The organism is Paenibacillus sp. FSL H8-0122 (assembly GCF_038005345.1).
Lineage (GTDB): Bacteria > Bacillota > Bacilli > Paenibacillales > Paenibacillaceae > Paenibacillus_AQ.
The window spans coordinates 1,153,432-1,209,988 of the sequence record NZ_JBBOTB010000001.1 but is presented as its reverse complement, the minus strand read 5'-3'; the positions used below and the strand labels follow the sequence as shown (position 1 = coordinate 1,209,988).

Annotated in this window: 62 protein-coding genes, 3 tRNA genes and 1 pseudogene (2 of these 66 running past the window's edge); 27 read left to right on the top strand and 39 right to left on the bottom strand. The window is 48.5% G+C overall.

The features are described 5' to 3' along the window. Positions 1–551 carry the beginning of a group II intron reverse transcriptase/maturase gene (ltrA, locus tag NSS64_RS05425; protein WP_341139447.1) on the bottom strand. 616 nt of this gene lie to the left of the window's left edge, so the window shows 551 of its 1,167 coding nt (coding positions 1–551); it begins with the start codon at positions 549–551; its stop codon lies beyond the left edge, outside the window. A 980-nt stretch (positions 552–1,531) separates the two neighbouring features. Beyond that, the gene (locus NSS64_RS05420) at positions 1,532–2,215 is read right to left on the bottom strand and encodes a CPBP family intramembrane glutamic endopeptidase (RefSeq protein ID WP_341139446.1); all 684 of its coding nucleotides are present in this window, start codon (positions 2,213–2,215) and stop codon (positions 1,532–1,534) included. A gap of 204 nt (positions 2,216–2,419) precedes the next feature. Between NSS64_RS05420 and NSS64_RS05415 the strand changes: the two genes are divergently transcribed. Beyond that, the gene (locus NSS64_RS05415; RefSeq protein ID WP_341139445.1) at positions 2,420–3,154 is read left to right on the top strand and encodes a response regulator transcription factor; all 735 of its coding nucleotides are present in this window, start codon (positions 2,420–2,422) and stop codon (positions 3,152–3,154) included. Further along, the gene (locus NSS64_RS05410) at positions 3,151–4,890 is read left to right on the top strand and encodes a sensor histidine kinase (protein ID WP_341139444.1); all 1,740 of its coding nucleotides are present in this window, start codon (positions 3,151–3,153) and stop codon (positions 4,888–4,890) included. The genes NSS64_RS05415 and NSS64_RS05410 overlap by 4 nt, the downstream gene beginning before the upstream one ends. A gap of 45 nt (positions 4,891–4,935) precedes the next feature. On the opposite strand, the gene NSS64_RS05405 is transcribed toward NSS64_RS05410, so the two are convergent. Beyond that, positions 4,936–5,316, bottom strand: a complete 381-nt coding sequence (locus NSS64_RS05405; protein ID WP_341139443.1) for a hypothetical protein — start codon at positions 5,314–5,316, stop codon at positions 4,936–4,938. A gap of 141 nt (positions 5,317–5,457) precedes the next feature. Between NSS64_RS05405 and NSS64_RS05400 the strand changes: the two genes are divergently transcribed. Beyond that, a complete protein-coding gene (locus NSS64_RS05400; protein ID WP_341139442.1) occupies positions 5,458–5,778 on the top strand; it encodes a DUF6809 family protein in 321 nt (106 codons plus the stop codon). Positions 5,779–5,956: 178 nt separating this feature from the next. Here NSS64_RS05400 and NSS64_RS05395 read toward each other — a convergent pair whose 3' ends face one another. Further along, on the bottom strand, positions 5,957–6,340 hold the full coding sequence (locus tag NSS64_RS05395; RefSeq protein ID WP_341139441.1) for a hypothetical protein: 384 nt from the start codon (positions 6,338–6,340) through the stop codon (positions 5,957–5,959). A 613-nt stretch (positions 6,341–6,953) separates the two neighbouring features. On the opposite strand from NSS64_RS05395, the gene NSS64_RS05390 reads away from it, so the two are divergent. From NSS64_RS05390 to NSS64_RS05380, 3 genes are all read left to right on the top strand, one after another. Next, positions 6,954–8,045 carry a cohesin domain-containing protein gene (locus tag NSS64_RS05390; protein WP_341139440.1) on the top strand — a complete coding sequence of 364 codons (1,092 nt, stop codon included), beginning with the start codon at positions 6,954–6,956 and terminating at the stop codon, positions 8,043–8,045. Positions 8,046–8,081: 36 nt separating this feature from the next. Beyond that, on the top strand, positions 8,082–8,888 hold the full coding sequence (locus NSS64_RS05385) for a hypothetical protein (protein ID WP_341139439.1): 807 nt from the start codon (positions 8,082–8,084) through the stop codon (positions 8,886–8,888). 128 nt (positions 8,889–9,016) lie between these two features. Continuing rightward, positions 9,017–9,469: an SOS response-associated peptidase gene (locus NSS64_RS05380; RefSeq protein WP_341139438.1), complete on the top strand. Its 453-nt coding sequence runs from the start codon at positions 9,017–9,019 to the stop codon at positions 9,467–9,469. A gap of 215 nt (positions 9,470–9,684) precedes the next feature. Here NSS64_RS05380 and NSS64_RS05375 read toward each other — a convergent pair whose 3' ends face one another. The 3 genes from NSS64_RS05375 to NSS64_RS05365 all read right to left on the bottom strand — a co-directional run bounded on the left by NSS64_RS05375 (position 9,685) and on the right by NSS64_RS05365 (position 12,332). Then, positions 9,685–10,389: a polysaccharide deacetylase family protein gene (locus tag NSS64_RS05375; protein WP_341139437.1), complete on the bottom strand. Its 705-nt coding sequence runs from the start codon at positions 10,387–10,389 to the stop codon at positions 9,685–9,687. Continuing rightward, a complete protein-coding gene (locus NSS64_RS05370; RefSeq protein WP_341139436.1) occupies positions 10,358–11,068 on the bottom strand; it encodes a GBS Bsp-like repeat-containing protein in 711 nt (236 codons plus the stop codon). The genes NSS64_RS05375 and NSS64_RS05370 overlap by 32 nt, the downstream gene beginning before the upstream one ends. A gap of 199 nt (positions 11,069–11,267) precedes the next feature. Then, positions 11,268–12,332 (bottom strand): discoidin domain-containing protein, encoded by a 1,065-nt coding sequence (locus tag NSS64_RS05365; protein ID WP_341139435.1) that lies wholly within the window; start codon positions 12,330–12,332, stop codon positions 11,268–11,270. 205 nt (positions 12,333–12,537) lie between these two features. Here NSS64_RS05365 and NSS64_RS05360 point away from each other — a divergent pair, with 205 nt between their 5' ends. After that, a complete protein-coding gene (locus NSS64_RS05360) occupies positions 12,538–12,897 on the top strand; it encodes an Imm8 family immunity protein (protein ID WP_341139434.1) in 360 nt (119 codons plus the stop codon). 118 nt (positions 12,898–13,015) lie between these two features. After that, entirely contained in the window at positions 13,016–13,558 is a 543-nt protein-coding gene (locus NSS64_RS05355; protein WP_341139433.1) for a hypothetical protein, read from the top strand. 103 nt (positions 13,559–13,661) lie between these two features. Here NSS64_RS05355 and NSS64_RS05350 read toward each other — a convergent pair whose 3' ends face one another. Genes NSS64_RS05350 through NSS64_RS05330 form a run of 5 tightly spaced genes read right to left on the bottom strand, consistent with a single transcriptional unit; the run spans position 13,662 to position 18,533 of the window. Then, entirely contained in the window at positions 13,662–16,073 is a 2,412-nt protein-coding gene (locus tag NSS64_RS05350) for an FtsX-like permease family protein (RefSeq protein WP_341139432.1), read from the bottom strand. 3 nt (positions 16,074–16,076) lie between these two features. Continuing rightward, on the bottom strand, positions 16,077–16,853 hold the full coding sequence (locus tag NSS64_RS05345; protein WP_341139431.1) for an ABC transporter ATP-binding protein: 777 nt from the start codon (positions 16,851–16,853) through the stop codon (positions 16,077–16,079). A gap of 57 nt (positions 16,854–16,910) precedes the next feature. After that, a complete protein-coding gene (locus NSS64_RS05340; RefSeq protein WP_341139430.1) occupies positions 16,911–17,669 on the bottom strand; it encodes a DUF4097 family beta strand repeat-containing protein in 759 nt (252 codons plus the stop codon). Further along, complete coding sequence (locus tag NSS64_RS05335; protein WP_076076115.1) at positions 17,659–18,219, bottom strand: HAAS signaling domain-containing protein; 561 nt, start codon at positions 18,217–18,219, stop codon at positions 17,659–17,661. The genes NSS64_RS05340 and NSS64_RS05335 overlap by 11 nt, the downstream gene beginning before the upstream one ends. Continuing rightward, on the bottom strand, positions 18,216–18,533 hold the full coding sequence (locus NSS64_RS05330; RefSeq protein ID WP_076076112.1) for a PadR family transcriptional regulator: 318 nt from the start codon (positions 18,531–18,533) through the stop codon (positions 18,216–18,218). Before NSS64_RS05330 ends, NSS64_RS05335 begins: the two co-directional genes overlap by 4 nt. 257 nt (positions 18,534–18,790) lie before the next feature. On the opposite strand from NSS64_RS05330, the gene NSS64_RS05325 reads away from it, so the two are divergent. From NSS64_RS05325 to NSS64_RS05315, 3 genes are all read left to right on the top strand, one after another. Next, positions 18,791–19,084 carry a phosphatidylinositol kinase gene (locus NSS64_RS05325; RefSeq protein WP_341139429.1) on the top strand — a complete coding sequence of 98 codons (294 nt, stop codon included), beginning with the start codon at positions 18,791–18,793 and terminating at the stop codon, positions 19,082–19,084. Positions 19,085–19,180: 96 nt separating this feature from the next. Continuing rightward, positions 19,181–19,426, top strand: a complete 246-nt coding sequence (locus NSS64_RS05320; protein WP_405115755.1) for a YuzF family protein — start codon at positions 19,181–19,183, stop codon at positions 19,424–19,426. Between the two features lie 81 nt (positions 19,427–19,507). Then, positions 19,508–20,146, top strand: coding sequence for an aldo/keto reductase (locus NSS64_RS05315; RefSeq protein WP_341139428.1), 639 nt, complete (start codon positions 19,508–19,510; stop codon positions 20,144–20,146). A gap of 121 nt (positions 20,147–20,267) precedes the next feature. Here the strand turns inward: NSS64_RS05315 and NSS64_RS05310 are convergent, their stop codons facing one another. The 5 genes from NSS64_RS05310 to NSS64_RS05290 are packed head-to-tail and all read right to left on the bottom strand — an operon-like array spanning position 20,268 to position 26,876. Beyond that, positions 20,268–21,992: an ABC transporter ATP-binding protein gene (locus tag NSS64_RS05310; protein WP_341139427.1), complete on the bottom strand. Its 1,725-nt coding sequence runs from the start codon at positions 21,990–21,992 to the stop codon at positions 20,268–20,270. Then, positions 21,989–22,846 (bottom strand): ABC transporter ATP-binding protein, encoded by an 858-nt coding sequence (locus NSS64_RS05305; protein ID WP_341139426.1) that lies wholly within the window; start codon positions 22,844–22,846, stop codon positions 21,989–21,991. The genes NSS64_RS05310 and NSS64_RS05305 overlap by 4 nt, the downstream gene beginning before the upstream one ends. A gap of 9 nt (positions 22,847–22,855) precedes the next feature. After that, positions 22,856–23,869: a FecCD family ABC transporter permease gene (locus NSS64_RS05300; protein ID WP_341139425.1), complete on the bottom strand. Its 1,014-nt coding sequence runs from the start codon at positions 23,867–23,869 to the stop codon at positions 22,856–22,858. Then, positions 23,866–24,891: a FecCD family ABC transporter permease gene (locus NSS64_RS05295; RefSeq protein ID WP_445667772.1), complete on the bottom strand. Its 1,026-nt coding sequence runs from the start codon at positions 24,889–24,891 to the stop codon at positions 23,866–23,868. The genes NSS64_RS05300 and NSS64_RS05295 overlap by 4 nt, the downstream gene beginning before the upstream one ends. A 17-nt stretch (positions 24,892–24,908) precedes the next feature. After that, on the bottom strand, positions 24,909–26,876 hold the full coding sequence (locus NSS64_RS05290; RefSeq protein ID WP_341139424.1) for an AraC family transcriptional regulator: 1,968 nt from the start codon (positions 26,874–26,876) through the stop codon (positions 24,909–24,911). A gap of 504 nt (positions 26,877–27,380) precedes the next feature. Here NSS64_RS05290 and NSS64_RS05285 point away from each other — a divergent pair. From NSS64_RS05285 to NSS64_RS05275, 3 genes and pseudogenes are all read left to right on the top strand, one after another. Further along, positions 27,381–27,674 carry a phosphatidylinositol kinase gene (locus NSS64_RS05285; protein ID WP_341139423.1) on the top strand — a complete coding sequence of 98 codons (294 nt, stop codon included), beginning with the start codon at positions 27,381–27,383 and terminating at the stop codon, positions 27,672–27,674. A gap of 66 nt (positions 27,675–27,740) precedes the next feature. Continuing rightward, positions 27,741–27,890, top strand: a complete 150-nt coding sequence (locus tag NSS64_RS05280) for a DUF2642 domain-containing protein (RefSeq protein ID WP_341139422.1) — start codon at positions 27,741–27,743, stop codon at positions 27,888–27,890. 244 nt (positions 27,891–28,134) lie between these two features. Next, a pseudogene (locus NSS64_RS05275) lies at positions 28,135–28,983 on the top strand (aldo/keto reductase); the annotation flags it as partial. 363 nt (positions 28,984–29,346) lie between these two features. On the opposite strand, the gene NSS64_RS05270 reads toward NSS64_RS05275, so the two are convergent. From NSS64_RS05270 to NSS64_RS05250, 5 genes are all read right to left on the bottom strand, one after another. Beyond that, positions 29,347–30,237: an ROK family protein gene (locus NSS64_RS05270; protein ID WP_341139421.1), complete on the bottom strand. Its 891-nt coding sequence runs from the start codon at positions 30,235–30,237 to the stop codon at positions 29,347–29,349. Further along, a complete protein-coding gene (locus tag NSS64_RS05265) occupies positions 30,218–31,768 on the bottom strand; it encodes a glycoside hydrolase family 32 protein (protein WP_341139420.1) in 1,551 nt (516 codons plus the stop codon). The genes NSS64_RS05270 and NSS64_RS05265 overlap by 20 nt, the downstream gene beginning before the upstream one ends. A gap of 93 nt (positions 31,769–31,861) precedes the next feature. After that, positions 31,862–33,451, bottom strand: a complete 1,590-nt coding sequence (locus NSS64_RS05260) for an ABC transporter substrate-binding protein (RefSeq protein WP_341139419.1) — start codon at positions 33,449–33,451, stop codon at positions 31,862–31,864. 48 nt (positions 33,452–33,499) lie between these two features. Then, entirely contained in the window at positions 33,500–34,384 is an 885-nt protein-coding gene (locus tag NSS64_RS05255) for a carbohydrate ABC transporter permease (protein WP_341139418.1), read from the bottom strand. Positions 34,385–34,398: 14 nt separating this feature from the next. Continuing rightward, positions 34,399–35,388 (bottom strand): ABC transporter permease, encoded by a 990-nt coding sequence (locus tag NSS64_RS05250; protein WP_445667771.1) that lies wholly within the window; start codon positions 35,386–35,388, stop codon positions 34,399–34,401. A gap of 436 nt (positions 35,389–35,824) precedes the next feature. Between NSS64_RS05250 and NSS64_RS05245 the strand changes: the two genes are divergently transcribed. After that, positions 35,825–36,862, top strand: a complete 1,038-nt coding sequence (locus NSS64_RS05245) for a LacI family DNA-binding transcriptional regulator (RefSeq protein WP_341139417.1) — start codon at positions 35,825–35,827, stop codon at positions 36,860–36,862. A 116-nt stretch (positions 36,863–36,978) separates the two neighbouring features. Here NSS64_RS05245 and NSS64_RS05240 read toward each other — a convergent pair whose 3' ends face one another. Next, on the bottom strand, positions 36,979–37,956 hold the full coding sequence (locus tag NSS64_RS05240) for an SGNH/GDSL hydrolase family protein (protein WP_445667830.1): 978 nt from the start codon (positions 37,954–37,956) through the stop codon (positions 36,979–36,981). Here NSS64_RS05240 and NSS64_RS05235 point away from each other — a divergent pair. Together NSS64_RS05235 and NSS64_RS05230 are read left to right on the top strand one after the other, a co-directional pair. Further along, the gene (locus NSS64_RS05235) at positions 37,922–38,143 is read left to right on the top strand and encodes a tyrosine-type recombinase/integrase (RefSeq protein WP_341139416.1); all 222 of its coding nucleotides are present in this window, start codon (positions 37,922–37,924) and stop codon (positions 38,141–38,143) included. The two genes, NSS64_RS05240 and NSS64_RS05235, sit on opposite strands and share 35 nt — an antisense overlap. Then, complete coding sequence (locus NSS64_RS05230; protein ID WP_341139415.1) at positions 38,140–38,334, top strand: hypothetical protein; 195 nt, start codon at positions 38,140–38,142, stop codon at positions 38,332–38,334. Before NSS64_RS05235 ends, NSS64_RS05230 begins: the two co-directional genes overlap by 4 nt. A gap of 162 nt (positions 38,335–38,496) precedes the next feature. Here the strand turns inward: NSS64_RS05230 and NSS64_RS05225 are convergent. The 3 genes from NSS64_RS05225 to NSS64_RS05215 form a co-directional block, all read right to left on the bottom strand. Next, positions 38,497–38,582, bottom strand: a tRNA-Leu gene (locus NSS64_RS05225). Between the two features lie 180 nt (positions 38,583–38,762). Next, a complete protein-coding gene (locus tag NSS64_RS05220; protein WP_340993938.1) occupies positions 38,763–39,239 on the bottom strand; it encodes a WGxxGxxG family protein in 477 nt (158 codons plus the stop codon). Between the two features lie 75 nt (positions 39,240–39,314). Next, the gene (locus NSS64_RS05215) at positions 39,315–40,001 is read right to left on the bottom strand and encodes a M15 family metallopeptidase (protein WP_340993939.1); all 687 of its coding nucleotides are present in this window, start codon (positions 39,999–40,001) and stop codon (positions 39,315–39,317) included. 178 nt (positions 40,002–40,179) lie between these two features. Between NSS64_RS05215 and NSS64_RS05210 the strand changes: the two genes are divergently transcribed. Continuing rightward, complete coding sequence (locus NSS64_RS05210) at positions 40,180–40,341, top strand: hypothetical protein (protein ID WP_341139414.1); 162 nt, start codon at positions 40,180–40,182, stop codon at positions 40,339–40,341. A 40-nt stretch (positions 40,342–40,381) separates the two neighbouring features. Here NSS64_RS05210 and NSS64_RS05205 read toward each other — a convergent pair whose 3' ends face one another. Beyond that, positions 40,382–40,717, bottom strand: coding sequence for a YolD-like family protein (locus NSS64_RS05205; RefSeq protein WP_341139413.1), 336 nt, complete (start codon positions 40,715–40,717; stop codon positions 40,382–40,384). A gap of 274 nt (positions 40,718–40,991) precedes the next feature. Here NSS64_RS05205 and NSS64_RS05200 point away from each other — a divergent pair, with 274 nt between their 5' ends. Then, complete coding sequence (locus tag NSS64_RS05200; protein WP_341139412.1) at positions 40,992–41,417, top strand: GNAT family N-acetyltransferase; 426 nt, start codon at positions 40,992–40,994, stop codon at positions 41,415–41,417. A gap of 87 nt (positions 41,418–41,504) precedes the next feature. Here NSS64_RS05200 and NSS64_RS05195 read toward each other — a convergent pair whose 3' ends face one another. After that, on the bottom strand, positions 41,505–42,107 hold the full coding sequence (locus NSS64_RS05195; RefSeq protein WP_340938949.1) for a hypothetical protein: 603 nt from the start codon (positions 42,105–42,107) through the stop codon (positions 41,505–41,507). A gap of 201 nt (positions 42,108–42,308) precedes the next feature. On the opposite strand from NSS64_RS05195, the gene NSS64_RS05190 reads away from it, so the two are divergent. Then, positions 42,309–42,800 (top strand): PH domain-containing protein, encoded by a 492-nt coding sequence (locus tag NSS64_RS05190; protein WP_341139411.1) that lies wholly within the window; start codon positions 42,309–42,311, stop codon positions 42,798–42,800. 17 nt (positions 42,801–42,817) lie between these two features. Here NSS64_RS05190 and NSS64_RS05185 read toward each other — a convergent pair whose 3' ends face one another. Then, positions 42,818–44,293, bottom strand: coding sequence for a glycosyl hydrolase (locus NSS64_RS05185; protein WP_341139410.1), 1,476 nt, complete (start codon positions 44,291–44,293; stop codon positions 42,818–42,820). Between the two features lie 162 nt (positions 44,294–44,455). On the opposite strand from NSS64_RS05185, the gene NSS64_RS05180 reads away from it, so the two are divergent. Continuing rightward, a complete protein-coding gene (locus NSS64_RS05180; protein WP_340993944.1) occupies positions 44,456–44,896 on the top strand; it encodes a NucA/NucB deoxyribonuclease domain-containing protein in 441 nt (146 codons plus the stop codon). A gap of 128 nt (positions 44,897–45,024) precedes the next feature. Further along, positions 45,025–45,171, top strand: coding sequence for a hypothetical protein (locus tag NSS64_RS05175; protein ID WP_341139409.1), 147 nt, complete (start codon positions 45,025–45,027; stop codon positions 45,169–45,171). Positions 45,172–45,218: 47 nt separating this feature from the next. Here the strand turns inward: NSS64_RS05175 and NSS64_RS05170 are convergent, their stop codons facing one another. Then, on the bottom strand, positions 45,219–45,374 hold the full coding sequence (locus NSS64_RS05170; protein WP_155991357.1) for a hypothetical protein: 156 nt from the start codon (positions 45,372–45,374) through the stop codon (positions 45,219–45,221). Positions 45,375–45,543: 169 nt separating this feature from the next. Between NSS64_RS05170 and NSS64_RS05165 the strand changes: the two genes are divergently transcribed. The 3 genes from NSS64_RS05165 (at position 45,544) to NSS64_RS05155 (ending at position 46,663) form a co-directional block, all read left to right on the top strand. Continuing rightward, on the top strand, positions 45,544–45,720 hold the full coding sequence (locus NSS64_RS05165) for a YjfB family protein (protein WP_076076056.1): 177 nt from the start codon (positions 45,544–45,546) through the stop codon (positions 45,718–45,720). Positions 45,721–45,863: 143 nt separating this feature from the next. Continuing rightward, positions 45,864–46,406, top strand: a complete 543-nt coding sequence (locus NSS64_RS05160) for an ImmA/IrrE family metallo-endopeptidase (protein ID WP_340938943.1) — start codon at positions 45,864–45,866, stop codon at positions 46,404–46,406. A 92-nt stretch (positions 46,407–46,498) separates the two neighbouring features. Continuing rightward, the gene (locus NSS64_RS05155) at positions 46,499–46,663 is read left to right on the top strand and encodes a hypothetical protein (protein ID WP_340938942.1); all 165 of its coding nucleotides are present in this window, start codon (positions 46,499–46,501) and stop codon (positions 46,661–46,663) included. Positions 46,664–46,673: 10 nt separating this feature from the next. Here NSS64_RS05155 and NSS64_RS05150 read toward each other — a convergent pair whose 3' ends face one another. Both NSS64_RS05150 and NSS64_RS05145 read right to left on the bottom strand, forming a co-directional pair. Further along, positions 46,674–47,477 carry an undecaprenyl-diphosphate phosphatase gene (locus NSS64_RS05150; protein WP_340938941.1) on the bottom strand — a complete coding sequence of 268 codons (804 nt, stop codon included), beginning with the start codon at positions 47,475–47,477 and terminating at the stop codon, positions 46,674–46,676. 190 nt (positions 47,478–47,667) lie between these two features. After that, positions 47,668–48,417: a collagen-like protein gene (locus NSS64_RS05145; RefSeq protein ID WP_341139408.1), complete on the bottom strand. Its 750-nt coding sequence runs from the start codon at positions 48,415–48,417 to the stop codon at positions 47,668–47,670. Positions 48,418–49,064: 647 nt separating this feature from the next. Between NSS64_RS05145 and NSS64_RS05140 the strand changes: the two genes are divergently transcribed. Continuing rightward, positions 49,065–49,265, top strand: a complete 201-nt coding sequence (locus NSS64_RS05140; protein ID WP_341139407.1) for a DUF6199 family natural product biosynthesis protein — start codon at positions 49,065–49,067, stop codon at positions 49,263–49,265. 307 nt (positions 49,266–49,572) lie between these two features. Beyond that, positions 49,573–50,277: a hypothetical protein gene (locus NSS64_RS05135; RefSeq protein ID WP_341139406.1), complete on the top strand. Its 705-nt coding sequence runs from the start codon at positions 49,573–49,575 to the stop codon at positions 50,275–50,277. A 181-nt stretch (positions 50,278–50,458) separates the two neighbouring features. On the opposite strand, the gene NSS64_RS05130 is transcribed toward NSS64_RS05135, so the two are convergent. The 7 genes from NSS64_RS05130 to carA form a co-directional block, all read right to left on the bottom strand. Next, positions 50,459–50,532, bottom strand: a tRNA-Ile gene (locus NSS64_RS05130). Positions 50,533–50,581: 49 nt separating this feature from the next. Further along, positions 50,582–50,655, bottom strand: a tRNA-Met gene (locus NSS64_RS05125). An 85-nt stretch (positions 50,656–50,740) separates the two neighbouring features. After that, positions 50,741–50,905 carry a hypothetical protein gene (locus tag NSS64_RS05120; protein ID WP_019909365.1) on the bottom strand — a complete coding sequence of 55 codons (165 nt, stop codon included), beginning with the start codon at positions 50,903–50,905 and terminating at the stop codon, positions 50,741–50,743. 585 nt (positions 50,906–51,490) lie between these two features. Beyond that, complete coding sequence (gene pyrE / locus NSS64_RS05115) at positions 51,491–52,132, bottom strand: orotate phosphoribosyltransferase (RefSeq protein WP_340993950.1); 642 nt, start codon at positions 52,130–52,132, stop codon at positions 51,491–51,493. After that, positions 52,129–52,845: an orotidine-5'-phosphate decarboxylase gene (pyrF, locus tag NSS64_RS05110; protein ID WP_341142761.1), complete on the bottom strand. Its 717-nt coding sequence runs from the start codon at positions 52,843–52,845 to the stop codon at positions 52,129–52,131. The genes pyrE and pyrF overlap by 4 nt, the downstream gene beginning before the upstream one ends. Before the next feature lie 196 nt (positions 52,846–53,041). Further along, the gene (gene carB, locus NSS64_RS05105) at positions 53,042–56,263 is read right to left on the bottom strand and encodes a carbamoyl-phosphate synthase large subunit (RefSeq protein WP_341139405.1); all 3,222 of its coding nucleotides are present in this window, start codon (positions 56,261–56,263) and stop codon (positions 53,042–53,044) included. A 1-nt stretch (position 56,264) separates the two neighbouring features. Further along, positions 56,265–56,557, bottom strand: partial view of a glutamine-hydrolyzing carbamoyl-phosphate synthase small subunit gene (carA, locus tag NSS64_RS05100; RefSeq protein ID WP_340752336.1) — the final stretch only. Its footprint extends 889 nt past the window's final position; only the last 293 of its 1,182 coding nucleotides appear in the window; its start codon lies beyond the right edge, outside the window; its stop codon occupies positions 56,265–56,267.

The window sequence follows — 56,557 nt, the reverse complement described above, 5'->3', positions numbered from 1 at the left end:
ATGATTCCCGCCGTCAGCCATCCGCGAATGAGCGTCAGCACTTTTCCGTCGGTAATTCTCTCTCGCACCTTCTCCATGAGTCCTTCGTGTGGAATTTCATCGAAGAAAGATACAATATCCAGGTCTACCACATGTTCATATCCGTTTCGTTTGGCTCTCCGAATGGTCCGTATGGCTTGATGCGCCGAGTATCCTGCCCGAAAACCAAAGCTATAATAGTAAAAATCCTCTTCGAAGATAGGCTCAATGATTTGACGGACGGCTTGCTGACAGATTCGATCCCTGACCGTGGGAATGCCTAGCGGTCTTAATTTCCCATTTTCCTTCTCGATGTAATGGCGCCTCACGGGATCTGGAATGTAACGACCCTGCCGCAATAACCTTTGGAGTTCCCTCAGGTTCATGCTTACATTCTTCTCGTACATTAGGATGCTTACGCCGTCCACGCCGCCACTTCCTTGATTCTTCTTCACCGATAACCAGGCTTCGTGCAGGTTGTTTATTTGGTATACTTTATCGATTAAGGAGTAGTAACATCTTTTCGGTTTCATTGGTGTTTCACCACCTTTACCGTTACTCACCAAGCTGGTCTTGTTTTCGCTACAGAGGTTCGATTCCTTGCTTGTTCCATCCCGGCAACTGCGTGTTAGAAAAAAAAAATCTTCAATCGCTCCTGCTGCCTTTGGATGTACTCAGGTCGCCAGTTTGCCTCATCCCCAAGCGCTCTTTCGCTCTCGGCGGGACATACCCTCTCGGTCAAACCCTCGCTGGTTTAAGGCGCTTACGATCTCCACTCACGAACACTCACAGGCTTTGACGAAGCACATTCCCTTCGCCTCTGTCTCTCCTCTTTTGGAGTGAGAGCAGGGTATGCGACACCACTTTTTTTTTTTTTTTTTTTTTTTTGGCTACTTGCCTTTCAAAAAAAAAAACAGGCGCATACTCATCCAGGTTTTCTCCTCCAGTCTGTTACCAGCTTTCATTGGCCTGGACTTCCTCACTACTACGGAACGATCCGCCATCTCGCAGCCCTTCGATTTGGCTTTCCCTTTCGGTTATACCGCCCCTACCTTATCCGCGTTTGCGTCAAGGAGACTACGAGACTTCCCTCAGTCATCTGCATCTTCTGTTCCATCCATCCTGACCCTAATCACGTCGATGAGTCCTACAGGTCATTTCCCTTTGTTTGTTTTCCTGTAGGCTATACGCTTTCTCGTATAGGCTTCCCCGTTTTATGGGCGGGTCGCCCAGCATCGCCGCCACCTCTGGTTCACTGCATTCCGGGCTGGATTTTGCCTGCAGGCCCTTCAGATTCTTCCTCACGGAAGACACCCTGCCCATCCGTCTACCTTCGGTTGACGGATGTCTGCTTCGGCTACGGTACTTTAAAGGGTAAAGTTACCGGGTGGATTTGAACCACCTAGATGATGCGACTGTGAGGCGCACCAAAAAACTGCCGGGAATCTCCCGACAGCCTAAGTACTCTTATATGCACTCTCTCATTCACTTGCTTAGCCGCCCCCTCCCCCATCTACAGCGTAGAATAATAGAGAAGATTAAGGCCGTTATACACGATATGCACCACGACTCCCGGCCAGATGGAGCCTGTCTTGCGGAACAGGTACGCCACCAGAACACCGACCATGAACGCGTCTAACAGGATCACGGTGAATCCATGAACCACGCCGAAAATTGCAGCGCTGCCTACTATTCCGGCCCATGGGCCATAACGGTTCAGTGCATTGGCAATGACGCCGCGGAAGACAAATTCCTCGCTTAGCGGCGTTAGAATGGCCCCGGTGATAAGCAGAATAAACATGGAGAGCGGACCGCCTTGCGCTGCCGTCTGGAAGTCCGCCTGGGTGTTGATCTCGGTAACAAAGTGATAATAGATCCCTTCGATCACAAAACATCCCCCGAACGCGGCAATCCCGATGACAACCGCCATCAGCAGCCATTTCCGCTCCGTCATCCGAAACCCGAAAGCACGTAAATTGCGAATTCGCAAAGCGTAGGCTGCAAACAAAGCCAGGAAGCCAATCAGACCATTGGCTGCACCTCCGATATTAATCCGTAAGATAGCTTGCTCATCAGGAATTTGAAGCATCCAGACCCCAAGGATAACAACGCCGATCATATAGAGGGACAGTGCAGTTAGGATCTCCGGCCAGCCGGGCCGGGTGTGTGGCATTTCAGTTAGGGAAAGGCTGCTCATTGCCAGTCCCCCGATAGTGACCATTTTTTACTCATTCTATTATCCTCCTACTCTTCTCATCGAAGCTCGAATGTGTTGCTCAGACCTATCCTACCAACCCCACCGGAACAGAACTTAAACGAACCGCTGAATTTTCGCTTAATTTTGTGCCCACTGTTTAGGTTCTGTTAAGAAAAATATGCTATTTTGAACAAGGGTGACAAAATGCCAATTCTATCCGATATTAAAATCGCTATCATCGACGACGAACCTTCAATCATCACCATGCTGCAAATGGTGCTTCGCCGTGAAGGTTTTCAACAACTGTATGGGGCTTCCACTTGTGCTGAAGCTATCAGCCTGGTGCAACGCGAGGTCCCCGACATTGTCCTGCTTGACATTATGCTTCCCGACGGCAGCGGGCTGGAGCTCTGCTCCAAGATTCGCGAATACGGGAATCCTTATATCCTGTTCCTGACAGCCAAGGCATCCGATCTCGATATTCTAAAAGGCTTCGCCATGGGCGGGGATGATTATATCACCAAGCCCTTCAACCCCCTGGAGGTAGCCGCAAGAATTCAAGCGCGCATACGCCGGTTGGAGCCGGAAGCTCTGGCGTCTGCTGCTGCGAAGGTTCCCGATGCAGGAATTTACCGGTTCGGCCGCTTCACCGTCAACGAGGCGGAGGGCGAACTGACCGTGGAGGGACAGCCAGTACCTTGCCCAGCCCAAGTCTTTCAGCTCCTGCTGCATTTCTGTAGACATCCCGGCATCGTCTTCTCCAAAACCCAACTCTACGACAAGGTCTGGGGCATCAACGGCCAGGGCGATGATTCGACCGTGATGGTGCATATCCGCCGCATCCGGGAGCGGATCGAACTCGATCCCGGCGACCCGAAGCTGCTGCTTACGGTTCGCGGACTCGGCTATAAGCTGGTGAAGGAGCCTGAGGAACGATGAAAATCCAGCAACGTATGGCTTTCCACTTCACGTATCAGTTGATTTTCTATGCTCTGGCGATTGTGACCATTGCCTTGGCTGCCTGCATCATGTTATTCCAGAACATGACCAGTAATGAGATCCGCCGGAACTTTCCGGTTGGCGTCCTGGAGCAGATTGCCGAAGAAGCTCAGTACAAAGACGGGAAGCTTCATATCTTTTCCCAGTGGAACAAGCTTATTGGGGAGAAAGGGATGTGGTTGCAGGTGGTTAGTGCGGAGGGAGACGTAGTCTACAGCATTAACACAGCGCCCTACCCTGCACTGCCTGCCTCCTACTCCACCGCTCAATTGCTCGATATTCAAGAGACACGGAGACTGGGGGCTTATGCTGTGCAAACGCAACTGAACTTCTCATTCCAGGACCCGCTGCTATATGTACTCGGCTATCCAACCCCTGACCTTGACCAGCTCACGGCGTGGTTCAACACTTACGGACAGCAGGGAATGGTCAGAAGTGCGGCGGTTCCCCGCTTGGAACAGCAGCTTGGAGCGACTGGCAGTTATCTGCAAGTGATTGATTCAGAGAGTAACATCGTACAAGACATTGGCGATCAAAAATATGTAGACAAGGCATACCGGCCGCTCGACATTCTGGCCATCCAGCAGTCCCCAGACAACTATGATGCGGGTATTGTGGCCCACCGGGACGAGCCGAGCGGAATGACCTGGATCGTCCATACGCCCCATGCAGCGGGACTCCCTCTGAAGCATCCTGTATTAGAAAATGTAACGCCGAGACTCATCTGGATTGCAGTGCTGATCCTGATCTTCGCGCTATCGATCTCCATCTGGCATGGCTACCGCTACGGGCGGCCCCTGATTCTGTTCGCAGGCTGGTTCGAACGGATGGGCCAAGGACAATACGACGAGGTGCTGACCGCCAAGGACAAGCGCAAGGTATTCCGCCGCAATGGCACGATGCGAACCCGCAACAGGCTCTATCAGGAAGTTATTCAAGCCTTTTATCAGATGACTCATCAATTGGCTCAAATCGAGAGGGACCGCAAGAGGCTGGAGAAAGAGCAGGCGGAGTGGATGTCAGGAATCTCCCATGATCTGCGTACCCCTCTGGCCACGATTCAAGGCTACGGGTATATGCTGGAGAAGCTGCCTGAGCAATGGAGCCAAGAGGAAATGCGGGTCATGGGTGCGACCATCCGGGAAAAAGGGGATTATATGCTGGAGCTGATCTCCGACTTCTCGCTGATCCACGAGCTTAAGCAGAGCGATTCCATCATGGTCCGCCGGGAGACAGATCTTGCAGAGTTGGTGCGCTGCTCCGTGTTGAAGTATGTCAACGATGCCACCATGTCTGAGTATCTGTTCCAATACACTGGAGAAGAAGATTCCCTGCTCATACAGGCAGATGTCACCTGGTTACAGCGGCTGATGGACAATCTGCTGTCCAATGCCGTCAAGCATAATCCGCCCGGCACCACCATTACCGTCACTCTTACCCGAGTCCATGACAGAGCTTGCATACGGGTACTCGATAATGGAAAAGGAATGGACGAGGAAACACTGCATCATCTATTCAACCGCTACTACCGCGGAACCAATACCGAGGAATCCACAGACGGCTCCGGGCTCGGCATGAGCATCGCCAAGACCATCGTGGAAGCACACGGTGGGACAATCCAGGTCCAATCGACAACCGGGCAAGGCACGGAATTTGAGATTGTTTTGCCGTGCTGAGTAAAAAAGGGTTCCAGTTCTGATGAGCTGGAGCCCTTGTTTCTGTTAAGGCTGAATACTAACCTTTGTCGCGTACCACTTCCCGGATTTCAATTTCAGCGTTAACTGAACAGGTTCTTTGAATGCAAAATTATTATCTTCATATTTCTGAGTCACATATACTTTCGCACCTGCGAAGTAGTGCAGCGGCAATACAAAACCAATATGATGAGAGCCTGAATGATACTCAAAACCGTCAGAAGTCATTCCACGTTCAACAGGATTTATTTTGCTGTATACCGAAGGACTCATGTAGTTCATATCAGCATCCTTCTTCATCGCTTCTTCCAATATGATTTTGGTATCATGCGATATCCATGCCCCAAACGCGATGTAGGTAATGATAAATAGAAGAATGAATGAAAGAAGGAAGTTTCTCTTTTTCATGGGCACCTCCATTAAAAAATATTGATGATGAAAGAATTAGAAAACAATTCCATCGCTCTGTAGAGTATACTACGTGGATTTAACAGTTTATATCTTTTATTGTTGAACACAAAGTACTTTAACAATGAAGGAGATGAGCATGTGGACAGTATCCTAGAGAGCCTGTATCACGGAAACTTGCATCCCGATGAAAATATCATACCCGATGACCCACAGTACTCTATTTTAAGAAAAAGAACATCTGACATCATAGAGATTTGGAAGGAACGGCTTTCAGCGGAAGAATTCGACGAGTTAGAAGCACTGCTAGACTTGTATGGTCAAATCCATGGGATGGAGTTGGCAGCTAGTTTCAAGTATGGATTTCGCTTGGGAGCGGGGATTATGGTGGAGGTTTTGACCGGGGAGGAGGGGCATGCTGGTCGGTTGAGTGCGTTTCCAGACAAAGCTAAGAGTAGTTAACAGGATATTGGCCCCAGAATCCGATGCATTTATAGTCACATTTCCATTATAAAGCCATCCCTGTTTCCTCACACTTTTATATTCATTTAAATCCTGCTTCTCCTTACCAGATCTATGATCCAGCAAAAAATCCAGCCACAGAACATGACTGGGTTTTTATTTTATTGTAATTATTTAATTAATGGGGGCCTTTGGTTGCCACGGGCCACCAATCGGAATCACTTACAACTGTCATTGTAATGTTCCCTTTATAGGATGCTCCTGGACCTCCAATAGAACCAGGCGTCAGTCTGTGACCTACATGAACACCTCTAGGAATTCTATACATACCGTTATCTTCAATGTAAGCGTGTATATCTGCCCCACCTTTGGTGTTATGGTCGGAATCAATATGTGTGTTGAAATCCACTACTACTGTACCATCTGGAGCTTTCAGATCTTCCCCATAGTTTTTTCCACCAGCGCCTGGATCACGATGGAAATCCCAACTTGCAGTTGCTTCGTGAAGCTTACTTTGATCAAAATGAGATTTATCCGGGAAGCCTGGAACTTTATCACTCACTTCAATCAACCTCCTTATTACTTAAATGCAAATGAAGTATTTATTTTAAATTTTGAATTTATTTACAATTTACCGAGGAGTTATTTCAATATAAAACAAATTACATGAAAGACAGCCCGCTTTTCTTGCAAGAAAGCTAATCTAACGTGACAAGCTGCCATAATTCTCATCTGAATTACAAAATTATTCGACTACTACTTTTGTTAACCATGGTGTCCTTGACCGAATCCCGTGTACCTCAATATCCGTTGTGTTACCTTGCCTGACTTTATCCAGATATATAATTTCTATTGTTTGGTGATACTCGTCCTCATGACCAATATTCTCCAAATCCAAAAAGAACATTTGTTTGCATTTAAATCAAAACAAATGTTCTCTAATTAATCCTGATTATATGCGTTATCTCCCATAATTATGTACTTTTAATGTCTTCAATCTCTATATCCCAAATATAAGAATTAATGGTTAGACGAATTACATTTTTCGTCTTAGGATAGTCAAGCAACATGAATACATATTTTTCAATGAAAGGAGAAATGAAACTATCAAGTTGTCGGATACATAAGATGGTTATAGAAATAACTTAGGAAAAACATTATGTGAGGAGATTAATATGAAAAAAATCATTATGTTCTTAACAATATTCATGTGCTTTGTAGCAACTACTGCATTTGCTTCTCCATCAATTACTGGTTTACAGTTTGATGGAACAATATACAGTGGCACCACTACTGTTCGCAATTACGACACTAATGAACTCATTGCATCTGAGCCTATTAATGCAAGTTTAATCAAGCTACAAGGTGCAGGAGGATCATACACTGGTAGCGACGGTTCTCCTAATGTAGTTAATGTAAGTATTATTACTGATTCTGGGACTTATCATATAGGTACCGTGGGCTACAATAATGTAATATCAGTGGGTTCGTATCAAAATATTAATAAAATAATATTAACTGGTACTAATAGAGCAAGTTCTGTTAATGTCTTCATAACTATAACGTCGGCGGAAACATCGACGCCAACGCCTATGCCAACGGCCTCACCGACACCAACACCAACGGTTTCACCAGAGCCTACACCAAACCCTACTCCAACACCAGCATTGAAACCAACTCTTGATGTAAATATTGCTCCAGAAAAAATCGGTCTAGGCAAGGAGTTCACGGCAGATATATCACTAAAAAACGTGAAGGATATTTATGCTGAAGACTTTGAAGTGAAGTATGACAAGGAGCACTTACAATATCTCGGGTTTGAAGAGGTAACCGGCTTTAAGGTATACAATAAACCCGTTGATCAAAACGGTACTGTACGCATTATTGTAGCCAGTCAGGGTGAAGAATACGGCATCAACAAAGACACGGTTATCGTGAAGCTCAAATTCAAGGCCAAAGCCAAGGGGACAGCCGTTGTCGATGCAACCAAAGCAAGGATTGCAGATACTGAAGATGAGTATGACTTGGAGAAAGATAACTGCCTGGAAGATAGTGTCATCATCGAGGCAACGGACGTCAACAAGTCAGGTACGTACACTCTTGTTGACCTTGCGATCGATGCCAGATACTTCAAGTATTTCGCCCCTGATGTTGATCCGATAAAGTATAATACTCAGCAAGCCGGTGATGAATATGTTAATGATGATGACCTGCTATTTATTGTTGATCAGCTTTTAAACAATCCGGATTACTTACCTAATACCTAAAGAACGCTAACAAAATGTATATGAGGGGTGTAATAATTGAGAAAGTTAAAACTATTGTTAGCTTTAGTGTTAATGTTTGCTGCTTTGCCTGTACAAGGTGCTTTTGCAAGTGTTGGTCCAGGTACGGTATATATTGATTTTGGTATTAATGGACAAGATATAGCTAATTTTAAATTCACCGGTACAGGTACTGGAACAGATCTTAAATTTTTTGATATTAATGGGAAGCTATTTTTCGGTACTCCAGTGGGTTCGCCTGTGCCTTTAAGTGGTAGTTTTATAAATGCGCATTCGATATATGTTATGCGATACATGCAAGTAACACTTAATGCGGAAGCTACTCTGACAAATGTGTCGTGGACTAGCTCAACAGGAAGTACTGGAAACACTACGAACATTTCGACTACCAACCCCTTTCTAGACCCATCGCCGACACCAACGGCAACACCAACAGCTACGCCTGAACCAACAGTTTCTCCTACACCTAGTCCTTCACCGACAGCTACCCCGGAGCCTACAGCAACAGTAACACCAACGCCTTCAGCAACGCCGGTGCCGACTGCAACGCCAAAGCCAACTGCGACACCAAAACAACCATCAAGTGACCGAGCGATGCTTACAGTTACGTTTATCAACGGCACCGAAAAGGAATACGACCTTCCAATCGCTGAAGTTGAAGCATTCGTAAACTGGTATGATACCCGTGATGCAGGCAGAGGCCCAGGCTCGTTTGCAATTGATAAGCACACGAATAACAAAGGCCCTTTCAAAAAACGTAAAGATTATGTAGTCTTCGACAAAATCCTAACCTTTGAAGTAAGCGAGTATACAACACCTGAATAATCCTTACCAGCACTTACCTCCTCAATCCAAAGTAGCCAAGAGCTATAGTTGGATTGAGGAGTTTTTTTGTTTGTACTCACCATTTTATGATTATCATAAAGATATCTATGTTTGGAGGTTGATAATATGTGTGGACGCTTTACTGTAACTGTCACCCTGGAGAACTGATCGCATATTACCTAATAGACGACAAGGTCGGCAGCAAGATGATTAATGTTCGAGCTGAGACCGTTGCGCAGAAGCCTGCTTTCAAACGTTTGTTGAAGTCCAAGCGATGCATCATACCAGAGGATGGATTCTACGAGTGGACAAAGGACCGTTCCACCAAACAGCCCTACCGAATTTTAATGAGTGATGGCAACATATTCTCCTTCGCCGGATTGTATGACACATGGGAAGATCCGAAAGGCAAGAAAATCAGCACATGTACCATCATCACCACAACCCAAAACAGTTTAATTGCTGATATACATGACCGTATGCCAGTGATCCTCCGGTCGGAGGATGAAGCCGATTGGCTGGAGAGAGATAATGACGATATCGAATCCTTATTAAAGCTGCTGAGGCCATATGATGCCTAAAAAATACGGGTTTATAAAGTCCCTTCGGCTGAAGGTAATGTGCGAAATAACTCTGAAGAATTACTTGAGGATATCGGATAAAAACAAGCCCGCCGGGCATGTGCCTGACGGGTTATTTTAATTAGTCTCTGAATTCAAATCAATCTCGTCTGAACCAGCTTCCGGCGATCTTAAGCAGGGTATTATATAAGCAATAAAGTAATGTCTCTTAGGTTCTATTCAATTTTTTCAGCAAACTCAGTAACTTGCAAACTCCCGTAAATACCAATTCGTTTAATTTGGTAATTCCCTTCAGAATCATTAGTACTAATATATTTGCCATTATCAGTTGTAACCGCATATAAGTAGCCAGTATTTTTTATGGTATCAATAACATTTGAATTGTACCCACCTACTGGATATGCCATTACGTTGACAGGCTTATTCGTTATCGAAAATATTTTTTGTGCTGATGTCGTATACTCCAGACCTTCATCTACATCTGTTCTTCGAAGATCGATATGGTTGTAAGTATGACTTTGAAAAGAAATAATCCCGCTATCACTCATATTTTTCATTTGACTAACAGATAAATAATTAACATTTGGATTATCAATATACGAGCCAATCATAAAAATTGTAGCTTTTGGATTGAAAAAACTCGTTTGCATTCCTTGTAATATTTGATATGCCTGCATATTATTTGCGTAACCATCATCAAGCGTTATAATGATTGGCTTCTCATAATTTTTATAGTTAGCAATTTGATCAAAAGTTAACATGGTATATCCATTATCTTTAAGGTACTGCATCTGTTGTTCGAAATACGTGGCCGATACAGCTCCAGTACTGGGATCACCAATTTCATGGTACATCAAGACAGGAACCTGTTTTGCAAACATATTAATCTTAACTTGACCAAGTAAAAATTGAAGTTCCATCCACTAACTCACCATAAACAATTACATGATAAATTCCATCTCGATTGCTGAAGTCTGAAATATTGACCGTTGAATTCCAACGATTATTTACATTATCATATGTCATATCGTACCACTTAGAGTTATCTATTCCATCATCATCTTTCCAAACAGCAAAATAAGCGCTTGTTAAATTAGGGTTAATCTTATACGCATATACAGGAAATGAATCCCCATTAATAGTTTCGTTGCTAGAAGTTGCAGGGTTTACATTAACTTTCGTATTTGAAATGAGATTGTTTGATCCATCTTCATTAGTCTTAAATATATTAATTTGATATTGACCCATTTTATAATCAAAATTTTGTATATCAATATTATCTACATACTGACCACTGGAATCTTTTGTAATCCTAAACCATTTCGCTATATTTATTCCATCTTCAGTTCTCCAGACAGCATAAAATACCCCTTGATTTGGGAAATTTCTTGCATATAGGTCGAAATTATATTTATATGTATTTGTTTCACTAGTCCTGACATCTAAATAATTAACCTTAAGCTCGCCGAGAAAGTACTCTGCTTTCACGCTCGTTTGTCCTGGATAATTCGCGATTCCATTTTGATAAACAGTTATTGTGTATTCACCTGTGGCGCTAGAAAAATCGTTAAAATATACTTTTGAAGACCAGCGATACACATTACTACTATCTTTTTGTATTGAGTACCACTTTGCCGAATTTGACCCTTCTGAGGTTTTATAAACAGCAAAATAAGGACCAGTATCAATAGAATTATCCGCTTTATGTAATGGGATATTATGTATATGTAAGCAAGGAAAATTTTCCTTAATGTAAAAAATACCCTGCCATTACTGACAGGGTTAAATATGAGAAAAGTTATTCTACTGAATACTCATCCACACTGAACGTAAGTATCTTATCAAAGATCACATATTCTTTACGGGCGCTAAATGGCCCCTTATTATTGTTATGTTTGTTGATTGCATACTTAGCTGGCCCTGTTCCAGAATCTCTTGCATCAAACCAATTCAAGAAAGCACTGAGTTCTTCCGCCGAAAGATCATATTCTTTATCAAGACCAGTTGTTAGTGTAATAGTAAGTATAGCACGTTCTCCTGAAGGTTCTGGATCGGGCTCAGTAACCTTTTGCGGGGTGGCTGATGCTTCATTTGAATTCAAGCTTTCATTATTTCCATCCTTCGCTGTTACTACGTAATAATAGGTCATACCATTGACAACAGTATTATCCGTGTATGAGTCACCTGTAACATTGGGAGCGATTGAAATGTATGGTCCTCCTGTATCGGTAGAACGCTTTACATTGTAACCAGTTGCACCTGTAACAGGTGACCAGGTGAGATCAACCATCTTATTTTTTCCTACTGCAACTAGATCTAATGGAGCCTCTTGTTTAGAGCCGATTAACTCCATCTCACCTACCATAATACAATAGCTGTTATTTCCAATATTATTGATCAATTGGACTCTCCAATATCTGAAACTACCAGTAGGTTTCCATACAAATTCTTGAATAGTATCAATTCCTATTGCGGTACCTGAGTATTGTGTTTCCCAGTTCGAATTATCATTTGAGGCTTGCACAACAAAATCCTTCAAATCATATGCGTATTCGTATGATATATCAGCCTTATACTTCAACTTTGAAATGGATTGTTCCTTACCGAAATCAACAGCTATCCATTCGTTTTTTATCGTATTAGTAGAGAATCCAGCATTATTTTCGATCCAAACATTATCAAATGCTTTCTCAGGGCCAAAGTTTCGGGTATCGCCGGGTCTATTCCAAACACTACTTGCCGAAAACGCAGAAGTTGGTAATCCATCTGTTAAATCCACTTCTCCAGAAGCATCAGCAAACGCATGGTTTTGAAATACAAACATTGACAGCACTAAAGTAAGAGAAATTACCATCTTAATCATTACACTTTTCCAACATTTCAAAAAATCCATCTCCTTTAATATGTATGCATCAAGCCTACACCATATAAAGGCGAACAAACAGTCTGTTTCTCCACAGAGATTTAAAATACACTTAAGAGTTATTGAGGTAAAATGTGGAATAGATCAAGATGTTAGCCACCAAGAATACACGAAATTGGGACATTGGTGAATTTGAAAGGAGTTTATGATGGCAGTGACACCAGAACTAAAGGATGTTCATGTTTTTGCTGAAGGAGATGTGACCGGAGATTTTTGCGTATCCTTAGTTTTAGATATTGGTCCTTCAGATTTAACTGGCTCTGATCAATTCTATGCTACAGTTGGAACTGCTCAAGGGATCGCGGATTTTCTTAGTACCAGACCATTTATAATTTGTCGAGGGTTTGTGGTATTTCCTAAATTCAACTTAGAAGCTATAAAGGAAGTTATTCAAGTTAGTATTTCAAAATGTGCTGAGGATGACTGGGAACAAACTGCATTGTCGATTAACAGACTTTTTCCTTGGGAATATGATGAGATGAAGGATTACAAACTCTTTTCATAAAAGAAAAGTACCCGTGTGCACTTTGTATTTAGTGTTCATTGTAAGATACATAGTAATATCCTTATTATTCTGATAGACTATTTTTGCTAATTATTATCAGAATAAGGGGCTGTTCATAATGATGTTATTTATTTGGGGATTTATTGTAGTGCTCATTATCGGTATTATTTTTGGAGCAAAAAAAGGAATTAAACAAGGGAATGAGCTAAAAGAACAAACCAAAAGTATCGGAGCGTTACAGGGGGTATTCGCATCACATGTGGAGGGACTTGGCATTGGAAGTGTCGAGTGCAAAATTTTTAGATTTTCTGATCGTGTGCTTATTGATTCAAGCAGACAAAGATTTGAAATATATCTGGCACAATTCAGAGCCGCTGAAGTTAAAAGTATGCAAGAATTGATCGATAAAAGCAAAAGCGTTGTGGGTCGTGCAATGATTGGAACGCTTCTTGTACCTGGGTTAGGAACAATTGTAGGTGGAATGTCCGGAATAGGAAATAAAAAGAAAACTAGTCACTATATGATATTTAACTTTATAGATGCTCATGGTGAGTTGTCAGCTGTAACTTTTCAAGACACTTTTGCATTTGGTATGAAGGACTTCTGCCAAGGCTTAAATCATTCTCTGCCGACCGGCGAGTCCAGTGTCGTAAGACTGTAACCCATAGCCCGCTGACCAGTTAAGGTTGACGGGCTTCGGCCTAGCTTTCGGACTGATCGCCCGGCTCTTTTAAATCTTGCAATACTGCAATAACACACTTCTTTCAATCCACCACCAACAACCGCGGCGACGCACTTTGAATAGACTTGGAAGCTGCCCAGCTGCCCAGACCTGCGGCGATGATACTTAGAGGGATCATCGAGGCGATGCCTCCACCGTTCATGATTAGCGGAACTTTAACAATCCCGTAGTCGGCCAGGATCACGTTAAGCAGCGGCGGGAGACCTAATAAACCTAGAGGAATCCCTACCAGCGCACCGATCCCCGATACGACCAGGATGCCGGTGGTTTCCGACAGTCGGATCTGGCGGGAGGTCATGCCGATGGACTTGTAAATGCCGTAGGTACGGCTCTCTTTCTTCATGTTAATCCGGCAGATGCTGTAGATGATCACGAACGTAATGACGATAAACATCAGCGCCATAACGGACATTGGCAGAACGATGATTTTGATCGCCTGCGAGAATACCTCATCCACTAACGAAGCCTGACTGGCGATCCCAAGTACACTTCCATACCGCTCTTGCAATTCATTTACGAATGAATCAACTGGAGTGCCCGCATTCAGATTAATAAAGGTTGTGCTCATCGCACTTCCATAGCCCGGATTACTAGTTCTGATGACGTCGGCGGTAATCCGCCCTGAATTGGACATGTTCGCGATCGCCTGGTAGATTCCGGTGACGGTCAGCGTATGTTTTGCCCCTTCAATATAAATGTCCAGTGAATCCCCTGCTTGAATGCCCAGCGTTCTTGCCACATTTACCCCAACCGAGATTTCATTGGCAGACACAGGGTTATGGCCGTTCACATTCTCATAGCCTATTTCGTCATAGTTCCCATCCGCGACCGTCAGTAAGATTCCCATCGTATCCTGTTTCACGGCAGCCCCGTTCTTCGGAGGAATTGGCACCACCGCATTGGCATCCCCGTACCGCGAGTAATTGTTAACCCTTGGGTCGGAGAGAACTTCTTCCTGAAGCTGTGCAAAAGTCATTTTAGCCGGGTTATCGATTCTGATGGACAGATCGGCCGAATCATACCCCCATTTGGCAATGGTTCCATGGATAGAAGCAATGCTGTATACGAACAGGAACCCGAAGACGAGTACAGCGGTGGACAACGCCGAGATCAGCACAATCAGCAGCGAACCCCGGATATTCTTGGTGACACTTCTTAGCCCGATAATCATTGAAGTCGGAAGAGCGCCCAGTTGCAGGAGCTTTCTTTTCCATGTTCCAGTTCCTCCTGATTGGTGGGAGTACTCCTTCTCGGACATGCCGTAACGAACGGCTTGGGCAGGCTCCACATGACGCGCCTTATTTGCGAACAGCAGGGCCGAGAGGAGAATAACCACAACGACAGCCGCGCCAGTCCACAGACCTGTACCTGAAAATACATCGTTCATCCCTAATGAACCTGTGTTGAGATAAGCCATAGAACCCGCAACAATGGTGCCGGAGAGGATATTGCTGACCAGCATCCCCGGGATGACCGAGACGAGCGCCAGGAAGGTATATTGCGCAACATAAGCCATAATGACTTTACGGGAGGATAATCCGACAGATTTGATAATCCCGATCGTTCTGTAGTTAGAGAGAATGGCATCGGCAATCGTGAATCCCAAGGTGTATAAGGCCACACAGACCATGACGGCAGCCAGAAAAATCATCACGAAGCTGATCACCTGATTCGCAATCATATAATAGGAAGACAAGCTCTCGAAGTCTTTAACGGACTCCAGATAAGGGGTCCCCAGATACTGTTCGAATCTATCCCAGTAGGCCCTATGTTGGCTGTAATCCTCGAACCTTAGTCCGGTCATATACTTATCTCCGCCAGGCAGCAGGGTCATATGTTTGTTATAATCCTCAGGATTCAGCCAGATTCTCCCGCTCGTCGCAAATGGCGAACAGTAAGAGATATCCACAACGACGCCCGCAACCTTTAGCTGAATGACCCCTTCATCCGTCTTGAATTCAACTGAATCGCCCACATGAATATCATTGGGATAAGCCAGCGAGGTGGGAATCCAGACAGTTCCTGCTTCCGGTGAGCTCTGTTCTGCTCCTTCGACGAACTGCAGCCGGTCCACGGGAAAAGGCCCTTCGGGCGCATCCATCATGAACAAGTCCACATTCGGGATCTCTTCTCCAGCGTGCGACATACTGGACAGATAGCGGTAGCGCATCAGATCGGAGACCGTTACCCCTGACTGCTCCTCCCACCATGTATGTACCTGAACCGGATCATGGATGCCATTCTCCAGCTGCAATATTTGATGCACGCCACGGGACTGGTCATGCATACTCTCATACATCCGGTTGGTGTTGTTCAGAACGGATACGGCGGTCGAGAGGAGCAGGGCTGCCAGCATGATGATGATCGCAATGAAGCTGTTTTGCACTTTTTTATGCTTCAGGTTCGTCCAGCATAGTTTCCATACCGCATACATCCGCTACCTCTCCTCCCCTGACATGAACATGAAAATTTGGTTTTCTCTCGCTTTCAACTGATCCGGTGCATATTTGCCTAGCTCCAGAATTCCGTCGATTATGCCGTCTTTGACCAGGATTAACCGGTCCGCTCTGCACGCAGCCTGGATATCATGCGTCACCATAACGATCGATTGATCATTCTGGTTCATCTCCGTCAACAGATCCAGAATCACTGCGCCCTGCTCCTGGCTTAATGCCCCTGTAGGCTCGTCCGCAAAAATCACCTCCGGCGAATTGATGAGCGCCCTGGCAATCGCCGCTCTCTGCTGTTGTCCTCCAGATACCTGGGACGGCAGGCGTCCGGCTTGTGCCCCGATCCCCATCTGGTGCAGCAGGCTTAATGCCTGCTCGTTCACCCCGCTTTTGCTGCGGCCAGCCACGTACCCCGGGAAAGCTACATTCTCCAGCAAAGTGAAATCAGGAACCAGATTGATCGATTGATACACATAGCCGATTTTGTTGGACCGGAAATCCGTAAGCTCTTTCTCTGTGTATGCATCGATTCGCTGTCCCTTGAACATCACTTCTCCGGAAGTAATCCCGTCCAGACCGCTGAGGAGGTAGAGCAGCGTAGACTTCCCCGAGCCCGAACTGCCCATAATCACCGTAAAGTCACCTTGGTATACTTCAAGATTAATGCTTTTGGCTGCGAGAAATTGTTCATTGCCTGAGGAGTATACTTTGCATAAATCAACAGTCTTGATTAGAACCTCTTTGCTAGGATTTTTGGTTATCACCCAAGGCCGCCTCCTAAAATCATCCTATTCTTCTTCCTGACCTTCGCCTTATTGCTGTTACTGTTCGATCTTAAGATTACCAGTGTCTGAAATCAGCTTGACGAGTGGCCCGCCCTCACCGATATAACCATCCTTATAACCCGGCAGCGTCACCTGTACGGTTCCAGAATCCGCAGAGAATTGAGTGCGGAGTGCCTTAGGCGCTTCAACTGTCTGGATAGTGATATCTCCAGTATCTGAGGTAGCATGGATATCTTGACGGATGCGCTCAAGCGAGGCCGTGATTTCACCAGTATCCGTCTCCGCATGAATGATCCCCTCCTCTATATCCAGCTTGATAGAACCCGTGTCGCTTATCGCCCGATATTCCTTTGCCAGGATGGGGCCTATGTCAATATTTCCGGTGTCTGTCACAACCTTCAACTGCTCTAGTTGGATCTCAGGAATCCCTACCGTGAGCTTAAGGTCCGTATAGATGTCAAAAAAGCGGAACTGGTTATCCTGAACAACCTTAATGCTGGTTTGTCCCCCATCCTGAGTGATGTCCAGCTTGTAATCCTTCATTAATGCCTTTGTCGTCTTTCCACCCAAGGTAGCCTTGATTTCATCTCCCTGAATGGGAACCACATCAATTGTCCCCGTCTCTGTTTGAATAAGAACGCTGGTGGTCTGGTCCATCCGGACAGGTTGTTCAATCGATAGCTCATACACATTGAAGGGTGAATTGCCTAACAGATACAGTACTACATTCCCTATGACTCCGGCAGAAATCAGGAGCAGGGCAAGTCTGGTTAGGTTCCGGGATCTATGCTTCAAAAGAGGTCACATCCTTTTTGATGACTGTCAGATTATATTTCAGGTACCGGATCACAAGATGGTAATACAGCCGGGTGAGCTTGAATGTTCCAATGGCAACTAGCAGTCCCCCGCCAACCATGCCCAGCATCAGAAATATGCTATTGATAGACAGCGTAACTGACTGATACTGAAGAATTAAAAGAATCGGAGAAATAAGCAAGCAAATGGCAAAGACGAATACTCCGGCAATCACAGTTAGTGAGGTGACAAAGGGCAGCAGAACAATAAATAAGTTGAATAATCCTAAGCTTACCGTGCCCATAACCGCTTTCGTTACACTTAAGAGCGTTGGGAATTTGTCCGCTTTTTCAATCTGTGACTGGGTCAGTAATTCACGGGCGATCAACCGGGGATGGCCCAGCTTGGAGATCACCTCTGCTTCCGACCGCCCGCTTAATTGGGCACACTCGAAATGCTCCCTGAATTCCCCCATAAGTTCAGCACACTCCTCAGGAGGAAGCAGCTTCAGATACCGTGCCAACTCACCCAGATAGGCCTCTTTATTCACTCCGATCCACCCCCAATAATCTCCTGCACTCCTATGGCAAAAGCATTCCACTCCTCAATCATCCCGCTCATGACTCTCCTTCCCTCATCGGTAATCTTATAGTACTTCCGGGGCGGCCCCTCACCCGATTCAGATAAATAGGTGGAAAATAACCCTTCCGCAGCCAGTCTTCTTAATAACGGATAGATGGTGCCCTCGGCTATGGCGAATTTGTGCGAGATCTGTTCCACCAGCTCATATCCGTAACGGTCTTTCTGTGAGGTTAAAACAAGAACACAAAGCTCCAGCACACCCTTCTTGAACTGAACATTCATTACTCATCACCACGCTTTATTTAGTACTGTGCAATACACAGTAGTTACTAATACAAAGATTACCATCTGCTACTGTTTAATGCAAGGTAGCTGGAGGTAATAGTTATGATTGCGTTCATATCTATTCTCATCATTTATCTCTCGTTACAATTAGGCTTAATTCATTATGAATTTTTTAAGCTATGGGCATATGCCGTGATGGATATAGGTTATAGTCCATAGACTGTTGACGAGATAGTATTTGAGGAGGTTACCCCATGGAAACGAATTATCAACAAGTTGCCTGGAATTGTATGAATAAATATGTTGGTATGACTACAAGCGATGGTCAGTCTCACGACGGGTTTGTTGCTCATATCGATCAGAACTACGTTACACTTGCCATTCCCACCAATGAAATGATGGGCCAGATGAACGGAGTGCCCGCTAACGCAACAACCTACAGACAATTCGGATACTATCCGGGTTTCTACCCGCGCCGCCGCTTTTATCCAAGACCGATCCCCTTTGGTGCCATTACAGCTTTGTACTTGCTTCCATTTTTCATTTAATAATGATTAGGGAATTCGTTATTGCATGGGCATCCGCCCAGTTCTTTATGTGGGCATTAGCATAGGATGATGTATAACCATTCGGGAGGTAACAAAGTGCTGAATAATCAAATGTATCCCATGCAGCAACAAATGCCGCAAGCCATCATGGTCTATCCTATTGATCCCTACGTAGTCGAAACCTTAATGTCTGTAAAAGGTAAACAGGTAGTGCTCGAAACCACTCGCGGAGGGATTAGCGGCTGCTTAGTGGAAGTTAAGCCAGACCACGTTGTATTGGATACCAGGGGCCGGAAGTTTTTCGTACGAATCTGCGAGATTGTCTGGATCATGCCAGAATAGATTTCTGTGAAGGAGCTACGATAGTAGAGATCCCCTCAGTGTTACCCTAGCTGGGCGCTGGGCAAGGAAGGCAGCCGACTTGTGATCAGACATGCGCTTGAGGCAGGAATCAACTTCTTCGATACCGCTAATTTGTATTCGCACGGAACCAGCGAGGAAAGCGTCAGCAGGAGAACTTGGCAGTTCGCAAAGGCCCTGCATCTCCAGAAAGCGAACGGTTGGACCCGCTTCATCTCCATGCAACACAACTACAACGTAATCGCCCGCGAGGAAGAGAAAGAGATGATCCCGCTCTGTGCCGACGAAGGGATTCAGACCATGGTCTTCAGTCCGCTGTCCCGTGGAGTCCTTGCCCGGCCTTGGGGTGCACAAACGGCCCGCTCCGAGACCGAATCCGGTGCTGCCCAATATTATCAGGCAACTGCCGCATCCGACCAAAAAATTGTGGAGGCCATAGGCCAAGTGGCAGAGGAACGCGGGGTTAGCCGTGCCGAAATCTCGCTTGCCTGGCTGTATCGCAATCCCGTCGTTGCCGCCCCAATCGTAGGAGCCCTCAAAACCAGTCACATTGACGATGCCATCAAAGCCCTCTCGATTAAGCTATCCGACGACGAAGCTGAACGGCTGGAAGCCGCCTACACCCCCCGCATCGACGTAAATGTGAGAAATTCCGACCCGAAATCAATTGCCCGCATGGCGCAACCGTTGGGCATGAGGTAGCGATTCCAGGTGGGCGGAAGTGAATTGACCGGAGCAAGAGGCCCATGGGGGGTTGCATGGGCCTCTTGCTCCGGTCTCTTTAATTAGGGGTCCCGACCCTTGAATACCGATCGGACTAAATTCAAGAAGCTTGCGTGGCATACAATCGTGCATAAATACCGCCGCTATGCAGCAGTTCCTCATGCGTACCCATCTCGGCAATCTCTGTCCCCTCCAGCACGACGATCTGGTCGGCATGACGGACCGTCGATAGCCGATGGGCAATCACCAGTGTTGTGCGATCCTTCGATATTTCGTCCAGCGCCTGCTGGATCTCTTGCTCGGTCTTGGTATCCAGCGCTGATGTCGCTTCATCCAGAATGAGGATTGGCGCATTACGCAGAATCGCCCGTGCGATCGAAATCCGCTGTTTCTGCCCTCCTGACAGCCGTACACCGCGTTCACCAATCACCGTATCGTAGCCTTGCTCCATCTGTGCTATGAAATCATGCGCTTTCGCCGCCTTCGCTGCGGCCATCACATCTTTCCCGGTTGCGTCCGCCCATCCATAAGCGATATTGTCATACACGGAGCCGTCAAACAGGAAGGTGTCCTGCAGCACCATCGAGATATTGTCACGCAGGCTGGAGAGCGTCACATCCCGAATATCAATACCATCCACTCGAATCGAACCGGCCTGAGGGTCGTAGAATCGGTTAACGAGACTGGCCAATGTCGTCTTTCCTACACCGGTTGTACCTACAAGCGCGACCGTCTTTCCGGGATCAATAGTCAGGTTCAGCCGTTCTAGTACAGGCGCACCCTCCTGATATACGAAGGTGACATCTTGAAAAGATATCTGTCCTTGTACACGCGGTAAGCTGACTGCGTCTCGCTTCTCCTGTATATCCTCCTCTTCTTCCAGCACCTCGTATACCCGTTTAAGACCTGCGGCGGCTCGCCCGGTCATCTCCACCAGATTGGAGAAGGACTTTACCGGCTGATAGAACATTCCCAGGTAGGCGATGAATCCGATGATATCAGCAATACTTACCTCACCTGTTGCCATCAGTCTGCCGCCTAGAATCACGACAAACACAGTACCCAGCGCAGTGACAAAGGCTAACAACGGCACAGACGTTTCATAGAACAGACTGGCGCGCAAATAGGTCTTCGTATGTTTCATAGCCAGACGAGATACGTTGCCCTGCTCCTCCTCCTGCCGATTAAAAATTTGGATTTCCTTCATGCCCGCCAAGTTCTCCTGCACCTTGCCGGAGATTTCTCCCCGCGATTTGGAATTCTCTCCCCACAGCGGCGACAAATGCTTGCTCTGCCATATCGTAATCGCAAGCAGTAACGGAATCGTGATCAGACTGATCAGTGCCAGCTTCACATTGATCGTCAAGAGAAGAATGCCTACTCCGATAAAGGTCAGTGCGTTGATGATAAAGTCAGGAATAGCATGGGCAATGAAAATTTCCGCCTCCATCGCATCATTCACAACGCGCCCGGTCAAGTCACCCGTCCGGCTTCGATGGAAATAGCGCAAGCTCATCTGCTGATATTTGCTATATAATCTTGTTCTTAAATCTGCCACATAGTGAAGTGCCGCATAATGGTTCATATAGCCGGCAAGTGATGTTCCGATGGCTTGCAGACAGGTGGCTCCAAGCAGCAACAAACCAATCTTCAGCGCTTCCGCGGCAAACTGGCTGCTGCCTTCGGTAGCCAATTGGGTCAACGACCGAAGCGCCCAGGGCAGATAAAACCCGGCCATTGTGGCCATCACGACACCGGCAAATCCAATCCCTAACTGCAACCAGTATTTCCGTGCGCCCAGCAGGACACGCCATGCGGTTGTCATGTGGCAATCGCCTCCTTCTGCCCCTTAGCCCCTGGGAATCCTTGATCTACTTCTTGGTCTCTACGCTTATCACGCAATAGCTCGTACGTCACATACACCGGCCGCCCTGTTCGCGGTTCCAGCATAATCTCGGCATCAATGGCAAACACCTCACGCAGCGTCTGTACCGTCATTACACGCTCTGGCGAGCCATGCTCCACCACCTGGCCCTCACGAATCGCCACCATATAGTCGGAGAAGCGTGCTGCCAGATTCAGGTCATGCAGCACCATCACAATCGTCACGTGCTGACTGCGATTCAGGTCATAGAGCAGTTCCAGTACTTCGAGCTGATGCGCCAGGTCCAGATAGGTGGTGGGTTCATCCAGCAGGATCAGATCGGTCTGCTGGGTGAGCGCCATCGCAATCCATACGCGCTGACGCTGACCGCCAGAGAGCGTATCCACCTCACGATGCTCGAACGCAGTAAGCTGGGTAACCGCTAAGGCCCAGGCTACTACTTGCTTATCCTCTTTGGAGAGCTTGCCGAAACCTCGTTGATGAGGAAAACGTCCATAGGCGACTAACTGACCGACCGTCAAACCGCTCGGTGCGGTTGGCGTCTGCGGCAGAATCGCCATCTGCTTGGCGACTTCCTTGGTGGACAGTGTGCGGATATCGGCACCATTCAGATAGACCGTACCATTATTCGTCTTGAGCAGCCGGCCGACTGCCTTGAGTACAGTTGACTTGCCGCATCCATTGGGACCAATAATCGAGGTGATCTGTCCACGCGGAATCTGCAAATCCAGTTCTTTGACGATAAGCGTGTCATTATAGGCAATATCAATTTGCTCTGCTGTAATACTTTCCATGACGTCCTCCTAATTGGCCTTCGCTAGTAAATAAAGAAAGTACGGAACACTGATGACCGTAATGACGATTCCCGTCGGCACATCTCCCCCCAGGTTAACCGTGCGCGTAATCGTGTCTGCCAGCACCACGACTAATCCGCCGGTCAGGCTGGCAGCCGGAATGAGCAATTTGTGATCGGGCCCGACCAGTTTTCTTGCCATATGCGGAGCGATCAAGCCAACGAAGAAGAAGCTTCCGCCAACAGCCACAGCGCCAGAGGATAAAGCAACAGCAGCGATCGACAACCCCACAAACTGCCGCTTCACAGAAAGACCCAGCCCTTCTGCCGTCTGATAGCCCAGATGGAGGGTGTTCAGCATCCGGGACTTGTAGAAAATATAGCCGATTAAAATCAAGACCCATGGTGCCAGTACGGAAATATAGCGCCAATCAGCACCCCACAAGCTCCCCGCCAGCCAATTCAGCATGAAGTCCATCTGCGAATCGTCCAGCTTGAGTGTCAGGAAGGTGGTCAGTGCCCCATACCCGCTTCCGAGCGCGACCCCGGTTAAGATCAGACCGATTGGCGAGAGGTTTCGCCCGCGGTGATAAGATAATAAGAAGATCAATCCCGCCGCCAGCAGGCCGCCAACAAAGGCCAGCAGCGGCAGGGCAATGAAGGAACTTTTTCCTGCTGATGCGATGAATACTACGAAGAACAGGACAAACAAACCTGATCCTGAACTAATCCCCAGTGTCCCCGGACTAGCCATGTCGTTGCGCAGCAAACTCTGCATCACGACCCCAGCCGCTCCCATTCCCAGACCTACCAAGATCGACAGTACGATTCGTGGCATTCGAAAATCGAACAGGATCAGATTTTGCTTACCGGTGCCGTTACCAAGGAGAACGTTCAGCACTTCCTGTGGTGAAAGATTCATCTTGCCGGAATTCATGCTAATGACAGCAAACATAAGGATGAGCACTAAAAGCACTACATTGACGAGGATACCCCGTCGCACCGTATAACGCTGCTTGATCATTCGAATTCCCTCCTTTGCCTGCGGGCGAGGAAGAGAAAGTACGGCACACCAATGATGGAAAAAATAATGCCAATCGGTGTTTCGAACGGCTTATTAATCAAACGGCCAGCCAGATCGGCCGATACGGTCAGCAACGCGCCATATAGCGCAGCCGCCGGAATAATGTACCGATAGTCGACACCGACCATATATCGCACAATATGCGGGGTAATCAGACCCACAAAACCAATTGGGCCAACCACGACAACAGCCAATCCAGTCAGCACGAGCACGATAATCGTCGATAGCCCCTTGACCAGTCCGCTGCGGATACCGAGTCCACTTGCCACATCCTCTCCCAGACTGAGCAGTGTAACGGAAGGAGCCAGCGCCAGCGCCAGCAGTATACCACCAACAAATAAGGGGGAGATAATCAGTAGTTCCCCCCACTTGGCCCCCGCTGTACTGCCTGCCGTCCAGAATGCCAATGCCCGGCCCAGGTTGTAATTGATCGCCAAATACTGACTGAGTGCACCAAACAGCATGGAGATGGACAGCCCTGCCAGCACCAGCCGCTGAGGTGTCATTCCGCGCTTGCCCAGTGACGCAATGAAGTAAGTGATCCCGGTCGCGAGCGCTGCTCCCAGACAAGCAAACAGCATCATCTGCCCATACGAATACCCCGGTAGAAAGGCCAGGCATAGCGCAATCGCGAATGCTGCCCCGGAGCTGATCCCCATCAGCCCGGAGTCGGCCAGCGGATTGCGCGTCGTCCCCTGCATGATCGCACCACAAACCGCAAGGCTACATCCGACGATCAGATCGGCTACAGTACGCGGAAGACGTAGGGTTTGAATAATTTGATGTTCAGTGAGCGTTGGATCAAATCGGAAAATAGCCTCCCATGCAGTCGCTAACCTCATGTCAGCGGCACCAAAGCTAATCGACGCCGCTGACATGAGAACCGTTAATCCAAGCCCTACCACCATGTACATGGTGAAGTTCACCGCCCCGCGGCGATTTTGTTCAGGCTTGTTTTTCATCGTATTTCCAGGTCCCCTTATTTAGCTAATACCAGCAATTGATTAATAATATGATCAATCAATGCACTGGAAGTCATTATATCCGTGGACCAAGATAGCGATGAACCCACCGTTACGATCCGATGATGTTGCACAGCGGGTAGTGATTTCCAAACCGCATGATCAGCAGGAACTTCCGTATCTCCTAAGGCGATCAAATAATCCCCCATATAAGCGGGCAAGACCTCCATTGAGATCTGTCCCCAATATTTATCTGCGTCAATAATATCAGATTGAACTTTTGACGGTGCCTTCATTTGAAGCTGATTATACATAAGCTCTCCAACCGCATGCTTGGCTCCAGCGATGGAGTTCGTTTTATCACCGAATTCTCCCATAGTAATCGTCACGTCTGCAAGGCCGGCATTCTTAAGGGATAGCTTCGCTTCTTCGATTTTGTTAGCATAAGCATCCAAAACAGCCTCAGCCTCTTTCGGCTTATTCAGAACATCGCCAATGAAATGGATACGCTCCTCTGTGGTCATATCACCATAAGGGACATAAATGGTCGGGGCAATTTTGGATAAATCCTCATAATTCTCTTCGCCCCATGCTAATATGATCAGATCAGGCTCAAGCGTCATGACATCTTCCGGCTCCATTTTTATGTTAACTGAATCTTTAATCTCGTTAGAATAGACCGCCTCTGTCTCGCCCTTTGTCGCTCTCGCCACACCTAGAGGAGTTACACCCAAAGCTACCACATCACCAACCAGATAATCGACTACAACACGCTGAGGGTTGCCCGGCACCTCAACATCACCCTTTACTGTAGATATCTTTCTGGTCTGCGAGACTGCTTCTGAAGCTTTCGTCTCCTGTACTTCCGGTTGTGTCGTCTGCCCGGTCTCCGCAGGCGGATTCACCGTTCCCCTATTATTCGCTGGCGTCCCCGACGTACATGCCGTCAGCAGCAGCATCAGGCTCATCGCCGCCACAAAGATCATTTCTTTACTTCGTACTTGTCCAAACATGCTTGATTCCCCATCTCTATAAGACTTGACTAGACTCGCCAGTTCCCTCTCATTGTATTGAAGATGAGAATCATTATCAATACCATCAACCTGCATAGGTAGTGCGTTTATTTTCCGGTAATCACTCGGCGTCATCTTGTAATACTTCTTAAACATCCGAAACAAGTTCTTCTCATCAGCAAATCCAGATCCTGTTGCTATCTCTTTAATGGTTGCCTCTGTATACTTCAAGTCATGACAGGCAGCTTCAATCCTTCTCTGAATGAGATACTCCTGTAAGCTCATCCCTTCCTTCTTTTTGAACAACCGCGTTAATTGCCCGCCACTGATCCCAAACATAGCGGCAATATCCTGGAACATAATCGGCTCCCTGTAATGCTTATCGAGATATACCTTCGCAGAACAGGCTGGATTGGGCTGGAGATAGCGAATCTCGCCACCCTCTAAATCTCTGAACACCCTATGAATCAATTGATATAGATAAGCTTTGGCCTGTAGCTGATCCATCGCCTTGCCGCGGTTCCAGTCATTCATCATCTGTTGAAACCAGTCGAGCAGCAAGATAGGATTACTTGGTGTATAACCAAACTGTTGAACAAATGGATTGACTTGCTCCAGTAGTTGCTGCAGGTACCTCCTGGAAAAGAGAGGGGATTCAGCTTTATACAACACCATGAAGGTCTTCACCTTCTCCCCTGTAGACGAAATACTGAGCAGGCTCCCCTTGCCGCCGTGAAGCAAACCGAAGCGTTCCATCCCAAATGTGGTCTCATTCAGTTGAATTTGCGCTTCCCCTCCACATACATAGATAAGCATGCTGCTAGGCATTTTATATTGCTCCAATGGATATTGGGGCGCTACATGATGTAAGCGTACATCTATCAATGTAATGATTGAACGTGCCCAGATGCGGGCCATCATTTCGATCATCTCCGGTGTATAGGCATGGCTTGCTTCTGATTTCTCTTGCATCTATCCGCGCTCCCTCATCAATTGATATTGATTATCAATATCATATTTCATGAGGTAAGTATATCATCATTAAGTAAACTTGGGTTGTTTTGTAGGAAGGGTTAGGCTCGGTATCATCAAAATCGTAGAACCCTTAGCCCGCTATCCTCGATTTTCAAATATGGCTTCCGTCTAGGAGCAGGCATTAAGGTAGAGGTTTTAACAGGGGAAGAGGATCTTTCTAGTAGAGTGAGCAGTGTTACAACAGAAATGAAAAAATCATTATCGGAGCGCTTAACCGATCCCTTCGTATAACAACTTTCTGAGTTTAAGTTCACCCTCAACCATTTCCTCCAATCATTCAGACCGTTAATATTCGTTTCCCCTATATCCATACTCATCGTTTATCCCTCGTTACAAAGGGCTTATTTCATTATGAATTTTGTGTGCTATGGGCATATGCCGTGTTGGATATGGGTTGTAGTCCATAGACTGTTGACGAGATAGTATTTGAGGAGGTTACCTATGGAAACGAATTATCAACAAGTTGCCTGGAATTGTATGAATAAATATGTTGGTATGACTACAAGTGATGGTCAGTCTCACGACGGGTTTGTTGCTCATATCGATCAGAACTACGTCACACTTGCCATTCCTACCAATGAAATGGTGGGCCAGATGAACGGAATGCCTGCTAACGCAACAGCCTACAGACAATTCGGATACTATCCGGGTTTCTACCCGCGCCGCCGCTTTTATCCAAGACCGATCCCCTTTGGTGCCATTACAGCTTTGTACTTGCTTCCATTTTTCATTTAATAATGATTAGGGAATTCGTTATTGCCTGGGCATCTGCCCAGTTCTTTATGTGGGCATTAGCATAGGATGATGTATAACCAGGTAGTGCTCGAAACCACTCGCGGAGGGATTAGCGGCTGCTTAGTGGAAGTTAAACCAGACCACGTTGTATTGGATACCAGGGGCCGGAAGTTTTTCGTACGAATCTGCGAGATTGTCTGGATCATGCCAGAATAGATTTTGTGAGGGAGCTACGACAGTAGCTCTTTTTTTGATTTGCCAAAGAAATTCTATACAAGGTGCTGCACGGTGAACACGGTGACTCCTTACGACAAATTGTAACGGAGGGGAGTCCAAGCGTTCATATTAAAAACGCAATCGAGCACATTCTGAATCATTATCAGGATTCATTCCGCATTGAGGATTTGACACAACTTGCGAAGATGAGCGTTCCGTCGTTCCATAGGCCAGCGAAGAGAGTGTCGGCAGGGTGCTCAAGGATTACACTACACGGGAGAACGTCGTCATCGCCACCAAGCTGGGTGCTCCCATGCGTTCAGGACCTAATTCATTCGGGCTCTCCCGCAAGGCGATTATGACGGAAATTGACCACAGCTTGCGACGTCTTGGAACGGATTATATCGACCTGTACCAGATTCATCGGGCGGACCCTTTTACCCCGTGGGAAGAGACGCTTGAAGCCCTCCATGATCTCGTAAAAATGGGCAAAGTACGCTACTTGGGCGCCTCCACCATGAGGACTTGGCAGTTCGCAAAGGCGCTGCATCTCCAGAAAGAGAACGGTTGGGCCCGCTTCATCTCCATGCAACACAACTACAACCTGATCGCCCGCGAGGAAGAGAACGAGATGATCCCGCTCTGTGCCGACGAAGGGATTCAGACGATGGTCTTCAGTCCGCTGTCGCGGGGCGTCCTGGCCCGGCCTTGGGGTACACAAACGCCCCGCTCCGAGACCGAAACCGGTGCTGCCCAATACTATCAGGCAACTGCAGCAGCCGACCAAAAGATTGTGGAAGCCATCGGGCACGTTGCAAAGGAACGCGGAGTTAGCCGCGCCGAAATCTCACTCGCCTGGCTGTACCGCAACCCCGTCGTTGCCGCCCCAATCGTGGGAGCGCTCAAAACCAGCCATATTGACGATGCGATCAAAGCCCTCTCGATCAAGTTATCCGACGAAGAAGCTGAGAGACTGGAAGCTGCGTACACCCCTCGCATCGACGTAAATGTTAGAAATTCCGATCCGAAATCGATTGCCCGCATGGCGGCAACCGTTGGGCATGAGGTTGCTATTCCGGGTGGAGGGAAGTAAATTGAATAGAGTAATAGGCCCATGCAGGTTGCATGGGCCTATTGGACCAATGTAACAATTTCACTCTCTCAATATTTAGTGAACTATATAATTACATATCTACAACCGCAATTCTTTTAAAACCAAAAGATTCAATTTAGGCTTGTTCTTCTGTTTTTAATTTTGGAACTGCCCAAACTGATGAATATTTAGCTCTTGTATTAGCAACATAACCTATTCTTCCTGATTCCAGCTCTTTTTCGAGCCAATGTTCCCCACTGAAAGCAGGACAGCTTCCTAATGCTTCAGCTTCAACCATCTAAATACATAAAAAGCCGCCAATCCGGCAGCTTTTTATGCACTTATTCTAACATCATTCAACCACTACCTTACCTTTGAGCGTGAATCGAATGCTTGTACTCCCAGTGCTAATGCCCCGCACAAGCCAGCATTATCGCCGAGCATAGGTGCTACAATATAATGTCCGATATCCGATACAATCGGCTTGGCACTCACGTATCCATTTAGAAGGCTGCCTACTTGCTCCCGGATCATCGGGAATAAGTGGATTTGTTTCATCACGCCCCCGCCGAGAATGACTTTCTTAGGGGATAACGTCAGGATGACATTCGATATGGCCTGCGCGATGTAGAACACCTCCATCTCCCATGCCGGGTGGTCTTCCGGCAGGGTATCGCCCTTAGCCTTCCATCTTGCTTCTAGCGCCGGGCCGGCAGCCATGCCTTCCAGACAATCGCCATGATAGGGACAATTGCCACCAAAATCATCGTTCGGATGCCGTCTTGTGAGGATATGTCCACCCTCTGGATGAACAAGTCCATGTACCAGGTTACCCTCGGTATAGACACCGACTCCTACGCCAGTCCCGATCGTATAGTAGACGCAGCTATCCAATCCTTGCGCTGCACCCCATGTGGCTTCGCCCAACGCGGCAGCATTGACGTCTGTATCCCAGCCGACCGGAACATCGAAGACCGATTTTAGCGTACCCACGAAATTATATCCGGCCCAGCCGGGTTTTGGCGTTGTAGTCACATAACCGTAAGTCGGACTGGAGGGTTCGAGGTCGATCGGACCAAACGATCCGATTCCTATGCTATCGACTCTCTTATCGCGGAAGTAGGCGATGACATTCTCCATCGTCTCCTCGGGTCGCCGTGTTGGAAAATGAACCCGATCCTCAATTTCCCCTAATTCATTCCCGACACCACAGACAAACTTTGTTCCGCCTGCTTCAATGGCCCCGATACGCATGAGCTTCCTCCTTGACCTCATCTCTCCATATGCTTCCCAGCTCATTGATCTGGAGCGACACCAGCTTTACGTCTCCGCCTACCGCGTAGAGCTCAAGTCCGTTGCTTGCGGAAGCGGGGAAAATCATGTCCGAGATGACCACTAGACCCTCACCACCGAACACTTCAATCGACGACCAATCCATGAAGACGGACATGCGTACACGGTTATCAACAGGCAACAGCGGTGCCTGGTGCTTCGCTGCGAAGTCCGGATGGAAATTCGTAGTGCCTGATTTCGTGCGATCGACAAACAACTCCATCTTGAGGGTATCGTATCCGACCACCGTTTCTTCATCTGCAGACTTTCTAACCTTCATTCCGAACTCCGTTGCCGTTCCAATTTCGAATTCCGCGATCAATTCCGCTCTATCAGTGGTGATGTCCGCCAGCGGATTCGTATCCGGAACCAAGGTTACATTCTCCAGAGCCATAAGCGGTGAACCTATCCTTCTCAATTCTTCTACCGGTTCTTGCACCAGACGAAGGCCTTCCCGATAGGTTCTCAACTTCAGCTCCCGTGGAATGGATGCATTACCCCGCCACTTGTCAGTCGGAAGCGTCCCGGCATACCGCCAGTTGTTCATCCAGCCGATCCAGAGTTTACGTCCGTCTTCTTCCGGTATATCGCTCCAGGTGACGGCCGCATAGAAATCAGACCCGAAATCAATCCATTTCACATCATGAACCGAAAGAATAGGCTCGTCCGGTGTAAATGTCTTACCATCGAAGCTGCCGACGAAGTACATCATACCGGAGCCTCCTGCCGGTGGTTCAGGCTCATTCGGGTTCACTCCATTACAATCGCCAACACTTAGAATGAGCACCCACTTCTTCTGATTGGGATCGCCATCGACATGAATCGAGAATAGATCCGGACATTCATAAACGCCACGATGTGTTCCGATGACGTCCGCGCCAAATGCACTAGCAAATGTCCATTCTTTCAAATTTGGAGAGGTGAAGAACTCCACACGGTCTTGAACAGCCAGAGTCATAATCCAACTGGATGTATCCGCATGCCAGAATACCTTCGGATCACGGAAATCAAGCGTCGTCTCCGGAAACAAGACCGGGTTCCCTTCATATTTCGTCCAAGTCCGTCCCTTGTCTCTGCTGTAGGCGATGCTTTGAACCTGCGGCTTACCCGGCTGCGCCTTGTTGTCGTTATTCGTATAGATCGCCACAAGCCCTGAACCATAATCATCAAAAAAACCACTTGTGTTCTGTGTATCGACTACCGCGCTTCCAGAGAAAATCGCACCGTCCTCCCCTGGCGGCAAGGATGGTTCAAGCTCCTCCCAGTGGACCAGATCGGTGCTTACCGCGTGTCCCCAATGCATTTTCCCGAAATTGGGTTGGCTTGCGAACGGAGTGTGCTGATAAAATAAGTGGTACTCATTCTCGTAATAAACCATTCCGTTGGGATCGTTCATCCAGTTTTTTTGTGGCGAATAATGATACTGCGGACGGAACTTCTCTGTATAATTCATGTTTCTCCCACTCCTCCAGAATAATAATAGTCGGAGCATGGCCTGCTATAGCATGAACTCACGCTCCGACGGTATGCATTATAATGTAACTGGCTATTTCCCCGCTCTGTCGTAACCTGTTTGTTTGATTTTCAGCCAATCCTGCATGCCAAGACGATCAAGCTCTTTGATGAATGCGTCCCACTCTTTGTCAACGTTCGCGCCTTGCATCCATTCCGTACGTTTCTTCAGAATATAAGGCCACAGGTCGGCTTCGGTCTGGGTCAGGCGCTCTGATTCCTCTTTAGAGAAAAATACTCTCGGATACATATGCTCAGCTTTCATATCCGGCACATAGATCTTCTTCAAAATATCAATGCGATAGGCAGCATCGTCCGGCATCGTCGTTACCTTACCATAATAGGAATCGAGAATAGCTAACGGTCCGCCAGCGCTTGTTTTGACACGCAGCTCGTTCGGTGAAGCACCGTTCAGCGGCAAGTGCTTCAGCATTTTAGTAGCTTCGTCCATTTCAAAAATATTCTGCTGCGTTTCATCGCCATAAGTTCCCCAATTGTTCTGTACAGACTGGGACGGATCATACATTGCGTCTATCCATTTAATCGTCGCTTCGATGTTCTTGTTATCGGCTGTGAGCACCATTCTGCCGCGGTCAAATCCCATACCGTTCGCACGGGCTACATTCTTCCAGCCGTTCGGCCCTTCCAGTGCCGGCATTGGCTCAAACGGACTGTCCATGCCGCTTACATTCGCCTTGTCCCAAGTGAAGTACAAACCGTAGCGGTCATCTTTAGCTTTGGCTATAAATTTGTTCCAGTCTTGGGTAATGAATTCCGGATCGATCAGACCCGCTGCGTACAGCTCCTGAAAGTACTTCATACCTTCCTTATAGCCCGGCGCCAATACAGCATTGTTCACCTTGCCGTCATTGTCGACCAGCGTCAGATCCCCGTTAAAGCCAGCTCCGAAGGAACCGAGAAGGAAACTTAAATCCTCGTTACCCCCGTCATCATTAATAAAGGAAACCGGAATCTCGTCGGCTTTGCCATTGCCATTCGGATCCTTCGTTTTGAACGCGATCAACACTTGCTTCAGTTCTTCCGTCGTCTTTGGCATTTGCAGGCCAAGCTTATCCAGCCATGCCTTGTTAATCCACGGAATATTGTTGACAGAGTGAATACTCTCCTTGCCTTCACCAAGCTCCTCGATCCAAGGGAATGCGAGGATGTGCCCGTCCGGTGAAGTCATCATACCTTTGTATTGGGGCGCCTGCTCCAGCACCTTAGTGAGGTTCGGCATTTTCTCAGGCGTAATGTATTCCTCGACAGGAATGATTGTGCCGTCATTGGCCAATTTCAACAAATCGAAATCACTCAGGCCGGCGTTGAAAAGCGCATCCGGAAGCTCACCTGTGGCCAAAGCCAGATTCCGCTTCTCGACGTACACATCTTCCGAATAGACTTTCCAGTCGATATGAATGCCGGTCTTTTCTTCCAGGCGTTTGAAGATCAGCTTCTCATTCGGGTCTTGAGGAGCAAGCGGTGAGTTCGGCGTCATGAAGGTTAGGGTTTGATCACCGGAATTCCCCTTTTCTTTGTCGCTTCCTTTATCGCTGCTGCATCCCGTAATTGCCATAACAGCCGTCAGAGAAATAATGGATACTGTTTTCTTAATATGTTTCATACTAATTCTCCCCTTTTAAATGTCTTCATTTAAATAACTGTAGGCTCTCTACTTGAGGGAACCGACCATGACACCTTTTTCGAAGTATTTCTGGAAGAAAGGATACATTACAAGAAGCGGTAGACTGGAGACTACGATGGCTGCATACTTCATCAACTCAGACAATCGCGCTAACTCAGCCTGTTCCTTAATAGAAGAGACAATATTCGGATCAACCTTGTTCAGAATCAGAATACGCCGAAGTACGAGCTGCAGCGGATATTTGTCTTGATTCTCCAGGTAGATAAGAGATTGAAAGAAATCGTTCCAGTGACCCACGAAAGCATATAACGCAAGGACAAATACGATAGGCTTGGAAAGCGGTATGATAATACTAAAGAAAATTGTGAAATCCGAGGCACCGTCAATCTTAGCCGCTTCATTCATTTCCTTTGGCAAGCCCCGGAAGAACGTCCGGGCCAGAATAATGTTCCAGACGCTTACTGCACCCGGGATCACGAGCGCCCAGATGGTATCAAGCATGCCCAGACTCTTCACCACGAGATAAGTCGGGATCAGACCCCCGCCAAAGAACATGGTGATAATGAAAAGCGTCATAATTACTTTTCTTCCTACGAAGTCGTCGAGCGCCAATGGGTATCCTGCAAAGACGCAGACCGAAACCGTTATCACTGTGAAAACGGAGGAATATAGCAACGCGTTCAGAAACCCACCAATGATTTTGTCATCCGATAAAATCATTCTATATCCCTCAAGGCTATAATCTGAGAAGTCGAAGGATAACCCCTTATTCAGCAGTGCCGTCGGTTCCATGAACGAAGCCACGACCATATAGATCAGCGGACCAATAATCGCTACAACGAGGAGAACTAGCAGGGTGAAGATAACACTGAGCACGACCTTGTCCATCTTAGTTGGTTTAATACTGTCCATGATGATCTCCTTTCCTATACAATTCCATCGCCATCGTTAACCCGTTTCACGATAAAATTCACCGTAAACAGCATAATGAGGTTAATGACGGTATTAAACAATTCCACGGCAGCGGAGAACGAATAGTTTGCCTGCTGGAAGCCGATCCGGTAGACATAAGTACTGATTACATCCGATTTCTCCATGTTCATCTCGTTCCACATCAGAATGGCTTTGTCACCGCCGCCGGCCATAATGCCGCCTGCCGCGAGAATGATCATAATCGCAATAACCGGCCTGATCGTTGGTAAATCTATATGGCGTATACGCTGAAGCAGGCTTGCACCGTCAAGTGTCGCCGCATTGTGCAGCTCCGGATCCACATTGGCCAATGCAGCCACATAGATAATGGACGCCCATCCAGCCCCCTGCCAGATTCCGGAGAGGATATACATCGGACGGAAATATTCCGGTTCTGACATGAACGAGAGCGGCATCCCGCCAAAGGCCACCACTAATTGATTGACCGGGCCTGTCGGAGAGAATAAGACAAAGAGCATACCCACAACAACAACAACAGAAATGAAGTTCGGCGCATATAAGAACAATTGAATGTTCTTTTTCATCGCGGCCTTGCGTACCTGATTCAACATTAATGCCAGAATAATCGGCACCGGGAATCCCAGTAAAAGACCGTAAATGTTCAATTGAAGTGTATTGAATAACAATTGCTCAAAATTGGGTGCATTAAAGAATCGTTCGAAGTGATGAAACCCAACCCAGTCACTCCCCAAAATACCCTTGCGAAAGCTGTAGTCTTTAAAAGCGATCAGAACACCATACATAGGGAGATATTTAAAAATAATAGTCAATACGACTGCGGGAAGCACAAAAAGGTAAAGCCAATAGTTGTTCTTGATATACCTGAGTTTCTCCATAAGTCCTATGCGATTCCGGGCTTCCGGTCTTTTATTTTGTGTAATTCCAGAAGTTTGTTGCAACTTCTCCTCCCCCTCAATACTCATTTGCAAAACATAAATGTGATTTTGGATACTTCTCGCGCGAAAGTAAGTGCTTCCATAAGTCACTGTCAACGGCTTAGCAAATTCAATTTACAACATCATGATTACTTCGTCAAGACTTTTTATGAATACAAAAGTAAACATATGCACATAACAAAAACACCATTTCATTTTAATAACGTAAAATTCATTGTTTTTTCTACATAAAACAACAAAATAATAGTTTTATATTACGAAAAATCCATAACCGGGTGAATAAACACCGTCCATTTCACTTGTGCATTTGTTTACTTTTGAACAAAATGTAAACCTTATTAATCTTTCTTTTTACTTTTTATCCATTTGTTCATTTGTAACAATTAAGTTGACAATTACATTGATTTGTACTACGATTATTTTGGTCAAGAATGCAATACTTCTGCTAAAGGAGCCATTCTCTTTGAACAAAGAAAAAGTAACCATTCAAGATATAGCCGATTCGCTTGGACTTTCTAGGAATACTGTATCCAAAGCATTAAATAATAATCCCTCTATACCGGATGAGACACGCAGCAAAGTGGTCAGGAAAGCTATTGATATGAATTACAAGCAGTTCGCCTTGTTCGAACAAGAAGGCACTCCTGCCAAAAAAACCGGCAATATCGCCCTGCTTACTGCAAATATGCCGAACAATTCACATTTTGGCACGTCACTGCTAAGCGGCCTCGAACAAAAAATCAGCTCCGAAGGCTTCAATTTGTCGATACATATCGTTCGGGAGAATGAACTCGATTCGTCGGCTCTTCCCGTCAACTTCGACAAAAGTAAAGTAGATGGCATTGTCTGTATCGAATTGTTCGACAAGAGCTACTCGGAGTTTATTACGTCATTCGGGATCCCGACATTATTCATTGACGCTTCAGCAGAACTGACGTTTTCTGAGATGAAGGCAGATCTGCTGCTGATGGAGAACATTCATAGTACTTCCAGTCTCACGAAGAAGCTCATTGATGAAGGAATTACGGAGATCGGGTTTATCGGCGATTCCCGCCATTGCATGAGCTTCAACGAGCGTTGGGACGGGTTCACCAAAGCCATGAATGCCGCCCGGATTGATCTTGATGAATCCTTCTGCATTCTCGAAGACGACCGGCATATCGCTGACTACAAGTGGCTTAAGCAGCGACTAGCAAGCATGACTAATCTTCCACCCGCGTTCGTATGCGCCAATGACTACATCGCGATTAATGCCATTCGTATCTTAAAGGACCTGAATATTCAAATTCCTGGTGAGGTTAAGGTCTGCGGATTCGATAATTCCCCGGAGTCGCGAATCGTGGAACCCCACTTGACCACCGTTCATATCCACCGGTCCGAAATGGGCTTTCTTGCCGCCGAGATGCTTCTGTCCAAAATCGAAAATCCCGGCAGACCTCCACTGGTTACGCATGTGAAGACGATGCCGCTTTTCCGTCAATCGACGGGTCATGAGGAGTAGAGTGTAGAACCATGCCGTAGACTGCGCGTTGGCAGAAGTTGAGTGTTGCGCGTGTCGCGAAGCTTACAACAAGGAACCCTTTCAGCAAACGTTATGCTGAAAGGGTTCCTTGTTTTTTATTTCATGCAGCAATTATCCGTAGCAATCAACGGACGCTTAAGCAATTCCCATCCGGTCTTGGCGGATATAAAAGAGGCAAGCTCCCACCCCATCCGGTAATGCGTCTGATAGCCGGGATGGTAACGGCCTCCCCAGCCTTCTACCTCTGGATGAATCAGCCCTAAATCAACCAAGAATACCTTTCCGTTTCCAGTTTGATTACAATAAGCCACGACCTTATCTACACTGGCCAGATAGTTGTTGTTCATGGTTCCAACACAGCAAAAAACATAGGGATCATTGTATTGATCCAGGATAACCTGAATGAATTTTAAATAAGCGGCGATATACCTCTCATCATCAATTGGCGTTGAATAATCGTTTTGACCCAAATTAATGATAATTCCATCAGGAATATATCTGGAGAAGTCCCATGGCGCCGTCTCTTTGCCAAGGGTCCCGAAAAAATGCTCCGGCAATCCATGCTTATTCCCTACCGCATCCTGCCAAACGCCAATGCCGCAAATGGCCATCGTATGATATTCCGCGTTCAACATTCTGGCACTGATCCCGGCATAGGACATATAGCCGTCGTCAAGATGCGGGGCTTCAGCGAGCTCATGCGGATGACCGATCCCTGCTCCATCTGTAATGGAATCCCCAAAGTATTCAAGCCGGATAGGTTTGGCCGCAGGCGGGGCAAGGAAGCTTCCGCCGTCAGGAAGAGAAAAATGATGAAAGGCGATGTTTCCGGTCAAAATCCCTGTCCGCTTGTGAATTTCCAAAGTATGCTCACCATCCGGGAGTCCCTGTTCGATTATGTATGCATGAACCCCCTTCTTCAGATTAATCCAATTACGGGCGATCCCGTCCAATACGATTTCAACGTAATCCTGGCCGCCGGAATCCTCCGCTGTCATAGAGATGGCCGTATCCCGGAAGGCAAGATGAACAGCACTGTTGACCCATCCGCATATCGGATTCCATGATCTCAGGCACTCGACAGCCAGTTACTTAATTAAAAATGGCGTAAGCCTGAAAGAAATCCAGGTATGGCTGGGACATTCAACCATCAGCATTACAGCAAATACCTATACGCACATCGACATGGAGACGAAAAAGGATACCGCACAAAAGATCAACGATATATTTTCTAAGAAAACAAAAGGGGCCGCTCAATGAAGCACACCGCTTGGGGAGCATTAGATGATGCGGAAATCCAATCTGCGCTGCTGGGCATTGCCATACTCCACGTAAAGCTTGCTTTGGAGCATAGCAACAAAAATACTTTATCTTGTCGTAAAGAAGTCATTAGAGCAGAAATCCAGCGACTGAGAATGGAGCGTGACAGAATTCTCGAACGCAGAGTCTGAACAAGAACTACTCATCGTAAAGTCGGTACAAGCATCATTCCGAGCGTACCGGAAACCTCGAATCCACACAAAATAGAGGCACCGTTAGCAAAATGTTAGCAAACCATCTTAAAAACAAACAAGGGTTCCAGCTCTAATGAGCTGAAACCCTTGTTCTTCTAGTGCCGAGGACGGGGGTCGAACCCGTACGGTACTCACGTACCGCAGGATTTTAAGTCCTGTGCGTCTGCCTGTTCCGCCACCCCGGCATGTTGTGTGTGCGTTCTTACGCGACAAGAAATATAATATCACGTATCTGGAGGATACGCAATTGCTTTTTCCAATATTTCTGCATAAGCAGCAAATAGCCCGTTCAGTCGAGACTGACACGGGCTTTAGTGCTTGGCGCTGCTGTTCCTTATTTGCAGAACTGCGGTGCCCCGCTCAGACTAGTGGCGGTCACGCTCACCGGTTCTGCTGCGCATGCCAGCCAAACCCAGGAGGCCGAGGAGACCGAGCCAGCCCCAGTTGGAGGAGCGGTTGTCGTTGTTGGCTGTGGTGGTTGTGCTCTGTGCCCGGTAGCGGCCCGTTGTGTTATTGTTGGACAGCGGGGAGACGGAGCTGTTGTCGCCGGTACGGATTTTGTCCTTCATGATGGATTCGGTCTTGTGCATGGAATCTCTGGTCTCATTCATCATGGTATTGCCCCGGCTGTCCATCATCCGGTCATCCAGATTGCCCATATTCCCCATGTTGCCCATCCGGCCGTCAGTAGTTGTGCTGTGCATGCCCGGAGCGGTGGTGCTCATAACGCCCGGAATCGTAGTGGTCATACCGCCCGGCGCTGCTGCGGAGATGTCACCTGCTCCGAGCAGACTCATGGACAGGACCGTACCGCAGGCAAGACTTGTGATCAGCTTGTTCAAAATGTTGTGCCCCCTTCATGGATGTGGTTAATCGCTGATAATTTCCCCATCCGGCACAGCATCTATGCAGAGAAGTTATTCCTTCACAATGTTCACGGTCTTGCTGGACGCATTATACGTGACTTTGGCTCCAAGCGCTTCGGCAATCGCACGTACAGGCGCATAGGTAACCGCATCGTCCATGACGCCGGTCGTCAGCTTCTTACCGTTGAGCGTAATATTTACCGGGATATCCTTGTTCACCTCTGGCTCACCTCCGGTTATACGGCTTAGTGCGGCTGCACTCTGCTGGGCAGTAGGCCGCCGGCCTGCCTTCAGGTCCTGGATGGTAAGGCCGAAGCTCATCTGCAGATGGGCGTAATCCTTGAAGGAGGTCCAGTCCCCGCCCCATTCGAACCCCAGCTTCTTCCCCTCCTGTACCACCTCTTGCCAGTCTGCCACCTTGTCGCCATCCCCGTCACGATTCATATCCCAGGACACATTCCTGCCATCCGGCAGCAGCAGCGCGAAGTCTATCGCGAGGCCGTAATTATGGAAGCTGTCGCCTCCCCGGGCATTCGTTACAATGTCGCCCTTCTTGGTTCTCCCTTGAGCATATAGCTCATTCTGCTGCGCTATCGTGCGCATGCCCTGCGTAATGAGGATCTGCACCCCCCGGTTATAGCTCCGTCTAATCAGCTCGTTCGCCCCGGCCAGTACGGCCGGATGCAGCTTCGCCAGCCTTGCGGCCGACTTCTGCTTGACCTGCTCCAAAGTAAGCATCTACTCACCCCCTGGTATAGTATATGCCGCTTTGGCCGGGCGGTTTACGCCGATGACCATTTTTTTCGCAAAATGAGCTGTGCAAGCACCTGATCTCCCCGGATGAACTGTGTGCCTACAGGCAAGAATAAGAATGCAGACCGCAAGTCAGGTCATTCTAACGGAAAGGTGGATGAACATGGAGATACACAGCGACAGCTACAGAATAGCCCCGCTTAGCGATCAGGAGGATGTCGTGGAGGTGATCCGCCAGGCGGAGTCAGAGATTGCCCGGATGACCGGGAACCCGGAGGTCACGCTGATTGCCTATGAGAAGACGGGCACCGCCGCAGGTAAATGAAGCTTGGACCCGTGCTGATTCCAGGCAGAACGGTTATCTTTTAGACAATATAAGCCTCCACAATGTCATCTACCAGCAGCCACTTCCATTCCTCCGCCCACCGCAGCTTGAATTCACGCGAGTGGGTGTGAATGGAGGTCACGAACCCGCTCAGCTTCCTCTGCTCCAGAGGACCATACAGCACCAGCGTAACCCGCACATGACTCCGCAGCGATAAGGCCAGCGTATGCTCAATCTCCTCCAGCTTCTGCTCGTCCAGCACCGGCTTCAGGCTATGCCAGGTCTCCCGTTCTTCCCTCCTGATCCCGCCCTTATGCTCCGTCAACATGATTCGGCTGCTCTCCCGCAGACCGCCCGCTTCAAGCTTCTTGCCCATTGCTATTCCCCCACTCTGTTGTTTATAACCGGACTACATGCTCTTTCCGCCCACAAACCGAACGTATGTTTGTATTATATCCGCGATCCAGCTTGTTAGGCAAGCAGAAATTAATGTCAGGCCAAGGACGCTGAAGGAGAGCTTCAGCTGATCATAATACAGGGTTGAACTAGCACCACACCTGCATGAAAACAGCCATCCCGTGGTTCTAGTATTTTAGCTAATCTGATGCCATCATTAGGGGAAAGGGGTAGAAAGGACGGAGATGAAATTTATGATTAGAGCTGCAAATGTGGAGGATCGGGAGGATATTTCCAGACTATTAAGGCAATTAGGTTACCCGGATACCGAGCTTTATATGAAAGAGAATATAGAAAGACTGCTTGCTGACCCCAATGAGGAGTTAAAGGTCTATGAAGCGGAAGGATGTGTTATCGCCTGTCTTTCCCTGCATTATATCCCGCAGCTGGGCATGAGAGGAGATATCGCCTCCATTAGTTATCTGGTTGTGGATTCCTCAGTTAGAGGGAAGGGAATCGGACAGGAATTAGTGGAATTCGCCTCAGCTTCCGCCCGCCGAAGAGGATGTGCCAGTATCCAGGTTCATTGCCATGCCAGAAGAATAGAGGCTCATACATTTTATGAAAGACAAGGTTTCAGGGAGGCCCCTAAGTACTTCTCAAGAAGGTTGGACCAATAATTCAATCCACAGCAAAAAGACGCCTACAGTAATGCTGTACAGCGTCTTCATCCGAACCCTTTGGCGTATAACAAGTCTTGTCTCTGCTTATTTCACTGACGAAGTCCCTGCGCTTCCAGCACCCGGTTCCTGCTTGGCATCTGTGCCTGCATCTGACACGGTTCCCGGTACGGCTTGCTCCGGTTCAATCAGTCCTGCGGCTTCTCTGGCTTCATTCAGCTTGGAGATGCCGTAGAGCATCGCTATGTCCGCCTGCTCATTCATCGTGTTGAATTCCTCAGCGGTCACATCGGGCGATACTGCGCCCTTGGAAGCCTTCTCCTTGATCTGATAGGCACTCTGAAAAGCAATCACAGAATCTCTAAGCAGCTTCTCGATCGTATCCGGCAGGCCACCCGCAATCTTGATATCGTTCACATGATCTGCAAGCTGAGATGCGGTATCCTGGAAGCTGTCCACAGCCTTCTGGAATTCTTTGTCTGTCGCTTGTCCGGTGGAATAAGAGGTTAGCGTGGTGTTGAAGTTCTCAAGCGAGGATTTGCCCATTTCGTCGAATTTCGACATTTCATTGTAAAAGCTCTGTACCGTCTCCTGTACCTCTTCCGGGGATGCCGGTTCAGCACTGTTATTGCCGCAGGCACTGAGTATCATGACGGCCATTAGCAGTCCTGCAAGTAAAGCTTGTCTCATAGTTAATATCCCTCCACTTAACAGAATAATATCGATTTTTGTTAAGTGCAAATGAAATTAATGTAAAATTCGGCGTAATGAAACATATGTCAGCAGATAAGCGTATTCATAGGGAGAAACGGCGGTCCATAACCCGTTGATGACTGGCAATTCCTGTTATACTATAATGAATTTATCCGTTCAAGGAGAGGAAGATCAATCATGGCTTATTGCACAGCATGTGGTGCGGAATACAAGCAAGGTGCCAAATTCTGCGGGGAATGCGGGGCAGGCACAGAAGAGGCCGGTTCTCCGGCAGCAGCACGGCGTCCGGCGGCTGGCCATAGCTCCGGTCCCGAACAAGAATTATGGCAGGGCAAGCCTGCCGGCATTTCCGACCGTCTCAAGGGGCTGATCGGACTGAATAACACCAAGTATACGATTACGTCCCAGCGGATTATGGTGAAGAGCGGACTAATCGGCAAGGATGTCGAAGAAATCGAGCTGCTTCGGGTTAACGATTTCTCCGTCACCCAGTCGGTTATGCAGCGTATGCTGGGCATCGGGACGCTGATCATTTTATCGGATGATGCTTCATCTCCACAGCTCCCATTCTATAGAATCCGTAAGGTTCAATCTGTCAAGGATATCCTGCGCCAAGCCGTCCGTGACGAGAAAATCGCCAACAACATCAGCTACCGCGAGCATATCTGACGCTTCGTTACTCTTTGTTATGGAAGGTAGAGGGCTCCTGCCGGAATTACGCCTTTGGCCTGGCTGGGGCTCTCCCACATCAGTACCGCCCGCGCATCCCCCTGGTTCTCATAGTACTCCACCTTCAGCTCATGCAGCTTCCCTGCAATCAGACTCACTGTGCCTTGCCGCTCCTGCCCGCTCTGCTTAATCCAGCTGTCAATAACCAGCTTCCCGTCAATCCATACCCGGATTCCGTCATCGGAATACGAATAGATCGTGTAGATCTCACTGTAGGCAGCGCTTATTTTGCCGCTCCAGCGTACGGAGAACAGATCTGCGTGAACGGCCGGATCAGGCGCCGCCTGCCTCCAGGCGAAGTTAATATTGGCATCTGTCCGGGTGAGGGCAGGCGTGCCGCTGAGCGTAATATTGTTATAATACTGCCCATAGAGGCCCGGCTTGGGGAGTACCCCTCCTGAAGAAGCATACGCCGCCGCCTTGGCCGAATAGTCATCTCTGGAGAATACGGCACTATTCCGCATAAAAGCCTGAATCACTGCATCCTTATTGCGCTCGTACAGCATCTTGCCCCAGGTCATCTGGTAGCTCCATTTGTTCTGCGTGCCTGCCAGCACAGCTGGCGGAGGAAGCTCTCCGTTCTCGCCGATGGCGATCAGCTTGCCGCGCCCCAGGTCCCAGAGCGTATCATGATGGCTTGCCTTGTAATCCCCCTCGAAAATATCCGCCGCCAGCACATCCACTCTGCCGCTGCCCGGATAATACTTCGCCGGCTCCTCACTATTCTTGTTCTTGGCATTCGGACTCCACACCCACAGCAGATTGTGCAGCTTATGATAGACGGTGTACCGCTGGAACATGATCTCCCAGAGGGTCACGAAGGAGGACTTCTGCCCCCACCAGAACCAGCCGCCGTTCATCTCATGATAAGGTCTCCAGAGGACGGGGACACCGGCGTCATTGAGCTTTTTCAGGAAAACAGCTACCTTATCCAGCTCGGCAATCATCGCGGTATACTCGGGTGTTCCCGGTGTGATGTACTTGCTGAAATTGTCTTCGCTGAGGCTCATGGAGACATTCGTCCAGGCTGGTGCGCTGCCCGGCAGATTTGCATGATAGGTCATCGCTACAATGCCCCCTGCCTTATGCCAGCGGATCGCACTGTCGGTTACTCCCTGCCGCTGGCTGCTGATAAGCTTCTCCGTCTGTCCGCTGATCGGCCCCATCTCATAACCGTGTAGTCCGGCATAGCTGCCAGCCGTATTCTTCAGCTTGTTGTTGATATCATCCGGGCTCTCCAGGTAATCATGCTGACCGCTGATCATTCCCTGGCCCTGCAGCCAGTACAGCGTCTCCAGCAGCTTCCGTGCGGGAGCTCCCAGCTCCGCGTCAGCGGGTGCCATTTGTATTTTGCGAAAAGCCGCTTGCCACTGCACATCACCAATCAGCCGCGAGGCCGAATCCAGCAGGTCCCTGAGATTGCGCTGTTCCACATTTTCCACCATCCTTTTCATTGTGTTTGTACATATTATGACGAATTATGGAACTTTAGCACGGCAGATGCACAGAATTCGGGCTGTCACAATCCGGTATTCTTACGCTATACTATTCTGGGCACAGGCCTTATACCCATACCAACCTACAAAGGAGCAGATATGAAAGCCAAAAAGTCCATCATCAGTCTCATCATTATCGCCCTGCTCAGTCTTGCCGCCTACCTGCTGGAGGAGAACGGGCAATGGCTGCCGCAGACCCCTTCTGCGAATCCTTCGGAGGTCGTGAAGCTGAAGTTCCCGGCAGACCGCTACCCGGAGACCGCAAAGCACATCCAGAAGGCCATCCGCAAGGGAGAGTCAGCGATCTGCACCATCAACCGCAAGGATGCGGAGGAGAACCGCAAGGCGTCTCTGAAGGGAGTCCCCACGAAGAAAGGCTATGACCGGGACGAATGGCCGATGGCTATGTGTGCAGAAGGCGGAGCCGGGGCGCATATTGAGTACATAACGCCCAGTGATAACCGCGGAGCGGGAAGCTGGGTCGGCAATCAGCTGGAGGCGTTCGCTGACGGTACGCGTGTGGAGTTTATTTTCAAATAAGCCGGCATGTGGGGGATGTTATTCAATTTCACCGCGATACAGCGTAGAATGAAATGGGATAATATAACTTTGATGGAGAGCCGGAAGTGTTCTATATCTGTTATCGGGGCAAAAGGCTGTACGGCCCTATGTCCGAAGCTGAAGCCTTACAGGAATGGTTCGCGCTTGCAGGAACAATCAAAGAACTCTATATCATTGAAACCGATGCAGCTACAGGCAGAATCAAACGCCAGATCGGGCCAACGGTCCGTGCTCATAAGAAGAAAAAGAAATAGCCCTATCCGGCACAGGCCGGACAGGGCTACACTGGCTATTGGCAGTTCTAGAACAAACAGGCTTTAGTGATGATAACCAGCAGAATGAACAGAACCAGAATGGCACCTGTCGAAGTCCAAGGGCTTACTACCGGAACGATTGGAGGTCCCTGATTCACTCCACCTACGTTATTTCCACAACCGCAACCATACTCTGCTCCCATAATTAATTCCTCCTCTTGAATATTGAATACAGCACAGAATATGTGGAATTCCGCCCCGTTGCATGGGCCAATTGGCAAAGAAATACCATTCACCTAACGGACAGGCGTCCAGTGGTCGATATAGAGTATGAAGCAATAGCTTCAAAACAAATGGAGGGAGGAATGCCGGATGGATATTGCTGCATTATCCGTAGTGATGAGCCAGTCATCCTTACAGCAGGCCGCAGGGCTGCAGGTGATGAGCCTTGCCAAGGAGCAGGCGCAGAGCAGCGCCCAGGATATGGTTCAGATGCTGAGTCAGGCCACGCACCCCACCTTGGGAAAAACACTTGATATTCGGGCGTAATTCCTTTATGCTTACATACATAGGAACACCCGTTCCATATTTCAGCCGTTGAGGAGTACGCGCTGAACTGCTGCTTAGCCCTTACGGGCTTTTCTTTTGGCCAATAACACGAACATACGATCTTATATCTGGGGTGATTGATTATGCAAGGCTATTATCAGATGACCGCTTTGGAGAAATGGACAGAGGATCTGTACCAGCGCATAGGCATCCGCAAGCCGTCTGACATCTCCATCGATTACATAGCGAAGCGGCTCAATATCTGGGTACACTATCTGGATGTCAGAAGCAAGGCGATTGAGGCTGCGGCCGGAATGTACAGCATGTTCATCGACAACCGTCTTCCTCCCGAGCTGCAGCGGCTGGAATTCCTCCACGAGCTCTGTCATCTGCTGCGGCATGCCGGCAAGTCTACGCTTATGCCCGGAGTGTTCACGCAGGCGCAGAGAGATGAATCCGACCGGTTCATCCTGTATGCCTCCATGCCCTATAGTATGATCTCAGCGAATACGCTGCCCGAGCTTCGTGAGGATGCCGTTGCCGAGCTGGCTGTAGCGTTCCAGGTACCCGTCCCACTTGCTCTGCAGCGGATCGATCAGATCCAGAGACGGATTTTCCAGGGGCAATTAATGGCTGTTATGGAACGTAACGAAGACAGAAATATCATCCACAGACATATTCGCTAAGCGCTGCGGGGATAATACGCTATAGACCCGGAGGGCGGAGATTCCCCTCTATCACAGGGTTAGATTCTACTGTAAAGGGGATCACCATCGACATGGAAGCTATGCAAGTGATTCAATTACTGCTGACTCATCCGGAATACAGCGTGGATGCCGTCCACCCCGAGATCCCGGATTTTGTCGGCATTGAGACGATTGAAGTGGACCACGAGACCCAGACCTTCTCCATCCTGCTGCAGGAGCCTAAGGAATACGGCTGAGTGCAGGATGTTACAGAATAACAATTACATAGAATAGCCCCGCTAACACGAACCGGTACAGCGCGAACCATTCCAGACGTAGCCGCTTAATCAGCTTGATGAACGTGACTACTGCAACCATGGCTACAAGGAAGGACGTCACGAACCCGATAAGCATCAGGGTCAGCGCATCTGAACTGAGTAGATCTCTGCTGTCATACAGGTCCAGGAGGCTTGCTCCGAACATCACCGGCACGGAGATCAGGAAGGTGAAGTCCGCAGCGGCTTTCTGGCTGGTTCCCAGCAGCAGACCGCCTGAGATCGTCGAACCGGATCTTGAGAAGCCGGGCCACAGCGCCAGACACTGGAACAGCCCTATGCCGAAGGCTTGTTTATAATTCAGACCGTCCACGGTCTCTGCCGTTACGGTACTCCTGCTGCGTGCGGCGAAGATCATCAATAGGCCACCGGCGATCAGTCCGATTAAGACCGGCTTGGGGCCAAATAACTGGCTCTTGATCGTGTCCTTGAATAGTAGATAGATGATTAACGCTGGTACCATGGCCAGGATCATATGAATTGCATTCAATCCCTTACTCTTGGCGAAATCCATCTTAAGCATATTCACGCCAATGTTCACATACTTCTTCCAATACAGCAGCAGCACGGCCATTACCGCACCTAGCTGGATTACGATTTTGAAGGTAACCGCAGCCTCCCCCTCGAAATCCAGCAAATCTCCTGCCAGGATAAGGTGCCCGGTAGACGAGACCGGCAAGAATTCAGTCAACCCCTCAATAATCCCTAATATGATTGCTTTGATAGCTTCAGTCACTGTTGAATAGCCCCTTTCGGAAGTGAATCAATATATTTCCAGTATAAGAGGCAGGAAGGAAATTCCCCATCGTTTGACCTTACAATAACGGATTAGGTGTGACATAAATGTCATGTGGCGATGTGATCACAAAAAAGCCACCAAGCTACTGGTGGCAAAATTTCATTATGCTCTATTCGTAAAATAGCCGTTATGCTAATTGTGTAATAACAAGATGTGCTGAAACGGGTCTTGTTCCTCCGGCAAGAGGAGTAATCGTAAGTGCAGTGGAATTTCCGGCAGGATTGCGAACGGTTAGAATACTGTTAATGACCGCTGTTTGCACGATCGCCATTTCTACGATTTGTGAGGTACCTGTTGCCCGCCCAACTACGGTATAAGCGAGATCTGCACCATTTAAAGTCAAGATTAGTTGTCCGGCTTCGGTCACGCTAACCTGAAACAGCACCTGATACGTCCCAATGGCCGCTAAATTAAAAGAACTCGGCCCGATCCGGGCAATCGTTGTCCCGCTGGTAGGGCCATCTTGTGGAAAGCTTACATCTGTGCCCGGCGCTACCGTTGCCGCATTATCAGGAGGCATCAGAGCAAAGAAATCAGCAAAACCTAAAACGCCACCTGCTGCTCCTGTTGCCCCGGTCGCCCCCGTTGCGCCGGCTGGTCCTGCAGCCCCGGTTGCTCCTGCAGCTCCTGCGGCTCCGGCTGGCCCAGTGGCTCCTGTTGCTCCAGCCGGCCCTGCAGCTCCTGCCGCTCCTGCCGCTCCGGCCGGACCAGTAGCTCCGGCAATGCCTTGTGGCCCAATCGCTCCCGCCGGACCAGGTTCACCCTGCGGGCCCTGGGGACCTATGAGGCCCTGTGCTCCCGGAACTCCCTGCGCCCCTTGAGGGCCGACGGGCCCCGCTGCTCCCTGGGGGCCTATCCCTCCAGGTGGCCCGGGCACACCTTGGGGGCCTTGGGGCCCTGGAGGCCCGCCGGCAGGTCCCGGAGGACCTTCTGTTCCCTGAGGACCTCTTGCCCCTGGGATTCCCGGTATACCTGGGGAGCCCTGTGCTCCTTGGGGCCCTGTGGGACCAATGACGGTTGGAGTAGTGACATTGACTTCAGGCGGTGGACAGGTTACTTTAACAACCTTTTTAATCACTTTCTTAACAACTTTCCGGTGTTCTTTTCTTTTTCTTTTTGGAGAAACGAGGGTGACGATTTTTTTAGGATGACATTTTTTATCGTCTGGACAACTCAATACGGACACCTCCCTAATAAGATAGTGTAGTGTACGCATCCCATCTGGTTTAGAAATGGACGAACAACCAGTTTTTACTAGTCAGCAACCTAATTCCAAAAAAAACGGGCGTTAGCCATAGTAGTTACGCCCTTAAATACATCACAATGTCCCACACCAAATTTTATTATTTTTCGTATTTTAGAATTGGACAACTGATACTTCCCTGTCAGACCCGAATTTCTAATTCGGGTCTGTTTTTTGGTTATTCTCCTTCAAACTCATGCTGCATCAATTAAGCTGACGTTATAAAGATGTGCAACTTCAGATGCTCAATTCACGTAAAACTGATAAAGGAGTTGGTAAAAATGTTTGTCTTTGCTATTCTATTTATACTGATTGCGATGCTGAATATCTTCTTCCCGGCCATGGGCTGGCATATGCGCTACGGCTGGATGGTCAAGGGCGACTCCGGCCCCAGTGAAGCCTATCTCATGATGAGCCGAATCACAAGTGTGATCGTTCTTATTCTCTTTTTCTTGTTCTTTTTGCCCTCTATGTTTGGTTAGGGGGATGAAACAATAAAACAGGAGCTGCTGGCGCTTCCCTGCCAACCACTCCTGTTTTTATTTTCATTTAAAGTTTTTAGCCCCATAAGATTCATTCACTGGAGCACCCCGTTTTAATCCAATATGCTAGAAACCAGTTAATAAGCATTAATTTATGTGTAATATTGGAAAATAAATACATATTCTTAACAAGAATATTAAAACAAACAATTGTTAATTCATTAAATTGTCACAGCACCTTTAGGCATTTGACTATAAGATGAATAATCTATATGGTGATCTTATTTCAGAAAAGGATGGGATATTTATGCCAGAACACAAAAACCTATTGCGTCGAATTGTTTATGATGAACCATTTTCAAAAACATGTTACAAAAAAGTATTAGGTGTTAAAGTACCTTATCCTTGCTTTGGTATGAAGAGAAAAAAAATTGAGATTTATCTTGTAACGAAGTATCCTGAACAAACAACCCCTGAACAAAAAGCAGCAATTCTTTCTTGTGCAAAAGTAGCATCTAGTGTAGCACTTTCTGCATTTAAGGTGTCGTATAGTGCAATAGTTGGTTCCACTGGTGGTATTGGAGCAATACTTGGTGGTGTGGCTGCTGGAATTGCTGCAGCTGAAGCTGCAGGAAAAAAATCTTTTGATGAATGTAAGAAAAAATCTCTGCCAAACGACATAGCACGTCAGACTGGTATATCTATTAGACAAGAAAAGTCTAATAGAAGTTATGAAATACACACGGATAATGAATTAAGTTCACCATCAGCACTCCAACTCAATCATTACAATCATCTTAACGAAATTAAAGAAACACCATCCTACCCATATGCTTATTACAATCAATACCCTTATTCCCAAACTCCTCAAAGAGATGAAGTGTACTATAACTTGTCAAATTCAATTAGTGCTAGCTCACCCATCTATATTGAATATCCTGACATGGAAGAAGAAGTCGCAGAGATTGAAACATTTGGTTCTGATGATGATAACTATGTCATAGAGCAGTAATATTTCATTTCACCCGACTCAAAAATCCTTCACAGCAGGGACAATGAATGCTTCACGTGGTACATCGTCTAATTGATGTGTGTACTCTAGTAAAAAGAAGGGTGCGTTCAAACTTCACTCTCCTTCTATTACGGCTGTAAGCATTAAAAACCCCCTTGCTAGGCAAGGGGGTTAAGTGAAGTGGGCCCTACAGGACTCGAACCTGTGACCAATCGGTTATGAGCCGACCGCTCTAACCAACTGAGCTAAGGGCCCGGACTAGGATATCCGTATTATACAAGTGCTGTCCGGTGTAATAAGGTAATTGCGGGGGCAGGATTTGAACCTGCGGCCTTCGGGTTATGAGCCCGACGAGCTACCGGGCTGCTCCACCCCGCGTCAGTTAATAATTATTTAAACAGCGACAATAGATAATATACAATATAGCCATGGATAAAGTCAAGGATGATTTTGGATTTTATGGCTAAGGCAGAAAACGCACACCATAACGCCCCTTGCGCGAACGGTATATTTCCACAAAACGCGGATCATGATAGCCATAGATCCAGCCGTCCTGCTCCAGTCTTTTGGCAAGGCAGCCCGCTTGAAATCTGGTCCTGAACAGCTTGGCAAAATAGATCCAATTCATGATGCCCTCTTCTCCTTCATCGCAATAATATATGTCCCGGTGCTATTTATCATGCCCAGTTTTGCAAGAAAATTAGAGGATTGCTCTGCGGAGTGGATGGCAATTTCTGCCCTTATGCTTAGGTGACTGGTTGAAGGATAACGCTGGCATGGAGCAGATTACTGGGGGGATGGAGTCTAACAAATGAGTTGAGAACAGAGTATGGAGAATGCAGCTAATTGTAATGAGCAGTTGAGGGGAAATAGTTGGATTTTATACACTTGCTTGGGCGGAAATCGCCTCTTCAAAGGAAATAAGTGGATTTAGGTCATTTAGTTCTGGCGGTATCTGCGTTATTGTCGATTTCAGGTTTCAACAAGTGTATTTTTTCCAACTAAAGCCTCTATAAGTATGCTGGGCCAGTGAATAGATGCTGTTTTTCCACTTCTTTTCCCTAAGAGCCCAAAAACTAATTAAAGCATAAAAAAGAAGCCCCTTCCCCCGGCTAAGGGTACAAAGCTTCTTCTACGCACTCTCTACGCTTTACACTTTACGCTTTACGTATTCTCCACGCACTATCTTCCATCCTCAGCGTCTTCTCCTGCCCTACACGCCGAAGGCGGCAGGGTCCTGGCGCCAGGATTGCAGCAGCGCTACATCGCTCTGAGCGATCTTGCCTTGGGCCAGCGCCACATTAATCAGCGTGCTGTAGTTGGACAGGCTCTGGAGCGGAAGCTCCGCTGCAGCGAATGCGTCTACCGCGCGGTCCAGCTCGTAGCTGAAGATAGCCAGCACAGCCAACGGGAGGCCGCCTGCTTCCTGAACGGCCTGCGCGGCTTTGATGGAGCTGCCGCCGGTGGAGATCAGGTCCTCGATGACGACGACCTTCTGGCCGGGCGTGATGAGTCCTTCGATCTGGTTCTGCTTGCCATGGCCTTTGGCCTTATCGCGGATGTAAGCCATCGGTAGACCGAGCTTATCGGCCACCCAGGCCGCGTGCGGGATACCGGCTGTTGCTGTCCCGGCGATCACCTCGGCGTCCGGATAGCTGGTTCTGATCAGCTCTGCGAAGGCCTCCGCAATATAGTTGCGGACAGCCGGAAAGGCCATGGTCAGACGGTTGTCGCAGTAGATCGGCGATTTGATGCCGGAGGTCCAGGTGAACGGCTCCTGCGGGCGCAAGGCTACCGCTCCGATCTCCAGCAGATGACTGGCGACCTGTTCACTTCGATTCTCTAATATGCTCATGCTTGGCTCATCTCCTCAATAATATTCAGTGCTGCAGCTCGCGGATCTGCCGCTGCTGTAATCGGCCGGCCTACTACCAGGTAGTGGCTGCCTTGGCGGATAGCCTGTCCGGGAGTCATGACCCGGGACTGGTCGTCCAGGGACGCCCCGGCGGGCCGGATGCCCGGGGTAACCGTGCGGAATTCCGGTCCGCAGGCTTCGGCAATCACCAGGGATTCCTGCGGGGATGCTACGACTCCATGCAGGCCTGCTTCCGCTGCAAGCTTGGCATAACGCACCACCGCATCCGTCACTGGTCCGGCTATGCCGATTTCGCGGTTCATCACTTCCTGACTGGTGCTGGTAAGCTGGGTTACCGCGATAATCAGCGGCATGTGCAGCGACGGCTGGAGGCTGACGGCCTTCGCCGCCCCCTCCACCGCAGCAGCCATCATGGCAGCGCCTCCGGCGGCATGTACATTGAACATATCAACCCCGAGCAGGGTCAAGCTTTCTGCCCCGCCCCGTACGGTGTTGGGGATATCATGCATTTTAACATCGAGGAATACCGAATATCCGCGCTCCTTCAGTTCCCGGATGAACTCAGGTCCGGCTGCATAGAACAGCTGCATACCCACCTTCATATAACAGGGAATGCCTTCGAGCTGTTCGATCAATGCCCGCGCCTGGTCTGCATTCGGATAATCCAAGGCGACCATCAGGCGTCCGGCCATTTCATTACGCTTCTCTACCTGTCCGATGTTCTCATGTTCATGCTGCTGTGCTGCTGTCCCGTCCATTCGCTTCCCCTCTTTCTTGGTTCAAGTGGTCTCCTAACCAACCATTTCCAGGTCCCGGGCATAGGGGAACGGTCTGCGTTAACGCAAACCGTCCCTGTAGCAGCCTGTTACGGCTGCCTCACCCTCTATCTTATTGTCCGACAAAAGCAGGCATCGACTGGGACGAGAAGTTAATCGTCTGCAGCATTCTCAGCAGCGCCGTTACTGTATCGAGCGAGGTCATACATACGACGCCGTTCTCTACCGCTTCACGGCGGATGCGGAATCCGTCACGCTCAGGTGTTTTGCCCTTAGTCAATGTATTGAAGACGAAGTTCGCTTGACCGCCGCGGATCAGATCCAGAATGGTCGGCTCCCCCTCATCCAGCTTGTTCACGTTCATCACGTTCAGCCCGGCCTGCTCCAGCGCCGCTGCTGTACCGCCGGTGGCGATGATTTTGTAGCCCATGGCATGGAAGCCCTTCATCAGCTCAACCGCTTCAGCCTTGTCTTTGTCGGCTACAGTTACAATGATTGCCCCGGTAGCCGGGATCTTCATCCCTGCGCCGATCAGGCCCTTGTAGAGCGCCTTGGCATACAGCTTATCGCGGCCCATGACCTCACCGGTGGATTTCATCTCCGGTCCGAGTGTAGGCTCAACTCTGCGCAGCTTGGCAAAAGAGAACACCGGCACTTTGACTGACACATAGTCGCTCTCCGGCCAGAGGCCTTCAGTGTACCCGTCTTCCTTCAGCTTGCCGCCGAGAATGATCTTGGTCGCCAGGTTCGCCATCGGAATACCGGTCACCTTGCTCAGGAACGGAACCGTACGCGAGGAGCGCGGGTTAACCTCGATCACATACACTTCGTCCTGATAGATAACAAACTGGATGTTCACCAGCCCGATGGTCTTGAGCTCCTTGGCAATCTTGATAGTGATCTCGGCAATCTTCTGCTTGAGGCCTTCATCCAGATATTGCGGCGGGTAGACAGCGATGGAGTCGCCGGAGTGAACCCCTGCGCGTTCCACATGCTCCATGATCCCCGGAATAACTACGGTCTCGCCGTCGCAGATGGCGTCAACCTCAACCTCTTTGCCCAGCATATAGCGGTCGATCAGCACCGGATGCTCCGGATTGACTTTTACCGCTTCAACCATGTAGCTCAGCAGTTCTGTGTCGTTGTAGACAATTTCCATGGCGCGTCCGCCCAGGACATACGATGGACGAACCAGCACCGGATAACCGAGTGATTGCGCGGTTTCGACGGCCTCATCAATGTTGATTACGGTCTTGCCCTTCGGTTGTGCGATATCCAGACGGGCCAGCAGCGCTTCGAACTTCTTGCGGTTCTCGGCTTCGTCGATACTCGCAAGGCTGGTACCCAGAATGTTCACACCCGCAGCAGCAAGCGGTGCAGCCAGGTTAATCGCGGTCTGTCCGCCGAACTGCACGATAACTCCGATCGGATTCTCTTGGGCAATGACGTTCATGACATCCTCGAAGAACAGCGGTTCAAAGTACAGACGGTCAGAGGTATTGAAATCCGTAGATACGGTCTCTGGATTGTTATTGATTATGACGGCTTCATAGCCAGCCTTCTGGATAGCCCATACCGCATGCACAGTGGAGTAGTCGAACTCAATCCCCTGGCCGATACGGATCGGACCGGAGCCGAGTACAATCACCTTCTGCTTATCGGAATGAATGACCTCATTCTCTGTCTCATAGGTAGAGTAATAGTATGGCGTAGTGGCCTCAAATTCAGCGGCGCAGGTATCGACCATTTTGAATACCGGAACCAGACCCTGCTGCAGACGCAGCACACGTACCTCCGACTCCTTGGTGAATGCCCCGCCCGGACGGCCTTCGGCACGAATCTCGGCAATCGCCCGGTCTGTGAAGCCCTTGCGCTTGGCCTGATACAGCGTATCAGCAGACAAGGTCTCTTCGGCACGGATCTCTTCTTCGAAGCTCACAAGCCCTTCGATCTTGGAGAGGAACCACCAGTCCACATTTGTAATATCCTGAATCTCCTGCAGCTCATACCCGCGGCGGAAGGCTTCGGCGATCAGGAACAGGCGCTCATCATCCGGCTTGGCAAGTCTATAGCGCAGCACACTCTCTTCAAGCAGCTCCGCTCCCGGCAGACGGAAACGGTGGACACCGATCTCCAGCGACCGGATGGCCTTGTGAATCGACTCTTCAAAGGTACGGCCGATCGCCATGACCTCACCGGTCGCCTTCATCTGGGTACCCAGCTTGCGGTTCGCCGAGGTGAACTTGTCGAACGGCCAGCGCGGGATTTTGCTGACAATATAGTCCAGTGTAGGCTCGAAGCAGGCGTAAGTCTGCCCGGTCACCGGATTGACGATTTCATCCAGCGTATAGCCGAGGGCAATCTTGGCTGCCATCTTGGCAATCGGATAACCAGTCGCCTTCGAGGCCAGCGCCGAGGAGCGGCTTACACGCGGGTTCACTTCAATGACGTAATACTGGTAGCTCTGCGGGTCCAGTGCGAACTGAACGTTACAGCCGCCTTCAATATTCAGCGCGCGGATAATCTTCAGGGAAGCGCTGCGCAGCATCTGATATTCACGGTCAGACAGCGTCTGGCTCGGGGCCACAACGATACTGTCGCCCGTATGTACGCCCACCGGATCAAAGTTCTCCATGTTGCAGACTACGATACAGTTGTCGTTCGCATCACGCATAACCTCATATTCGACTTCCTTCATCCCGGCGATGCTCTTCTCGACCAGACATTGGCCGATCGGGCTGTAACGGATACCGGCCTTGACGGTCTCACGCAGCTCTTCTTCGTTGTCGCAGATCCCGCCTCCGGTTCCGCCCAGCGTGTAGGCAGGACGAACGATCAGCGGATAGCCGATTCCTGCGGCGAAGCCCAGAGCTTCTTCCACACTGGTAATAATCGCACTTTCCGGCACCGGCTGATCCAGCTCGCGCATCAGCTCACGGAACAAATCGCGGTCCTCCGCTTTCTCAATGGATTCAAGCTGTGTACCCAGCAGCTTCACTTTCTCTTGCTCCAGGACTCCGGCACGGGCCAGTTCTACAGCCATGTTCAGGCCAGTCTGTCCGCCGAGTGTCGGCAGCAGTCCGTCCGGACGCTCCTGGCGGATAATGCCAGTCACGAATTCCAGCGTGATCGGCTCGATGTATACTTTGTCCGCCATATTGGTATCGGTCATGATCGTCGCCGGGTTGCTGTTGATCAGCACGACCTCGACGCCCTCTTCTTTAAGGGCCTGGCAGGCCTGAGTGCCTGCATAGTCGAATTCGGCAGCTTGACCAATAACGATCGGGCCGGAGCCGATAACCAGAATTTTTTTGAGTTTGTTGTTCTTAGGCATGTTATAGAGCTCCTTTCACGGCTTCAAGCTGGGGTGCGGATGATTTCGGTGCCGTGATTCTGGCATTCGCTGCAAGCTGCGCCTGACGCGATCCGGCCGGCCGCTGTGCCTTGTGGTCTGCGATCAGCTGCAGGAAGCGGTCGAACAGATAACTGCTGTCATGCGGCCCCGGCGCCGCTTCCGGATGGTACTGCACCGAGAAAGCGGGGTAGCGGGTATGCTTCAGTCCTTCAACGGTCTTGTCATTGTTATTGATATGGGTAACTTCCAGGTCAGTGCTGGCAATGGATTCCT

Coding starts and splice junctions, on each gene's coding strand:
- NSS64_RS05215 (WP_340993939.1), bottom strand. CDS start 40,001: ATGCTTACTTTGGAGCAGGTCAAGCAGAAGTCGGCCGCAAGGCTGGCG.
- NSS64_RS05170 (WP_155991357.1), bottom strand. CDS start 45,374: ATGGGAGCAGAGTATGGTTGCGGTTGTGGAAATAACGTAGGTGGAGTG.
- NSS64_RS05200 (WP_341139412.1), top strand. CDS start 40,992: ATGATTAGAGCTGCAAATGTGGAGGATCGGGAGGATATTTCCAGACTA.
- NSS64_RS05190 (WP_341139411.1), top strand. CDS start 42,309: ATGGCTTATTGCACAGCATGTGGTGCGGAATACAAGCAAGGTGCCAAA.
- pyrE (WP_340993950.1), bottom strand. CDS start 52,132: ATGAGCATATTAGAGAATCGAAGTGAACAGGTCGCCAGTCATCTGCTG.
- NSS64_RS05160 (WP_340938943.1), top strand. CDS start 45,864: ATGCAAGGCTATTATCAGATGACCGCTTTGGAGAAATGGACAGAGGAT.
- NSS64_RS05325 (WP_341139429.1), top strand. CDS start 18,791: ATGGAAACGAATTATCAACAAGTTGCCTGGAATTGTATGAATAAATAT.
- NSS64_RS05360 (WP_341139434.1), top strand. CDS start 12,538: ATGATGGCAGTGACACCAGAACTAAAGGATGTTCATGTTTTTGCTGAA.
- NSS64_RS05330 (WP_076076112.1), bottom strand. CDS start 18,533: ATGAATGTTCAGTTCAAGAAGGGTGTGCTGGAGCTTTGTGTTCTTGTT.
- NSS64_RS05165 (WP_076076056.1), top strand. CDS start 45,544: ATGGATATTGCTGCATTATCCGTAGTGATGAGCCAGTCATCCTTACAG.
- carB (WP_341139405.1), bottom strand. CDS start 56,263: ATGCCTAAGAACAACAAACTCAAAAAAATTCTGGTTATCGGCTCCGGC.
- NSS64_RS05300 (WP_341139425.1), bottom strand. CDS start 23,869: ATGATCAAGCAGCGTTATACGGTGCGACGGGGTATCCTCGTCAATGTA.
- NSS64_RS05350 (WP_341139432.1), bottom strand. CDS start 16,073: ATGTATGCGGTATGGAAACTATGCTGGACGAACCTGAAGCATAAAAAA.
- NSS64_RS05180 (WP_340993944.1), top strand. CDS start 44,456: ATGAAAGCCAAAAAGTCCATCATCAGTCTCATCATTATCGCCCTGCTC.
- NSS64_RS05410 (WP_341139444.1), top strand. CDS start 3,151: ATGAAAATCCAGCAACGTATGGCTTTCCACTTCACGTATCAGTTGATT.
- NSS64_RS05280 (WP_341139422.1), top strand. CDS start 27,741: ATGATGTATAACCAGGTAGTGCTCGAAACCACTCGCGGAGGGATTAGC.
- NSS64_RS05140 (WP_341139407.1), top strand. CDS start 49,065: ATGTTTGTCTTTGCTATTCTATTTATACTGATTGCGATGCTGAATATC.
- NSS64_RS05260 (WP_341139419.1), bottom strand. CDS start 33,451: ATGAAACATATTAAGAAAACAGTATCCATTATTTCTCTGACGGCTGTT.
- NSS64_RS05205 (WP_341139413.1), bottom strand. CDS start 40,717: ATGGGCAAGAAGCTTGAAGCGGGCGGTCTGCGGGAGAGCAGCCGAATC.
- NSS64_RS05175 (WP_341139409.1), top strand. CDS start 45,025: ATGTCCGAAGCTGAAGCCTTACAGGAATGGTTCGCGCTTGCAGGAACA.
- NSS64_RS05420 (WP_341139446.1), bottom strand. CDS start 2,215: ATGAGCAGCCTTTCCCTAACTGAAATGCCACACACCCGGCCCGGCTGG.
- pyrF (WP_341142761.1), bottom strand. CDS start 52,845: ATGGCCGGACGCCTGATGGTCGCCTTGGATTATCCGAATGCAGACCAG.
- NSS64_RS05355 (WP_341139433.1), top strand. CDS start 13,016: ATGATGTTATTTATTTGGGGATTTATTGTAGTGCTCATTATCGGTATT.
- NSS64_RS05195 (WP_340938949.1), bottom strand. CDS start 42,107: ATGAGACAAGCTTTACTTGCAGGACTGCTAATGGCCGTCATGATACTC.
- NSS64_RS05210 (WP_341139414.1), top strand. CDS start 40,180: ATGGAGATACACAGCGACAGCTACAGAATAGCCCCGCTTAGCGATCAG.
- NSS64_RS05290 (WP_341139424.1), bottom strand. CDS start 26,876: ATGCAAGAGAAATCAGAAGCAAGCCATGCCTATACACCGGAGATGATC.
- NSS64_RS05120 (WP_019909365.1), bottom strand. CDS start 50,905: ATGAATTGGATCTATTTTGCCAAGCTGTTCAGGACCAGATTTCAAGCG.
- NSS64_RS05155 (WP_340938942.1), top strand. CDS start 46,499: ATGGAAGCTATGCAAGTGATTCAATTACTGCTGACTCATCCGGAATAC.
- NSS64_RS05255 (WP_341139418.1), bottom strand. CDS start 34,384: ATGGACAGTATTAAACCAACTAAGATGGACAAGGTCGTGCTCAGTGTT.
- NSS64_RS05230 (WP_341139415.1), top strand. CDS start 38,140: ATGAAGCACACCGCTTGGGGAGCATTAGATGATGCGGAAATCCAATCT.
- NSS64_RS05265 (WP_341139420.1), bottom strand. CDS start 31,768: ATGAATTATACAGAGAAGTTCCGTCCGCAGTATCATTATTCGCCACAA.
- NSS64_RS05415 (WP_341139445.1), top strand. CDS start 2,420: ATGCCAATTCTATCCGATATTAAAATCGCTATCATCGACGACGAACCT.
- NSS64_RS05270 (WP_341139421.1), bottom strand. CDS start 30,237: ATGCGTATCGGGGCCATTGAAGCAGGCGGAACAAAGTTTGTCTGTGGT.
- NSS64_RS05305 (WP_341139426.1), bottom strand. CDS start 22,846: ATGGAAAGTATTACAGCAGAGCAAATTGATATTGCCTATAATGACACG.
- NSS64_RS05365 (WP_341139435.1), bottom strand. CDS start 12,332: ATGATTAAGATGGTAATTTCTCTTACTTTAGTGCTGTCAATGTTTGTA.
- NSS64_RS05390 (WP_341139440.1), top strand. CDS start 6,954: ATGAAAAAAATCATTATGTTCTTAACAATATTCATGTGCTTTGTAGCA.
- NSS64_RS05285 (WP_341139423.1), top strand. CDS start 27,381: ATGGAAACGAATTATCAACAAGTTGCCTGGAATTGTATGAATAAATAT.
- NSS64_RS05295 (WP_445667772.1), bottom strand. CDS start 24,891: ATGAAAAACAAGCCTGAACAAAATCGCCGCGGGGCGGTGAACTTCACC.
- NSS64_RS05135 (WP_341139406.1), top strand. CDS start 49,573: ATGCCAGAACACAAAAACCTATTGCGTCGAATTGTTTATGATGAACCA.
- NSS64_RS05405 (WP_341139443.1), bottom strand. CDS start 5,316: ATGAAAAAGAGAAACTTCCTTCTTTCATTCATTCTTCTATTTATCATT.
- NSS64_RS05310 (WP_341139427.1), bottom strand. CDS start 21,992: ATGACAACCGCATGGCGTGTCCTGCTGGGCGCACGGAAATACTGGTTG.
- NSS64_RS05250 (WP_445667771.1), bottom strand. CDS start 35,388: ATGAGTATTGAGGGGGAGGAGAAGTTGCAACAAACTTCTGGAATTACA.
- NSS64_RS05375 (WP_341139437.1), bottom strand. CDS start 10,389: ATGGAACTTCAATTTTTACTTGGTCAAGTTAAGATTAATATGTTTGCA.